The organism is Streptomyces sp. NPDC056128, assembly GCF_042263835.1.
GTDB lineage: Bacteria > Actinomycetota > Actinomycetes > Streptomycetales > Streptomycetaceae > Streptomyces.
The window spans coordinates 389,894-447,564 of record NZ_JBHJVQ010000002.1; the positions used below are offsets into that span (position 1 = coordinate 389,894).

Genomic DNA, 57,671 nt, shown 5'->3' on the forward strand with positions numbered 1-57,671 from the left:
CGGTCTGGTGGCCTGCCGGTCGGCCGGTCGGCCGGGCGGCCGGTCTGCGATCTGCCGGTCTGGTGGCCTCGTGGCCTGTGGCCTGCCGGCCTGCGGCCTCACGGCCTCGCGGCCCCCGCAGGCCCGTCGCGCGGTCAGGTCGGCGTCGGGGCTCGCCGATGCGCGGCCGCGGTTCCCCGGGCCAGATCCGCCGGAGGCCTACGCGCAGTCGGCGCAGGTGCCGAAGATCTCCACGGTGTGGGCGACGTTGACGTAGCCGTGTTCGGCGGCGATGGTCTCGGCCCACTTCTCCACTGCGGGGCCCTCGACCTCGACGGCCTTGCCGCAGGAGCGGCAGACCAGGTGGTGGTGGTGGTCGCCGGTGGAGCAGCGGCGGTAGACGGACTCGCCGTCGGCGGTGCGCAGGACGTCGACCTCGCCGGCGTCGGCGAGGGACTGAAGGGTGCGGTAGACCGTGGTGAGCCCGACCGAGTCGCCCTTGTGCTTGAGCATGTCGTGGAGCTCCTGAGCGCTGCGGAACTCCTCGACCTCCTGGAGAGCCGCCGACACGGCGGCCCGCTGCCGGGTGGCGCGGCCCTTCACGGGCGGTCCAGCGGTCGTCACCGGATTCCTCCTCACGTCTTGGCGGCTTGCCGGGCCATTGTGCCAGCCCGGTTCGCCGGCGGTCAGACGCCGACCTCGTCGGTGGCCCCCCGGGTGGCCGGAATCTTGCACTCCGCCGGATCCGACGCGGGTCCCGCGACGGTGGCCGCTCGCGCGCGTCGCCGGGCGAGCGGCGCCGCCAGCGCGGTCAGCAGCACGAACGCGCCGATGGTGAGCAGCACGATCGTCGCGCCGGGCGGCACGTCCTGGTAGTACGAGGTGACCGTGCCGCCGATCGTCACGGTCACGCCGAGCGCGACGGCGATCGCGAAGGTGGCGGCGAAACTGCGGGTGAGCTGCTGCGCGGCGGCCACCGGGACCACCATCAGCGCCGACACCAGCAGCAGCCCGACGACACGCATCGCGACCGTCACCGTCACCGCGGCCGTGACGGCCGTCAGCAGGTTCAGCGCGCGCACCGGCAGGCCGGTGACCCGGGCGAACTCCTCGTCCTGGCTGACCGCGAACAGCTGCCGGCGCAGGCCCAGGGTGACCAGGACCACGAAGGCGGCCAGCACACAGATCGCCGTGACGTCGGACTCGCTCACCGTGGACAGGGAGCCGAAGAGGTACGAGGTGAGGTTGGCGCTGGAGCCCGTCGGCGCGAGGTTGATGAACATCACACCGCCGGCCATGCCGCCGTAGAAGAGCATCGCGAGGGCGATGTCGCCGCGGGTCTTGCCGTACCAGCGGATCAGCTCCATGAGGACCGCGCCGAGCACGGAGACCAGGGTCGCCATCCACACCGGGGACCAGGAGAGCAGGAAGCCGAGGCCGACGCCGGTCATCGCCACGTGGCCGATGCCGTCGCCCATGAGGGCCTGGCGGCGCTGGACCAGGTAGATGCCGACGGCGGGGGCGGTGATGCCCACCAGGACGGCGGCCAGCAGGGCCCGCTGCATGAAGGCGTAGTTCAGGATTTCCATAGTCGTCGCCTTCTCAGCTCAGCAGGCCGGTGCGGATCGGTTCGGCGTCCGACGGCGCGTGCGGGTGCACGTGGTCGTGGCCGGGCAGCGCGTGCTGGCCGACCGCCTTCGGGGGCGGGCCGTCGTGCAGCACGCAGCCGTCGCGGAGCACCACGGCCCGGTCGATCAGCGGCTCCAGGGGGCCCAGCTCGTGCAGGACGAGGAGGACCGTCGTACCGGCCGCGACCTGCTTCCTGAGCGTCTCGGCCAGCACCTCCTGGCTGGCCAGGTCGACGCCCGCCATCGGCTCGTCCATGATCAGCAGTTCGGGTTCGGCGGCGAGCGCACGGGCGATCAGCACGCGCTGGTGCTGGCCGCCGGAGAGGGCGTTCACCGAGTCCTTGGCCCTGTCCGCCATGCCGACCAGGGCGAGGGCGCGGCGCACGGCCTCGTGGTCGGCCTTGCGCAGGATGCCGAAGCGGGCCCGGGAGAGCCGCCCGGAGGAGACCACCTCGGTCACCGTCGCGGGGACGCCGCCCGCGGCCGTGGTGCGCTGCGGGACGTAGCCCACGCGCGCCCAGTCGCGGAACCGGCGCCGCTCCGCGCCGAACAGCTCGATCTCCCCGGCGGTGACCGGCACCTGGCCGATGACGGTGCGCACGGCCGTGGACTTGCCCGAGCCGTTGGCGCCGAGCAGCGCGACGACCTCGCCGCGGCGCACGGTCAGGTCGATGCCGCGCAGGACGGGGCGTGAGCCGAGTTCGGCGCGCACGCCGCGCAGCGAGATGACGTTGACGGGCTCGCTCATGCCGCCCTCCGGTGAGTTGATCACTTGGCTCCCAGGGCCGTCCGCAGGGCCTTGAGGTTGGCTTCCATGACCTGGAAGTAGTCGTCGCCGCGGGACTTGTCGGTGATGCCCTCGATCGGGTCGAGGACGTCCGTCTTGAGGTTCGCGTCCTTGGCGACCGTCTTCGCGGTCTTGTCGCTGACGAGCGTCTCGTAGAAGACCGTGGAGACGCCGTCGGCCTTCGCCATCTTCTCAAGCTCCTTGACCCGGGCGGCGCTGGGCTCGGACTCGGGGCTGAGGCCGCTGATGGCCTCCTCGGTCAGGCCGTAGCGCTCGGCGAGGTAGCCGAAGGCGGCGTGCGTGGTGATGAAGACCTTGGTGTCGGTGTCCTTCAGCCCGGTCTCGAACTCCGTGTTCAGGGCGCCGAGCTTCTTGACCAGGGTCTCGGTGTTCTTCTTGTAGTCGGCGGCGTGGTCGGGGTCGGCCTTCTCGAAGGCCTTGCCGACGCCCTCGGCGACCTCGGCGTACTTGACCGGGTCGAGCCAGATGTGGGGGTCCTTGCCGCCCTCCTCGCCGTGCTCGTGGCCGTGCTCTTCCTCGGCGTGCTCATCGGCGTGGTCGTGCTCGGCGGCGTGCCCGCCGACCTCGGAGCCGTGCTCCTCCAGGGCGGTCAGCGTGGCCGCGTCGATCTTCGTCTTGGCGCCGGACTGGGCGATGGCCTCGTCGGCGGAGGGCTGGAGGCCCTTGAGGAAGAGTGCGGCGTCCGTCTCCTCCAGCTGGGCGCGCTGCTTGGCGCTGATCTCCAGGTCGTGCGGTTCCTGGCCGGGCTCGGTCAGACTGGTGACGTTGACGTGGTCGCCGCCGATCTGCTCGGCGAGGTAGGCCATGGGGTAGAACGACGCGACGACGTCGAACTTGTCCGTGTTGCCCGCCGCCGCGCTGTCGCCGGCGCAGGCCGAGAGGGTCCCGAGGCCGAGAGCGGCGGCCGCGGTGACTGCTATGCCGGATATGTGACGTCGTCGTACGTTCATGGGATTCATTTTCAACAAATATGGAAACGGTTGTCAACAAGCGGTCGTATCGGGGGCCCGCGGATCCGGCGGGGCCCCGATTTGGTTGAGGGGCAGTCCGCGCCGGTAACCTGAAGCATTCTCTGGAAGCATCTCGCTTCGTCGCCCGTCGTCGTAATGAAGAGAGCACCGTGGCCGCCGACAAGATCGACACCATCGTCAGCCTGAGCAAGCGCCGTGGCTTCGTATTCCCCTGCAGTGAGATCTACGGCGGTCAGCGTGCCGCCTGGGACTACGGTCCGCTCGGTGTCGAGCTCAAGGAGAACCTCAAGCGCCAGTGGTGGCGCTACATGGTCACCTCGCGCGAGGACGTCGTCGGTCTCGACTCCTCCGTGATCCTGGCCCCCGACGTCTGGGTGGCCTCCGGTCACGTCGCCACCTTCACGGACCCGCTGACCGAGTGCACCTCCTGCCACAAGCGGTTCCGCGCGGACCACCTGGAGGAGGCCTACGAGGAGAAGAAGGGCAAGGCTCCCGAGAACGGCCTGGCCGACCTCAACTGCCCCAACTGCGGCAACAAGGGCACCTTCACCGAGCCCAAGCAGTTCTCCGGCCTGCTCTCCACCCACCTCGGTCCGACCCAGGACAGCGGCTCCGTCGCCTACCTGCGTCCGGAGACCGCCCAGGGCATCTTCACCAACTTCGCCCAGGTGCAGACCACTTCGCGCCGCAAGCCGCCCTTCGGCATCGCCCAGATGGGCAAGTCCTTCCGCAACGAGATCACGCCCGGCAACTTCATCTTCCGGACCCGCGAGTTCGAGCAGATGGAGATGGAGTTCTTCGTCAAGCCGGGCGAGGACGAGAAGTGGCAGGAGTACTGGATGGAGCAGCGCTGGAACTGGTACACGGGCCTGGGTCTCCGCGAGGAGAACATGCGCTGGTTCGAGCACCCGGCCGAGAAGCTCTCCCACTACTCGAAGCGCACCGCTGACATCGAGTACCGGTTCTCCTTCGGCGGCAGCGAGTGGGGCGAGCTGGAGGGTGTCGCCAACCGCACCGACTACGACCTCTCCTCGCACGCGAAGGCCTCCGGCCAGGACCTCTCCTACTTCGACCAGGAGGCCGGCGAGCGCTGGACGCCGTACGTCATCGAGCCGGCGGCCGGTGTCGGCCGGGCGATGCTCGCCTTCCTGCTCGACGCGTACATCGAGGACGAGGCGCCGAACGCCAAGGGCAAGCTGGAGAAGCGCACGGTGCTGCGGCTCGACCCGCGGCTGTCCCCGGTGAAGGTCGCCGTGCTGCCGCTGTCCCGCAACCCCGAGCTGTCGCCCAAGGCGAAGGGGCTCGCGCAGGCGCTGCGGCAGAACTGGAACATCGAGTTCGACGACGCGGGCGCGATTGGTCGCCGGTATCGGCGTCAGGACGAGATCGGGACGCCGTTCTGTGTGACGGTGGACTTCGACACGCTGGACGACAACGCGGTGACCGTGCGGGAGCGGGACACCATGAAGCAGGAGCGTGTGTCGCTGGACCAGATCGAGGGATACCTCGCTTCGAGGCTCGTCGGCTGCTGACCGCCGGTCGGTGTTGCCGTACCAGGGGGCTCTGCCCCCTGGACCCCCGGCCTGTGCCCACCCACCACCCGACTCGGTCGGGAGGGGGGTGGGCGTTTCGGTTTCGGGGGCCTGGGGTCTCGGTTCGGGCTTCCCGGCTCAGCGGCCCTGCAGTGACTTCACGTTGTCGCCGAAGGTCCAGTTCTTCGAGCCGTCCCAGTTGAGGGACCACGTCATCAGGCCCTTGAGGGCGCCGTTGTAGTGGTTCCAGGCCTGGGCCACCAGGGACGGGGGCATGTGGCCGCCGCCCGCGCCGGGCTGTGCGGGCAGGCCCGGGACCTGCTTGTCGTAGGGCACCCGGATCGTCGTGCCCTGGATGACCAGGCCCTTGTCCAGGCAGTCGGTCTGCTTGGTGAAGCCCTGGACTGTGCCGGCCGAGTAGGAGTCGCCGGAGCAGCCGTACATGCTGCCGTTGTAGTACTGCATGTTCAGCCACCACAGGCGGCCGTTGTCCGCGTACTTCTTGATGATGGGGAGATACGCGCCCCAGATGGAGCCGTAGGTGACGCTGCCGCCGGTGACGTAGGCGGTCTCCGGGGCCATGGTGAGGCCGAAGTTCGCGGGCATGCGGGCGAGCACGCCGTCGATGATGCGGATCAGGTTGGCCTGGGGCGTGGAGAGTTGGCCGATGCTGCCGCTGCCGGTCAGGCCGGTCTCGATGTCGATGTCGATGCCGTCGAAGTTGTACTTCTTCAGGATCGGCACGATCGTGTCGACGAAGCGGTCCGCCACGGCCGTCGAGTTGAGGTCGATGCCGGCCGTCGCGCCGCCGATGGAGAGCAGGATCGTCTGCCCGGACGCCTTGGCCGCGCACATCTCCGCGGGCGTCGCCACCTTCACGCCCGTGTCCATGCCGTCCTCCCACAGGGCCGTTCCGTCGGAGCGGATGACCGGGAAGGCCGCGTTGAGCACGTTGTAGCCGTGGGCGCCGATGCGCGAGTCGGTGATGGGCGTCCAACCGAAGGGCGGGTGCACGCCGTTGGCGGCGCCGTCCCAGTTCTCCCAGTAGCCCTGGAGGACCTTGCCGGCGGGCTTGGACTTCACGGCGCAGGTGTCGGCGGCGGGGACGGCCCCGGGTGCCGGTGCGGGTGCGGCGGACGCGGTGGTGGCCCCCAGCGGGGCCAGGACGGTGGCCGCCAGTGCGGCGGCGAGTAGACGGATCTTGCGGCGCATCTTGCGGCGGAACTCGCGGCGGATCATGCCGGGCCTCCCGGTGGGGGGTGCGGTGAGGTGTCGTAGGCATGACAGTGGTGTGGTCCAGACCTTTCGTCAAGAGGTCTGGACCAGGAACAGGTGGGGCTCAGTCGATCGTCCGCGGCAGGCGCAGGCTCAGCAGGCCCGTCAGGACCACCGTCGCCAGCTGGACGAGGAGGGTGATCACCAGCGCATCGCCCATGCCCGCGCCCGGGACCAGGGAGAGGAACAGCGTGCCCAGCGTGGCCACGCCCAGGGCCAGCGCCGACTGCTGGGCCGTGATCATGACGCCGCTGCCCACGCCCGCGCGCTCGGGCGGGACCTCCGACAAGACGATCCGGAAGACCACCGGGAGCTGGAGCGCCTGCCCCGCCCCGGCGACCGCCGCGCCCGGGAGGAGTTCGACCAGGCCGAGGTCCGGCCAGGAACGCCACGCGGCCAGCGTCATCAGCGCCAGGCCCACCCCTTGCAGGGCGGCGCCCGCCGTCACCACGCGGGTGCCGTACCGGGCGACCAGCCGGGGACCGGCCAGGGAGCACAGGAAGAACGTCACCGCCAGCGGCGCCAGGGTCAGCCCGGCGGCCACCGGGCCCAGTCCCGCGCCCTGCTGCAACGCCACCGCGATGACGAACATGAAGCCACTGAAGCCGATCGAGAACGGCACCAGCAGCAGCAGCCCGCGCCGCAGGGGGACGATCGCGAACAGGCTCGGCGGCACCAGCGGCGTGCGGCCCGCACGGTCGGCCCGGCGCTCCACCGCGTAGAACGCCGCCGCGAGGAGCGGGAACGCGGCGAGCGACAGCCACGTCCACAGCGGCCACCCCGCCGCCCGGCCCTCGGCGAGCGGCACCAGCAGGGTCAGCAGCGACGCCGCCAGCAGGAGGGTGCCCGCGACGTCCACCGGCTCAGGGCGCGCGGAGCGGGTCTCCGGGACCGCGCGGGCGGCCAGGAACAGGCCGACGAGGACGACCGGCACGTTCACCAGGAAGACGGAGCGCCAGCCGGTGCCGGCAATGTCCGCCGCGACCAGGACGCCGCCCAGGATCTGCCCGGCCACCATCGACAGGCCGGCCGTGGCCCCGTACAGGCCCATGGCCCGCGCGCGCCGGGGGCCGGAGGTGGTCGCCTGGATGGTGGCCAGCACCTGCGGCAGCATCGCGGCCGACGCGGCGCCCTGCGCCACCCGGGCCGCCACCAGCGTCCAGGCGTCCGGCGCCAGTCCGCAGGCCAGCGAGGTGAGCCCGAAGGCCGCCATGCCGCCCAGGAACAGCCGGCGTCGCCCGAACAGATCGCCGAGCCGGCCGCCGAGCACCAGCAGGACGGCGTACGCCACTCCGTACCCGGCGACGACGAGTTCCAGGACCGCCTCGCCCGCGGACAGGTCCGCGCCGATGGTGGGCAGGGCGACGTTGACGATGAAGAAGTCGATCAGCGGGAGTGCGGCGGCCAGCAGCACCGTGAAGAGTCCGAGGCCGCCGAGCGCGGGTGGCGCCGGGACGGTCGCGCGGACGGGGCGTGAAGTGATGGTTTCGGTCACGTGGACGAGCCTGCGACCCTTTCCAGGGTGGTACCAGAGTCTCCTTGTCCTGGTAGAAGGAGCACCTGGCAACAGGGTCCGGACCGCGGCACGCTGGAGGTATGACGACGATGACGGCCCAGGACTCGGCGCCGGGAGCCCGGCCCGGGCACGCGGGCTCGGAGGTCCGGCGGCACGAACTCGCCGCCTTCCTGCGCAGCCGCCGCGAACGCATCGCCCCCGAGCAGGTCGGGCTGCCCCGCGGGCGCCGCCGCCGGACACCCGGGCTGCGGCGCGAGGAGGTCGCCCAGCTCTCGGCCGTCGGCGTCACCTGGTACACCTGGCTGGAGCAGGCCCGCGACATCCAGGTCTCCGTGCAGGTCCTCGACGCCCTCGCCCGCGCCCTGCTGCTGGACCCGTCCGAGCGCGCCCACCTCTTCCAGCTGGCGGGGGCCGTCGACCCGACGCCCGCGACGGTCTGCCCGGTCATCACCCCGGCGCTGCGCGCCCTGTTGGAGCAGTTCGAGCCGTACCCCGCGTGTGTGCAGAACAGCCGGTACGACATCCTCGCCCACAACCGCACGTACGGGCTGCTGCTGTGCGACCTGGACGCGGTGCCGCCCGAGGACCGCAACTGCATGATCCTCTCCTTCACCCACGAGCCGTGGCGGTCCTCGATCGTCCACCTGGAGGAGACCCAGCGGCTGATGGCCGCCCGGTTCCGCGCCTCGATGGCCGGTCATCTCGGCGAACCGGGCTGGAAGATGCTGCTCAAACGGCTGCGGACGCAGTCGCCGGACTTCGGCGAGGTGTGGGAGCGGCACGAGGTCCTCGCGCACCGCGGCAAGCGCAAGGAGTTCCTCAACCGGTACGTCGGCCGGCTCCGCCTCGACCACACGGACCTGTGGCTGGGGCCGGAGGCCGGGCCCCGGATGGTGACGTACGCGCCCGCCGACGAGGACTCCCGGGAGCGGCTGGCGCGGCTGCACGCGATCGCCCTGGAGCGTGAGGTGGCCCCGGCAGGGTGACGCCGTCGGGGTGACGCCCGAGGTGCGGGAACGCGGAGTTGTGCGGAAGGTGATGTTCCCAGGGTTTCCCACCGCACGGACAGGGCGAGGACGAACAGTCATGGCTGAGCAGAAGTCGGCGCAGACACTCCCGCGGCCGTTGCACGCGGCCGCTTCCACGGTACGGAAGGTGCCGGGCGCCACGACGGTCGGTAAGGCCGCCGAGGGCGCGCTGGAACGGATCGGCGCGGTGTCGCCGCGCGGGCGGCGCGTGATCGTCTACACGGGTGCGGGGGTGCTGGGCGTCGCCGGACTGGTGGAGTGGCCGGTGGCGCTCACCGGAGCGGCGGTGGCCTGGCTGACGCAGTCACGGCGGCGGAACGGGAACGGGGCCGCCGCGCGGGGCACTGGTGGTACCGGTGCTACCGAGGCTGCCAGGAAGAGCGCCGCCGCCAGGAAGAGCACCGCCAAGTCCGCGGCGGCGAAGTCGACCGCCTCGAAGTCGACCGCCTCGAAGTCGGCCACGGCGAAGAAGGCGGCGGCGAAGAAGACCACCGCGAAGAAGGCCGCAGCCCAGTCGGCCGCCACGAAGTCCGCCGCGGCGAAGGAGGCGACCGCGGCGACGAAGAAGGCGACCGCTGCGACGAAGGAGGCGACCGCGGCGACGAAGAAGGCGACCACGGCGACGAAGAAGGCAACCGCGGCGACGAAGAAGGCGACCACGGCGACGAAGAAGGCGACCGCCAAGAAGGCGACGGCGAAGAAGGCGACGGCGAAGAAGGCGACGGCGAAGAAGGCCACGGCGAAGAAGGCGACCGCCAAGAAGACCGCCGCCAGGAAAGCCCCCGCGAAGAAGGCCGCCTCACCCGCACGGAGCAGGAGCCGCTCGGCGAAGAAGGCGGCGTCCAGCCGGCCCTCCGCCTCGGGCTCGGCGGGCAGCCGTAAGACGGCCGCCGCCTCGCGCACGCGCAGGACGGGCTGAGCCACCGCCATGGTCGGCGCACTTCTGACGCGGTCCCAGGACGCCGTCACCGGATTCGTACTGGCCGGCCCCCGGCTGCTCGCCCGCGGCACCGCACCCGCCGTCGGCGCCGCCGCCGGGGCGGTCGCGGGCACCGCGCGGGCCGGTGTGCGAGGCGCCGACTTTGCCGCCCGCGCGGCCCGGGTCGCCCGGTCGGCGCTGCCCGGCGGCACCCGGGACTGGCGGGCCGGGCCCCGGGCCCACCTCGCGCTCGGCCCGGCGGCGGCCGACGAGGTACGCCTGGCGGGCGGCACGGAACGCGTCGCGCGACGGGTGGCCGAGGAAGTGGCCCAACACCCGGACGTGCTGGTCTCCTACTGGGACACCGGCCTCGCCCGGCTGGTGGTGACCGCGACCGAGGAGGAGCTGACCGACTCCGTCGTGGACCACGCCACCGAACTCGCCGAGCGGCACGGACTCACCCGGACGGACCCACGGGACCGGCAGGACGTCGGCGACCAGGTGGACGAACTGGCCCACCCCGGCGACCCGGCCTCGGTGCGCGTCGCCGCGACCGCCCTCGGCGCCGACCTCCTCGGCATCGCCGCCGCCGTGACCGGCGCGCGCCTGCGGCTGCCGCCCTCGCCGCGCCTGATCACCGCCGTGGCGACACTGCTGCGCGAGAACCCGGCCTTCCGCGCCTGGCTGCGCGAGCGGATGGGCGACCACCGCATGGACGTGGCGCTGGCCGCCGCCAACGCCGCCGTGCACGGCGCCGGGCAGAGCCCCACCTCGCTGGTCCTCGACGGGGCGCTGCGCGCCTGCCAGTTGACGGAGGCGGTGGCCCGCACGGCGGCCTTCGAGGTGGTGCACGACCAGCTCTGCGCCCCCGGCCGCGGCAGCCTGCCCGCCGACCTCACCCTGCGCCCGGCGCCGCGCACCTCCCCGGCCCAGGACTACGCCGCCCACGCCTCCGCCGGGAGCGTCGCGGGCGCCGCGGCGACGCTGCTGGTCAAGCACGACGTGGCCGAGGCGGCCGAGGCCGTGCTGGCCGGCTCGCCCAAGGCCGCGCGCTACGGTCCCGCCGCCTTCCACGCCGTACTGAGCGCGGCCCTGTCCCGTACCGGTGTGCTGGTACGGGACCCCGGACGGCTGCGGCAGCTGGAGATGGCCCGCACGGTCGTGCTGCACCCGAGCGCGCTGCGGCTGCCGGACGACGGCGCCGACCCGTGGACCGAGGACGTGCTGGACGCGGCCCGGCGGGCCGGCCTGCGCGTGGTGATGGTCCAGGACCCGGCGCTCGCCGACTTCACCGGCCTCGCCGACCAGGTCGTCGACGCCCGGCGCCCGCTCGCGGACGTCGTGGCCGGACTGCGCACCGAGGGCGGCGTCGTCACGGTCGTACGCCCCCGGCCCGAGGACGACGAATCGGTGCTGGCCGGGCTGCTCGGCGGGGACGTCGCCGTCGCCCTGGCCGACGCGGACTCCCCGGTGGCGTGGGGCGCGGACGTGATCGCTCCGCAGGGGCTCGCCGACGTGTGGCGGCTGCTGCGGGCGGTGCCCGCGGCCCGTGCCATCGGGCGGCGCTCGCAGACGCTGGCCCGGTCCGGTGCCGCGCTGTCCGGGCTGCTGGTGGCGGTCGGCGAGGCGCGCGGCCGACGCGGCGGCCGGCGGAGTTTCATCGCGCTGTCCGGGCTGCGGCACGCGCCGGTCGACGCGAGCGCGGCGGCGGCCCTGCTGTCCGGGACGCGTGCCGCGGTCGGCGTGGCGATGGCCCGTGCCCCGCATCCCCGGGCGCGGGTGGCGTGGCACGCGCTGGCCCCGGACGCCGTACGGGACCGCCTGGAGCGGGAGAGCGAGCCCGATCCGACCGTCGTCGAACAGGCCGCGGCCCGGCTGCGCGCGGTCGCCGACCGGGCGGGCCGGGTGCCGGTGCTGGCCCCGGCGTTCTGGTCGTGGGAGCTGGCCCGGGCGGTCCGCGGCGAGCTGGACGACCCGCTCACCCCGGTGCTCGCGGTCGGCTCGGCGGCCTCCGCGATCCTCGGGTCGGTCGTGGACGCCCTGCTGGTGGTCGGGGCGCTCGACCTGAACGCGCTGGTCGGCGGTTTCCAGCGGCTGCGCGCCGAGCGGGCGCTGTCCGGGCTGCTGGCCGAGCAGACGCAGAAGGCCCGGGTCACCGAGGAGCCCGAACGGGAGGGCAGGCTGCCGCGCATCATGGACGCGTCCCGGCTGCACCCGGGGTACGTGATCGAACTGAAGACGGACGACGTCGTCCCGGCCGACGCCCGGCTGCTGTGGGAGGACGGTCTGGAGGTGGACGAGTCCGCGCTGACCGGTGAGTCGCTGCCGGTGGGCAAGAGCGTGGACCCGGCGCCCAAGGCCCCGGTGGCCGAGCGGTACTGCATGGTCTTCGAGGGCACGACCGTGGTGGCCGGCCGCGCCCGGGCCGTCGTCGTCGACATCGGCGACCACACCGAGGCGGCGCGGGCGGTGGCGCTCGCCGCCCGGACGCCCGCCGCGGCCGGGGTGCAGGCCAGGCTCCAGGAACTGACCCGCAAGGCGCTGCCGCTCACCCTGGCGGGCGGGGCCGCGGTCACCGGTCTGTCGCTGCTGCGCGGGGCGCCGGTCCGGAAGGCCGTCGCCGGCGGGGTGTCGGTCGCGGTGGCCGCCGTGCCCGAGGGGCTGCCCCTGGTGGCGACGGTGGCGCAGCTCGCGGCGGCCCGGCGGCTGAGCCGTCGCGGGGTCCTCGTGCGCACCCCGCGCACGCTGGAGGCGCTGGGCCGGATGGACACCATCTGCTTCGACAAGACCGGCACGCTCACCGAGAACAGGCTGCGGCTGACGCGCGTCGCGGGCGCCGACGGCACGGTCCGCAGGGTGGGCGACCCGGAGGCGGCCGACGCCGTACGGACCGCCGCGCGCGCCGTTCCCCGGCTGAACGGCGACGGGGCCCGGCCCACCCACGCCACCGACGAGGCGGTCCTGGACGCGGCGGGCGACGACCCGGGGTGGACGCAGGTGGAGGGGCTGCCCTTCGAGACCTCGCGCGGTTACGCCGCCGCCGTCGGACGGGACCGGGCGGGCGGGCCCGCGACGCTGGTGGTCAAGGGCGCCCCGGAGACGGTGCTGCCGGCCTGCGCCGACCTGCCGTCGCACACCCTGGAGGTGGCGCAGGCCCTGGCCCGCGACGGACTGCGCATCATCGCGGTGGCCTCCCGCCCCCTGCGCCGGGGCGAGAAGGCGGCCGACGTCCTCGAACAGCAGCCGGCGAAGCTGGAGTTCACGGGGCTGCTGGCGCTGGCCGACGTGCCGCGCGAGACGTCCCCGGCGCTGGTGCGCGGGCTGCGCGAGGCGGGCGTACGGCCCGTGGTGCTGACCGGCGACCACCCGCAGACCGCCCACGCCATCGCCGTCGACCTGGGCTGGCCCGAGGACGCGGTCGTGGTCACCGGCGACGAACTCGCCGCCGCGGACCGTACGGCGCGCTCCCGGATGCTGCGCGACGCGGACGTCGTGGCCCGGGTGGCGCCGGAGCAGAAGCTCCAGGTCGTCGAGTCGCTGCGGGACGCCGGGCGGGTCGTCGGCATGGTCGGCGACGGTGCCAACGACGCCGCCGCCATCCGCGCCGCCGACATCGGCGTCGGCATCAGCGCCCGCGGCTCGGCCGCCGCCCGCAACGCCGCCGACCTGGTGGTGACCGGCGACGACCTGCTGGTGCTGGTGGAGGCGGTCCGGGAGGGCCGGGCGCTGTGGCACAGCGTCGCCGACGCCATCGCGATCCTGATCGGCGGCAACGCGGGCGAGGTCGGCTTCGGCATCCTCGGCACGGTGCTGAGCGGCTCGTCGCCGCTGTCGACCCGTCAGATGCTGCTGGTGAACCTCTTCACCGACCTGTTCCCGGCGATGGCGGTCGCGGTGACGCGTACGGGGGATCCCGAGCAGGAGGCCGCCGACGCGGGTGCGCCGCTGGGCACGGCGGTGCTGGGCGAGCCGCTGCTGCGGCAGATCCGGCACCGGGCGCTGACCACGGCGCTCGGGGCGACCGCGGCCTGGCTGTTCGGCCGCTTCACGCCCGGCACGGACCGTCGTTCGACGACCATGGCCCTGTGCGCCGTGGTCGGCACCCAGCTCGCCCAGACCCTCACCGACCGCCGCGACAGCCGCCTGGTCCAGGTCACGTCCCTGGGCTCGGCCGCCGCCCTGGTCGCCCTCGTACAGACCCCGGGCGTGAGCCGCCTCTTCGGCTGCACCCCGCTGGGCCCGGTGGCGTGGACGGGAGTGGCGGCGGCGATCGTCCTGGCCCTGGCGGGCCAGCGGGCGCTGCCGGAGGTGGAGGAGGCGGTTCTGAAGTACTGGCCGATGGTGGCGGAGCGGTTGCCGAAGCCGCTGCGGTGAGGCGGGGGGGCGTGGGCGGAGGGGGTGCGTCGTTGTCTGCGGGTGCGTGGGGGCTGGTCGCGCAGTTCCCCGCGCCCCTTTGGGGCGGGTGGTGGGCCGGGGATGAGGGGTGCCGTGTTGCTCGGGTGCGGCGTCGGCCGCGGGTGGGTGGGGGCTGGTCGCGCAGTTCCCCGCGCCCCTTTGGGGCGCGTCAGGCTGCCGCCCGCGTCGCCTTCCGTGCTTCCGGTGACTTGAGCCGCTCCGCGGTTCGTTCCGCCGTGCGGTGGGCCCAGGGGCCGTTGGTGACGGCGCCCAGGATGAGGACCGCTAGGCCGCAGGCGGTCAGGATCCACCAGCCGGGGCGGGACGCCGAGACGAAGGTGTCCCGGTACGACGAGGCGCTCACGCCCGTCGCCAGTACCGCGCCGACCACCGCCACGCCCAGCGTCTGGCCCAGCTGGCGGCTGGTGGAGGCGACGGCGGCGGCCACCCCGGCCTGGGCGCGGGGCATGCCGGAGACGGCCGTGTTGGTGATGGGCGCGTTGACGAAGCCGAAGCCGATGCCGAAGAGGACGTAGCCGAGGAACAGGGTGACGTCGGAGGTCTCGGCCTCGAAGGCGGCGAACAGCGCCCCGCTCACGGTCAGCGCGCCGCCCGCGATCAGCAGCGGCAGCCGCGGCCCCCGGCTGCCGACCAGCCGCCCGGACAGCGGGGCGCACAGGAAGGTCGGGACGGCCATCGGCAGCATCCACAGCCCGGCCTCCAGCGCGCTCAGTCCCCGCACGTTCTGGAGGTACAGCGTGGACAGGAACAGGAAGCCACCGAGCGCCGCGAACGCGCTGATCGCTATGACCGTGGCCCCGCTGAACGGTGCCGACCGGAAGAACCGCAGCTCGATGAGGGGTTCGGCGCGCCGGGGCTCGTGCAGGAGCAGGCCGATCAGCGCGGCGAGCGCCAGCGCCGCGAAGGGCAGCACCGCCGTGAACCCGGCGTTCGGCGCCTCGATGATCGCGTACGTCAGGGAGCCGAACAGCACGATCACCATCAGCTGGCCCAGCGGGTCGGACCGGCGGGCCTTCGGCGCCCGGGACTCGGGGACGTGGCGGAGGGTGAGCAGCAGGGCGGCCAGGCCCACCGGGAGGTTGACCCAGAAGATCGAGCGCCAGCCGACCGACTCCACCAGTACGCCGCCCACCAGCGGCCCGGCGGCCATGGAGATGCCGACCACCGCGCCCCACACCCCGATCGCGCGGGCCCGCTCCCGCGGGTCGGTGAAGGTGTTGGTGATGATCGACATGGCGACCGGGTTGAGCATCGAACCGCCCACCGCCTGGATCATCCGGAAGGCGACCAGCGAGGACAGGTCGGGCGCCATCGAGCACAGCAGCGAGCCGAGGGTGAAGACCACCAGGCCGGTCATGAAGACCCGCTTGCGGCCGATCCGGTCCGCGGTGGAGCCGGCCAGCATCAGCAGCGCGGCCAGCACCAGCGTGTACGCGTCGATCGCCCATTGGAGACCGGAGGTGCTCGCGTGCAGATCGCGCTGCATGGAGGGCAGGGCCACGTTGAGGATCGTGTTGTCGATGCTCACGATCAGCAGGCTCATGCAGCAGATGGCCAGGACCAGCATGCGTCGGCGGTGGGTGAGCTCCGGCATGGCCGCCATCGTACGCCCGTTTCGATAGTGCGGCTAACTAATGACCAATACATGATCTTCGGTCCCAAGGGCCCGGCGAGCACTGCCCCGCGTACGTGACAATGGAAGAATGTCCACGCTCACCACGCCCGCCCCCGACACCACCACCCCGCCGTTGCGGGTCGGCCCGCACACCGTCGCGCCGCCCGTCGTCCTGGCCCCGATGGCCGGGATCACCAACGCGCCCTTCCGCACCCTGTGCAGGGAGTTCAGTGGCGGCAAGGGCCTGTTCGTGAGCGAGATGATCACGACCCGTGCGCTGGTCGAGCGCAACGAGAAGACCATGCAGCTGATCCACTTCGACGCGACCGAGACGCCGCGCTCGATCCAGCTGTACGGCGTGGACCCGGTGACCGTCGGCAAGGCCGTCCGCATGATCGCGGAGGAGGGCCTCGCCGACCACATCGACCTGAACTTCGGCTGCCCCGTCCCCAAGGTGACCCGCAAGGGCGGCGGCTCGGCCCTGCCGTACAAGCGGAACCTGCTGCGCGCCATCGTCCGCGAGGCCGTCACCGGCGCCGGTGACCTGCCCGTCACCATGAAGATGCGCAAGGGCATCGACGACGACCACCTCACCTTCCTCGACGCCGGCCGGATCGCGGTCGAGGAGGGCGTGACCGCCATCGCCCTGCACGGCCGCACCACCGCCCAGCACTACGGCGGCACCGCCGACTGGGACGCCATCGCCCGCCTCAAGGAGCACGTCCCGGAGATCCCGGTGCTCGGCAACGGCGACATCTGGTCCGCCGAGGACGCGCTGCGCATGGTCCGCGAGACGGGCTGCGACGGCGTCGTCGTGGGGCGCGGCTGCCTCGGGCGGCCGTGGCTCTTCGCCGACCTGGTCGCCGCCTTCGAGGGCCGCACCGACTCCTTCGCCCGGCCCACCCTGCGCGAGGTCGCCGACGTCATGGTCCGGCACGCCACGCTGCTGGGGGAGTGGATCGAAAATGGAGGGACGGCCCGAAGGGCCACCGTTGAGGGTGGTGGTGGGCGACGGGCGGGCGAGGCGCGCGGCGTCATCGACTTCCGCAAGCACGTCGCCTGGTACCTCAAGGGCTTCGCGGTCGGCTCCGAGATGCGCAAGCGGCTCGCGATCACCTCCTCCCTGGAGGCGCTGCGTGCCGGGCTGGACGAGCTGGACCTCGACCAGCCCTGGCCCACCGGCGCCGACGGCCCGCGCGGCCGCACCTCCGGCAACAACCGGGTGGTCCTGCCGGACGGCTGGCTGAAGGACCCGTACGACTGCGCCGGCGTCGGCGAGGAGGCGGAGCTGGACACCTCCGGCGGCTGATCAGCCCGTGGTCGGGTGCGGGGTGGAGCCGTACGCCGTCAGGAAGCGGTCGCGGAAGGAATTCATCCGCCACACCGGCGCGTCCTCGGCGGGCTTCAGCCCCTCCGTCCAGTTCCAGTCGTCGATGGCGTCGAGCACCTTCGGGTCCTTGGCGACGACCGACACCGGCACGTCCCGGCTCGCCTTGTCCCCGCTGACCCGGGCGAGCGGCTGGTGGTCGCCGAGGAAGACGAGGACCGTGTCGTCGGTGCCGTAGCGCTCCAGCCACTGGGTGAGGCTGGTCACCGAGTACTCGATCGACTTGCCGTACTCCTCCTTGGAGCGGGTGGAGTCGGCGATGATGTCCGACGCCTCCACCCCCGACGCCTCGATGCCGTCGTACACCGACCCGTCGCCGACCTCGTCCCAGCCGACCATCCTCGGAAGCGGCGCCCAGGGCTGGTGGCTGGAGGTCAGGATGATCTCCGCCATCAGCGGCTTGTCCCGCTCCTTGCCGTGCTCCAGGCGCTGGAACGCCTCCAGCGCGTACTGGTCCGGCATGGTGGACCAGCTGAACTTCGGCCCCCGGTAGCCCACGTCGAACGCGTCGTAGACCTTGTCGAGGCCGTACCACTCCGACTCCGGCCACGCCTTCTGCACGCCCGGCATCACGCCGACCGTGTCCCAGTCGCCGGTCTTCTGGAACGCCTTGGTCAGGGTGAGGTGGTCGCCCGCGGTGACGGTGCGGTACCGCTGCTGGTTGTCCACCCACAGCCCCGACAGGAAGGTGGAGTGGCCGAGCCAGCTGCTGCCGCCGTACGTCGCCGACGTCAGCCAGCCGCTCTTCGCCCGGAATCCCGCCTCGGCGAGCGCCTTCGTGCCCGCGTCCAGGGTCCGGTCGACGCCGGGGGCCATCACCGGGTCCTCGATGGCGCTGCGGCCGTAGCTCTCGATGAACGTGAAGATCATGTCCTTGCCGCGCAGGTCCGGCACCAGCTGCGTGCCGGGCGTGGCCCCGAACCGGTCCGCCTTCGCCTCCTTCGCGAACGCCGCCTCGTCGCGCAGCGTGTCCACCACCCGGTGGGCCTGCGCCTCCAGCGCCCCGGAGGCGCTCCGGGTGGCGACCGGCACGCCGAAGGTCTGCACGCCGAGCGCCACGCAGGTCATCCACACGGTGGCCGCCATCAGCGCGCCCCGGGCCGCCCGCTCCCGGTGCGCGGCGAGCAGTTCCCCGAGCCGGACCGCCGCCAGGGCCATCACCACCAGCAGCAGCACGACGAGCAGCACCGCGCCCACGGCCGCCCAGGCCGCCGCCGCGCCGCCCATCGAGTCCGCCACGTACGACTGGGCGTCGTCCAGCAGCCCCCAGTCGAGGACGACGTTGAAGCCCCGCCCGAGGTACTCGGTGAAGCCCATGTCGAGCAGGTTCAGCACGGTCAGCACGCCCAGGCCGACACCGAAGAGCGCCGCCGCCACCAGCCGTGCGGCGCGCGGCAGGCAGAGCAGCAGCACCGCCGCGATGACCGCCTCCGCCGGAATCCGCGCGAACCGGTTGGGCTCCAGCGCGACGAAGGTGTTCGGCAGCAGCAGGGCCCCGAGCACCAGCACGGCGGCGAGTACGGTCGTCGTCCGGCGCAGGACGAGGGCGGCACGGGGGTGACGGGTGCGCCAGGCCCGCCAGTGCGCGAGGCGGGACGTGCGGGCGGCCGGCCCGGGCTCGGCGGCGGGCTGCGCGTCGGGGGCGGGTCCGGTGCCGGTGCCGGCTTCGGTGTCGGCTGGGGCTTCGGTGCCGGCGGGGGCCTCGATGGCCTCCCCGGGGTCGTCGGGCTCGACCACATCGGGCTCGCGCGGTTCGTCCGGCTCGTTCTCCTCGTCCAGCTTGTCTTCTTCGTACGGCTCCCCGCCCGCGGTCGGTGGCTGGCGAAAGCGCGTGAAGACAGGCACCCGGAGGTCCTTCCGTACGAATCCCGGTGGACGGCGGGCCCGGCGAGGGGGCCGGACCCGCCGCAGTGACGTACGTCCGCGGCGGGCGGTCCGTTCACCCCTGCGTCCATCCGTCCGTTCACCCGTCCGCATGGTGAAAAACCGCGGCCTGTGGCAGCGTGATTCTCGCCACCTCTGATAGAGGTGGTGCTCAGATGAGCGGATCTTGGGCGACTCCACTTCTCCAAGGTGTGGCACTCAGTGCCACGTCTTGATCGTTCATCGATCGAACTCAAACGTAGCGAATGCCGCTCATGTGAGCGCTCAGCGAGATGTCTGGCGGTTCATTCGTTCAAGAAGTGAAAACATAACCGCTCGGTCGCTTGCCAAGCCTTGACTTTCGATCCGCTGGCGGACGGGTGGTTACAGGCTCATGACGCACAAGTGGACGTACCCAGGGGCCTTTGATCTGGGTAGATTCCTCGCCGTCAGGGCAGCCACCGCGTCCTCGAGGAGTCGAGACCCGTGTCGGAAAACAAAGAACCTCAGGTAACGAACGCGACGAAGTTCGTTTACGACTTCACCGAGGGCAACAAGGACCTCAAGGACCTCCTCGGTGGCAAGGGCGCGAACCTCGCCGAGATGACCAACCTGGGCCTTCCGGTCCCTCCCGGCTTCACGATCACCACCGAGGCGTGCAAGACCTACCTCGACAGCGGCGAGGAACCGGCGGCACTGCGTGACGAGGTGAGTGCGCACCTCGACGCCCTCGAAGTGAAGATGAGCAAGAAGCTCGGCCAGGCGGACGACCCGCTCCTGGTGTCGGTCCGCTCCGGAGCCAAGTTCTCCATGCCCGGCATGATGGACACGGTCCTCAACATCGGCCTCTCCGACAAGTCGGTGCAGGGCCTGGCCAAGCAGGCCGGCGACGACCGCTTCGCCTGGGACTCCTACCGCCGCCTGATCCAGATGTTCGGCAAGACCGTCCTCGGCGTCGACGGCGACCTCTTCGAGGAGGCGCTGGAGGCGGCGAAGGCGGCCAAGAAGGTTGCGGTCGACACCGAGCTGGAGGCCGCCGACCTCAAGAAGCTCGTCACCAAGTTCAAGAAGATCGTCAAGACCGAGGCCGGCCGGGACTTCCCGCAGGACCCGCGCGAGCAGATGGACCTCGCCATCAAGGCCGTCTTCGACTCCTGGAACGGCGAGCGCGCCAAGCTCTACCGCCGCCAGGAGCGCATCCCGCACGACCTGGGCACCGCCGTCAACGTCTGCTCCATGGTCTTCGGCAACCTCGGCCCCGACTCCGGCACCGGCGTCGCCTTCACCCGCGACCCCGCCTCCGGCCACCAGGGCGTCTACGGCGACTACCTCCAGAACGCGCAGGGCGAGGACGTCGTCGCGGGCATCCGCAACACCGTCGCCCTCGCCGAGCTCGAGTCGATCGACAAGAAGTCGTACGACGAGCTGATGCGGATCATGGAGACGCTGGAGAACCACTACCTGGACCTCTGCGACATCGAGTTCACCATCGAGCGCGGCCAGCTGTGGATGCTCCAGACCCGTGTCGGCAAGCGCACGGCGGGCGCGGCCTTCCGCATCGCCACCCAGCTCGTCGACCAGGGCCTGATCGACGAGGCCGAGGCCCTGCAGCGCGTCAACGGCGCCCAGCTCGCGCAGCTGATGTTCCCCCGCTTCGACGAGGACGCCAAGGTCGAGAAGGTCGGCCGGGGCATCGCGGCCTCGCCGGGCGCGGCGGTCGGCAAGGCGGTCTTCGACTCGTACACCGCCGTCAAGTGGTCCCGCTCCGGCGAGAAGGTCATCCTGGTGCGCCGGGAGACCAACCCCGACGACCTGGACGGCATGATCGCCGCCGAGGGCATCCTGACCTCGCGCGGCGGCAAGACCTCCCACGCGGCCGTCGTCGCGCGCGGCATGGGCAAGACCTGTGTCTGCGGCGCCGAGGAGCTTGAGGTCGACACCAAGCGCCGCCGGATGACCGTGCCCGGCGGGCACGTCGTCGAGGAGGGCGACGTCATCTCCATCGACGGCTCCTCCGGCAAGGTCTACCTGGGCGAGGTCCCGGTCGTCCCGTCCCCGGTCGTGGAGTACTTCGAGGGCCGCATGCACGCGGGCGCCGAGGACGCCGACGAGCTGGTCGAGGCCGTGCACCGGATCATGGCCTTCGCCGACCGCAAGCGCCGGCTGCGGGTGCGCGCCAACGCCGACAACGCCGAGGACGCGCTGCGCGCCCGCCGCTTCGGCGCCCAGGGCATCGGCCTGTGCCGCACCGAGCACATGTTCCTCGGCGACCGGCGCGAGCTGGTGGAGCGGCTGATCCTGGCCGACACCGAGGCCGTGCGCGAGGAGTCCCTGAAGGAGCTGCTGCCGCTCCAGAAGCAGGACTTCGTCCAGCTCTTCGAGTCGATGGACGGACTCCCGGTCACCGTCCGCCTCCTGGACCCGCCGCTGCACGAGTTCCTGCCCGACATCACCGAGCTGTCGGTCCGCGTGGCGCTCGCCGAGTCCCGGCAGGAGCCGCACGAGAACGAACTGCGCCTCCTCCAGGCCGTGCACCGCCTGCACGAGCAGAACCCGATGCTGGGTCTGCGCGGCGTCCGCCTCGGCCTGGTCATCCCCGGCCTGTTCACCATGCAGGTCCGGGCGATCGCCGAGGCCGCGGCCGAGCGCAAGGCGGCCAAGGGCGACCCGCGCGCCGAGATCATGATCCCGCTGGTCGGCACCGTCCAGGAGCTGGAGATCGTCCGCGACGAGGCCGACCAGGTCATCGCCGAGGTCGAGGCGGCCACCGGCGCGAAGCTCAAGCTGTCCATCGGCACGATGATCGAGCTGCCGCGCGCCGCGCTGACCGCCGGTCAGATCGCCGAGGCCGCCCAGTTCTTCTCGTTCGGCACCAACGACCTGACCCAGACCGTGTGGGGCTTCAGCCGCGACGACGTGGAGGCCAGCTTCTTCACGGCCTACCTGGAGAAGGGCATCTTCGGCGTCTCCCCGTTCGAGACCATCGACAAGGACGGCGTCGGCTCCCTGGTCGCCGCCGCCGCGAAGGCCGGCCGCGCCACCCGCCCCGACCTGAAGCTCGGTGTCTGCGGCGAGCACGGCGGCGACCCGGAGTCGGTCCACTTCTTCCACGAGGTGGGTCTGGACTACGTCTCCTGCTCCCCGTTCCGGATCCCGGTCGCCCGCCTGGAGGCCGGCCGCGCGGCGTCGCGCTCGAAGGGCAGCGACCACCGCTGAGCGCTCCGCGGGGAGGCCGGTGCGTCGCTGCGGGTCGGCTGTGGCCGGCCGCGCAGTTCCCCGCGCCCCTTCGGGGCGCACGGGGCGAAGACCCCGGAGCCGCCGTCTGTCACCCGACCACCCTCACCGATCGGCGGCGGCTCCGGTCCACGTGAGGAGGCGGCACCCTGTGCGGAGGGTGCCGCCTCTCCGTGCCTCTCCCGAGGTCGCCGCCGTCCTGCCCGGGTCAGGCGGTGCTGGACGAAATCCAGTCGTCGTTGTTTCGGTGGCGATCCAGTCCTACGGCCTCGAACTCGTCCTCGCCCAGGCTCTTTCGTGCGCCAAGCCGCCGTAGTGCCCGGGAGATCGGGCTGACTGCCCGCGAGAACCGCTTCTTTTCGGGCTCGTCCATGGGGCCCAGTGCCAGCGAGCCGTCAGCCCAGACGACGGCGCGTTGCTCGCCGACTCCCCCGAAATATTCGGCTTCCACATAGGCGATCGGTCCTGTCGAGGACCACTGGGCGAGCAGTGTCTCGAAGCCCCCTGGCAGCCTCCGGAAGCCTAGATCCCCTCCGTTGCCGCCGTCTGTGACGGCGTCGAAGAGCTCGTCGGTCATGGGCATCAGTGACAGGCCCTGACGAAGAGGCACTGATCGGGCTCCAGGAACCTCCTGCGACATCACGCGCAGCAACTTGTCAGCTGTGATCACTGCCAGCAATTCGTAACCCACCGCACGGCCTCCCAACCGATCGGAGCCCATACTGCCCGACACGTCACGGACGAACTCGGCGCTGGCTGAGCGTGCCGCCTTCAGTCTGAAGACGCCGGAGCCCCGCCGCTGAACGGGCGGGGGCTCCGGCTCCGGTACAGGGGTCAGGCGGCGCCGTTGCCGCGCCGCTTGCCGACGGCCAGCAGCAGTCCGCCGCCCGCCAGTACGACGATCGCGCCGCCCGCCGCGAGGTAGGGCGTGCTGTCGTCGCCGCCGGTCTCGGCCAGGTCGGTGCCCTGCTGCCCGGCGGCCTGGTCACCGCCGGAGTCCTTGCCGCTGCCGGTGCCCGCGTTGTCGTCGGTCGCCTTCTCGCCGGAGTCGCCGGAGTCACCCGAGTCGTCGGCGGGCTCGAAGCCGGCGGGCGGCTTGTCGCAGCCGACGCCGTCCTTGTCCCGGTCGAGGTGCTCGCCGTAGTGCCGGTCGCCCTTCTTGATGTTGGAGTACCCGTTGTCGTACGCCTCGGTGCAGTTCTTGAACGGGTGGGTGCCGTCGTGCGCCTGGGCGGCGGCCGGCAGGGCGGCCAGGGCCAGCGCGGCGACGGCCACGGCGGCGGGCTTGCGGAGCAGGTTCATCGAGAGTCCCAGGATGGTGTGGATGAGGAATGGTGTGGATGAGCGGATATGAGGTGACGAAGCTATTGAGGTACCGGAGATGTGGTGGCGATATGAAGGACTCGTGACGCGAACGTGACGTGACCGGACGGTAGCTCTCCGCTCAGGGCGGTGGGGCGCGTACGGTGAGACGGGTCCGGACCAGGGAAGGAGCCGCTGATGACCGGCTGGAACACGGGCGACATCCCCGGCCTGGACGGGCGGGTCGCCGTCGTCACCGGAGCCAACAGCGGCCTCGGCTACGTGATCGCCCGGGAGCTGGCGCGCAAGGGGGCGCGCGTGGTGCTCGCCTGCCGCAGCGAGGAGCGGGGGAGCGCGGCCGTGGAGCGCCTGCTCGAGGAGGTGCCGGAGGCCGCGGTGGAGCCGGGGCGGCTGGACCTCGGCGACCTGGCGGGCATCCGCGAGTTCGCGTACGGGCTGCCGTACGAGCGGCTCGACCTGCTCGTCAACAACGCCGGGGTGATGGCGCTGCCGCACGGGACGACGACGGACGGCTTCGAGACCCAGTTCGGCGTCAACCACCTGGGCCACTTCGCCCTCACCGGACTGCTGCTGCCCACCCTGCTCGCCACGCCGGGCGCGCGGGTCGTGACCGTCTCCAGCTTCCTGCACGCGCTGGGCAACGTCGATCCGCGCGACCTGAACAGCGTGCGGCGGTACGGGCGCTGGACCGCCTACGGCCGGTCGAAATCGGCCAACCTGCTCTTCACCCACGAACTGGCCCGGCGCCTCGCGGCCCGCGACGACGCCTGGGACGTGCGCGCGGTCGCCGCCCACCCGGGATACGCGCGCACCAACCTCCACGCCGCCGGACCGCGCGCCGAGGGGCGCCGGCTGACGACCCGGCTGATCGGGCTGGCCAACCGGGTCGTCGCCCAGCCCGCGGAGGCGGGCGCGCTGCCCGTCCTGTACGCGGCGACCGCGCCCGGGGTCCCGTCCGACTCCTTCACCGGCCCGTCCTTCGCGATGTGGCGCGGCGCGCCCGCACCGTCCCGCCGGGCGCCCTGGACCCTCGACGACGTGATGGGGGAGCGGCTGTGGGCCGCCTCCGAGCGGCTGACGGGGGTCACCTACGAGGCCCTGCGCGGCTGACCCCTCGGCGCGCGGGCGTCGACCGGCAGTCGCCCGCCCCCTCCCGGTGACGCGCCTCAGGCCGTCTGGCCGCCGTCCACCACCAGGTCCGTGCCCACCACCGACGCCGCGTCGTCCGACGCCAGGTACAGCACCGCCGCCGCGACCTCCGCCACCGACGAGACCCGGCCGAGCGGTGTCTCGCCCCGCATGCGCTCGGCCCGGTCCTCGTCCGTCTCCCCGGGGAGCAGGGACATCGAGGTCGCCGTGGCGCCGGGGCTGACGGCGTTGATGCGGACGCCGTCCGCGATGTGGTCCACGGCGGCGCCCCGGGTCAGTGCCGAGACGGCCGCCTTCGTGGCGGCGTAGGCCGTGGCGCCCGGGCTGCGCTTGTGCGCGCCGAAGGTGGAGGCGATGTTCACGATCGCCCCGCCGCGCGGCTGGGCGCGCATCTGCCGGACCTCGGCCGCGAGGGCGAGGAAGACGCCGGTGACGTTGATGTCGAGCTGCGCGTGCCAGTCCGCCTCGGCGAGGTCGGCCAGGGGGACTCCGCCGCGGAAGACGCCGGCGTTGTTGACCGCCACGTCCAGGGAGCCGAAGTGCTCGACGGCGGCGTCCACGACGGCCCGTACGTCGTCGGGGCGGGAGACGTCGGCGGTGACGGCCAGCGCCTTGCCGCCCGCCGCCTCGATCAGGGCCACCGTCTCGTCGAGCGGTCCCCGCCCGCGTCCGGCGACGACGACGTTCGCGCCCTCGGCGGCGAGGGCGAGGGCGACGGCCCGGCCGATGCCGGAGCCCGCGCCGGTGACGAGGGCGGTCCTGTCGGTGAAGCGCTGGGTGGTCATGAATCTCCCCTTTTTCTTGACCGTTCGGTTCAGTATGAAGGCGTGAGAGGGCGTGGAAACGCCCCTTCACGGAGAGCGTGTTGTCGCGGGTTCTCAGTCGAGCAGCGCGAGTGCCTGTTCCGCCGCGTCCCGCAGCCTGGCCGGGTCCGCCGACGCCTTCCCCACCACCCGCATCCCCTGCAGCAGCACCAGCAGCATGCGGGCGAGGGCGAGCGGATCGCGGCCGGCGGGCAGTTCTCCCTGGGCCGCGGCCCGGGTCAGCGTCGAGTGCAGCACGGTCTCCAGCTGGTCCCAGTTGCGCTCGACCCGCCGCGCGGCGACCGGGTCGTGCGGGGCCAGCTCGGCGGCGGTGTTGGTGACGAAGCAGCCGCGCAGACGCATCTCCCCGGCGGACGCCTCGGCGGCGTACCGCCGTACCAGGGACCGGACGCCCGGCAGGGCGGCGCCCGGCCGGGACAGGTCCGCCAGCAGGTCCGGCAGCAGCCCCTCCTCGTACCGCGCCAGCGCTTTCAGGTACAGCTCGCGCTTGTTGCCGAAGGTCGCGTAGACGCTGGCGCGTCCGACGCCGAGGCGCTCCACGAGGTCGGACATCGACGTCCCCTCGTAGCCGCGCTCCCAGAACAGCTCCAGGGCTGCCCGCAGCGCGGCGTCCGGATCGAACTCCTTGGTCCTGGCCACGCGTCGCAGCCTAGATCCATCTGGAACGAACGGTCAAGATAGGTAACGAACGGTCAAGACAGCTACGGAACTCAGGCCGCCTTGACCTCGTACACCGCCACCCGTACCGCCTCGTCGTCCAGGCACTCCCCGGTGCTGAGGTCGAAGCGCTGCTTGAGCAGCGGGGAGGCGACGAACGGGCGGCCCTGGTGGGTGCCGGTCAGGCCGCGGGAGAGGACCGCGGCGCCGGTGAACGGGTCCCGGTTGTCGATGGCGTACAGCCCGCCCTCCCGGTCGCGGAAGAGGGCCACCTGGCCGCCGTCCGGCAGCAGGGCCGCCACGCCCCGGCCGGGGAGCAGGGCGCCGAGGTCGCACGCCGTGAACCAGTCGTCGGTCAGCCGCAGCAGGACCTTGAGGTCGGTCGTCTCGGGTGCCAGGGTCATCGCCGGGTGCTTCCTTCCAGGAGGTCTTCCTCGGTGCGCCGCATGCCGATGTTCAGCAGCGGCAGGTCGGGCTTCATCTGGTCGCGCTCGGGCACGAAGCCCACGACCGGGTCGGGGGTGTCGGGCGCGTTCACGAAGGACACGAACCGGGCCAGCTTCTCGGGGTCGTTGATGGTCTCGGCCCACTCGTCGCGGTAGTGCGAGACGTGGGCGCGCATCAGGGACTCCAGCTCGTCGCAGATGCCGAGCGAGTCGTGCACGACGACGTCCCGTACGTGGTCCAGGCCGCCCGGGATCCGCTCCAGCCAGGTGGAGGTGCGCTCCAGCTTGTCGGCGGTGCGGATGTAGAACATCAGGAACCGGTCGATGAGGCGGACCAGTTCGGCGTCCGAGAGGTCCTGCGCCAGCAGGTCCGCGTGGCGCGGGGTGGCGCCGCCGTTGCCGCCGACGTAGAGGTTCCAGCCGTTGGAGGTGGCGATCACGCCGAAGTCCTTGGACTGGGCCTCGGCGCACTCGCGGGCGCACCCGGAGACCGCCGACTTCAGCTTGTGCGGGGAGCGCAGCCCCCGGTAGCGCAGCTCCAGGTCGATCGCCATCCGCACCGAGTCCTGGACGCCGTACCGGCACCAGGTCTGCCCCACGCAGGACTTCACGGTGCGCAGCGACTTCCCGTACGCGTGCCCGGACTCGAAGCCGGCGTCCACCAGCCGCGCCCAGATCACCGGCAGCTGCTCGACGCGGGCGCCGAACATGTCGATGCGCTGGCCGCCGGTGATCTTCGTGTAGAGCCCGAAGTCCCGGGCGATCTCGCCGATGACGATCAGCTTCTCCGGGGCGATCTCGCCGCCGGGGATGCGCGGGACGACGGAGTACGAGCCGTTCTTCTGGAGGTTGGCCAGGAAGTGGTCGTTGGTGTCCTGGAGCGCGGCCTGCTCGCCCTCCAGGACGTAGCCGCTCGCGCCGATCGCCGGGGCCAGCGAGGCGATGATCGAGCCGACCGCCGGCTTGCAGACCTCGCAGCCGTCGCCGCCCCGCGCGCCCTCACGGCCGTGCCGGTCCAGCAGCTCCCGGTAGGAGGTGACCCGCAGGGCGAGGACGATCTCGTACAGCTCCTCGCGGGTCTGCGCGAAGCAGCCGCACAGGCCCTTGTCGACCTCGACGCCGCTCGCCTCCAGCTCGGCGGTGACCAGCTGGCCGAGCACCTTGACGCAGGAGCCGCAGCCGGTCCCGGCCTTGGTGCACTTCTTCACCTCGGGCACGGTCGTGCACTGGTGGTCGGTGACCGCGCCGCGGATGCTGCCCTTGGTGACGTTGTGGCAGGAGCAGATCACCGCGTCGTCGGGGAGCGCGGACGGGCCCAGCTGGGCCGGGGCCCCGGCACCGGCGGGCAGGACCAGCGACTCGGGGGAGACCGGCGGGACCGAGCCGGTGAAGGCGCGCAGCGTGCCGTACGCCTCCGCGTCGCCGACCAGGATGCCGCCGAGCAGCGTGCCGTCGCGGCCGACGACCAGCTTCTTGTACAGCCCCGCGCGGGAGTCGGAGTAGACGACGTCCAGACAGTCCTCGGCGGTGCCGTGCGCGTCGCCGAAGGACGCCACGTCCACGCCGAGCAGCTTCAGCTTGGTGGACAGGTCGGCGCCGGTGAAGGACGCCTCCTGGGCCGCGATCGTCGCGGCGACGGTCTCGGCCTGCTCGTAACCGGGCGCCACCAGCCCGTACACCCGCCCGTCGGACGCCAGCGCGCACTCGCCGATCGCGAACACGTGCTCGTCGGTGACCGTGCGGCACCGCTCGTCGACGCTGATGCCGCCGCGCTCGCCGACCGCGAGACCGCAGTCCCGGGCGAGCTGGTCGCGGGGGCGGACGCCGGCGCTGAACACCACCAGGTCGGTGGCGAGTTCGGAGCCGTCGGACAGCTTCATGCCGGTGACGGCGCCCTCGGCATCCGTCAGGATCTCCTGCGTGCCGACCCCCGTGTGGACGGACAGGCCCATGCCCTCGATGGTGCGCAGCAGCGCCGTGCCGCCGCCCTCGTCGACCTGAACCGGCATCAGGCGGGGCGCGAACTCCACGATGTGCGAGGTGAGTCCGAGACCCTTCAGCGCACCGGCCGCCTCCAGGCCGAGGAGGCCGCCGCCGACCACCGCGCCGGTCGTGGCGGTCCTGGCGTACTCCTCGATGGCGAGCAGGTCCTCGATCGTCCGGTAGACGAAGCAGCCCTCGGCATCCTTGCCGGGGACCGGCGGGACGAACGGGTAGGAGCCGGTCGCCAGGACGAGGACGTCGTACTTGACGACCAGCCCCGACCGGGCCGTCACCTTCCGCGCGTCCCGGTCGATCGTCTCCGCCGCGTCACCGACGCGCAGTTCGATGCCGTGCTCCTCGATGAAGGCGAGGTCGGTCATCGACAGGTCCTCGGGGGTCTTGCCCGAGAAGTACGAGGTGAGCTGGACGCGGTCGTAGGCGGGGCGCGGCTCCTCGCACAGCACGACCACGCGGTGCGTGGCGGTCAGGCCGCGTTCGGCGAGTGCTTCCAGGAAGCGCTGGCCGACCATGCCGTGGCCGACAAGCACGATCGTCGGGGTGTGCCCCGGGGTGGCGGTCATCAGGAGCCTCCGTCATGGGTGAGCAGGTGGAGCAGGGGGCCGCCGTCGGAGGGGAGCGGCTCTGCTCCCTCCCAGGCGCGCGCGAGCGCGCCGACGGTGCCGAGTTCGCCGACCAGGACCCCGCCGACCAGCCGGTCGTCGCGGACGACGACCTTGCGGTACGTGCCCCGGGTGGCGTCGGCGAGCTGCACGACGTCGTCGCCGGGGAGGGGGTCGGTCTCGCCGAACGCGGCGAGGTCGAAGGAGCCGTCCGGCCCGCCGAAGGGGCTGTCCGGCCCGGTGAGGGTGAGCCGGGTCAGGGAGCGGGTGCCGGTGTAGCGGGCGGTGCCGTTCCCGGCGAGCAGTTCGGCCAGCGCGCCGGCCTGTTCGAGGGCGGGCGCGGCCAGCCCGTACACGCGCCCGTCGTGCTGGGCGCAGTCGCCGACGGCGCGGATGTGCGGGTCGGAGGTGCGCAGCTCGTCGTCGACGAGGACGCCCTTGCCGACGTCGAGGCCCGCCTCCTGCGCGAGGCCGACGCGGGGCCGGACCCCGCAGGCGAGCACCACGAGATCGGCGCCGAGGGCGTACCCGTCGGCCATCTCCACCGACCGCACCGCCCCACCGACGCTGCGCACGTCGCGCACCCGGCACTCGGTGTGCACCTCGACGCCGAGGTCCTCCAGATGCCGCCGCACGAGCACGGAGGCCGCCGGGTCGAGCTGGCGTTCCATGAGCCGCTCGGACTGCTGGGCGAGGACGACCTGGGCACCGCGCACGGCCAGCGCGCGGGCCGCGGAGACCCCGAGCAGTCCGCCCCCGATGACGACCGCCCGCACCCCCGCCCGCACCGACTTCGACAGCCCCAGGCAGTCGTCCATCGTCCGGAACGCGTGCACGCCCTCGGGCAGCGCGCGGTCCGGGGTGAACAGGCCGCGCAGCGGCGGCAGCACGGCGTTGGAGCCGGTGGCCAGGACCAGCGTGTCGTACGCGATCACCGACCCGTCGGCGCACCGCACGGTCCGCCCGGCCCGGTCGATGCCGGTGACCCGGCCGCGCAGCAGCCCGGCGGGCGCCGGCAGGGTGATCACGTCCGGCCCGTACCGTCCGGCCAGCACGTCGGCGAGCAGCACCCGGTTGTACGGGCGGTGCTCCTCGTCGCCGACCAGCAGCGCGGGCGTGCCCAGCTCACCGAGGAGCCGGGCGAGCGTCACGCCCGCGAGTCCGGCGCCGATCACCACCACACGCTGATTCGAGGTCATGGCATTGAGCGTGCGGTGCCGGTGTTACCCGGTCGCATCGCGTCTGTTTCCCGCGGGGAACGCTGCCCTCAGCGGGTGCGGGGGGTGGGTGTGAGGGCGTGCGGGCGACCGACCCGGGGTGATCGGCGAACCTCAGAAGACGCTCATCTCGATGGACGGCACATCGATCCGTCCATAGGGTCGCGATCATGCCCGACATATCGCTGACCACGGTCGTTCTGCTCTGCCTGGCCGCCCTCGCGGCCGGCTGGATCGACGCCGTGGTCGGCGGCGGCGGCCTCCTGCTCCTGCCGGCCCTGCTGCTCGGCCTGCCCTCCGGCACCCCCGCCGCGCACGCGCTGGGCACCAACAAGGCGGTCGCCATCGTCGGCACCACGGGCGCGGCGGTGACGTACGCCCGCAAGGCCCCGGTGGACGTCCGTATGGCCATCCGCATCGGACTGGCGGCGCTGGCCGGCTCCTCCGGCGGGGCCTTCTTCGCGGCCGGGATGAGCACGGAGGTGCTGAAGCCGGTCATCATGGTGGTGCTGCTCGCGGTCGCCGCCTTCGTGATCTTCCGCCCGGCCTTCGGCACCGCCCCCGCGACCGGCCCGGCCACCCGCCGCCAGATCCTCGCCGCGATCGGCCTCGCGGGCGTCGGCATCGGCTTCTACGACGGCCTCGTCGGCCCCGGCACGGGCACGTTCCTGGTCCTGGCCCTCACCGCCCTGCTCCACCTGGACCTGGTCACCGCCTCGGCCACCGCCAAGATCGTCAACTGCTGCACCAACGCGGGCGCCCTCGCGACCTTCGCCTGGCAGGGAGCGGTCCTGTGGCAACTGGCCGCGCTCATGGCGGTCTTCAACCTGGCGGGCGGCATGTTCGGCGCGCATACGGCGCTGAAGAGGGGCAGTGGCTTTGTGCGGGTGGTGTTGCTGACGGTGGTGTTCGCGTTGGTGGCGAATCTGGCGTATGAGCAGTGGCTGGCCTAGGCGGTGAGGACGAGGAGCTCGCCCTCGCGGAGCTGGTTCCACTATGTCGAGGGCACGTCGCACGGGCCTGCGGCGGCCAGCATTCCGTCGGAAGGGGCGTTCTCCGGTGCTCCGATCAGTCCGTGGCGTTTCATGCGGTGAGTTGGGGAAGCAGCGTGGCGTTGCAGCCGACTAGTCCGCCGGTCTCGACGATCTGGTCGCGGGGCTGGACGTCGAGCCGGACGAGCTCATCGCGACGACGGTCGGCGCCGATGTGCAGGACGGGGCTGGCCGGGCCGTCCGGGATCTCATCGATGGTCAGAGCCAGGTCGGCGTATGCCGCGAATGATGCAGAAGTGTGATCATCTTCCGCGCAACCCTGCTTAAACGTCGAGTTCCTCACATGGCCTTCTGGAACTTGGCGCATGTTGTCCGTTTCCTTCCTGTTGACCTGGCGTTCTGTTGGGGCGTTAGTTACTTCCGGCTACTTTTGAAAATCTTGTGGGCGGGGTGTGACGGGGATGTGGACTCGGTTGCAGGGCGGGAGCCTTGCTCTCTTCCGACGGAGCAATAGACCGGCGGGAGCCGGTCGTGTGCCTGGCAGGGGCAGGGGAGCTGGCCTGGCTGCCGTGGCTTGTGTCGCGTTGGCGGCCTCACTGGTGCCCGGGCCGGTGGCTTTGGCGGCCGGGAATGACCTGCCTGCCGCGCCGTTGTCGGAGGGGCAGAAGGCCCTTGAGGCAGCACAGGAGTCTGGTCAGCGGGTCGAGGTGACCGGGGAGCGTACGGAGCGGACGACAGTGTTCGCCAATCCGGACGGTTACACGTTCACGCTGGAGGAGTCGGCGGTCCCGGTACGGGTGCAGGCCTCTGGCGGGGGCTGGAAGGCGCCTGACGCGACGCTGGAGAAGAGGCCGGACGGCACGGTGGGCCCGAAGGGTGCCGCTGCGCAGATGGCGTTCTCCGGCGGCGGTGACATCGGCCCGCTCGCGCAGATCGAGGACGAGGGCCGGTCCCTGACCCTGGACTGGCCGGGTGCGTTGCCCGCTCCGCGGCTGGACGGCTCGAAGGCCGTCTATCCGGAGGTTCTGCCGGGTGTCGACCTGCAGGTCACTGTCACCCCGGAGAGCTTCCAGCCCGTCTTCGTGGTGAAGAACCCTGAAGCCGCGGCCGGCGAAGAGCTGAAGCGGCTCACCTTCGGTCTCCAGACCAGCCATCTCACCGTCCGTGAGGGCGCGGCCGGCAACCTGGCCGCGGTCGACGGCAACGGCAATACGGTGTTCAGGGCGCCACCGGCGAGGATGTGGGACTCGGCTGGACAGGACGCTGCCGGCGGTGCCCAGCCCCAGTTGGTGACCGCGGATGCCACCCCGGCGGACGATCCCGCGGACCCGTCCGAGGCGGCTCCCTCCGGTGGCGGTGTGGAGCCTGGCCAGGGTGACACGGTGGCGCGGATGGATGTCGAGGTCGGTGCTGGTTCGCTGGCGGTGGTTCCGGACGCGGAGATGTTGACTTCCACCGAGGAGTCGGCGTTTCCGCTGTTCATCGATCCGACCGTGACGTGGGGCGAGTCGGAGCGCACGCTGCTGCGCAGCGACGGCTACGAGTCCTACGGGTGGGGCAACGGCGACGACGGCCAGGGCAAGGGGGTGGGCAAGTGCGGGTCCTGGAGCGGCTACTACTGCGGTCCGGGCTACGTGCAGCGTCTCTACTTCGAGTTCTCCCCGGCCAGCCTGAAGGGCAAGCAGGTTCTGGATGCGACCTTCCGGGTGACGGAGCCGTGGGCCTTCCAGTGTGATCCGCGTCTGGTGGACCTGGTGCGTACGAACAACATCTCGTCGGCGACCACGTGGTCCTCGCGGCCGAAAGAGCTGGACTGGATGGTCGACCGGTGGGTGTCCGCCGGGCGTGGCTCGGCCTGTGACCCCAACTCGCCGGACGCGCCGATCGAGTTCAACGACAACCCGGAGGAGTCGAACGAGAATCTCACCCCGACCGTGCGGGACTTCGCGGCCGGCAGGTTCTCCCGGCTGACACTGGAGCTGCGCGCGAACAACGAGTCGGACACCGCCGCGTGGAAGCGGTTCAAGAATGACGCGGTCCTCGCGGTGGACTTCGTGGGGCTGCCGGACAAGCCGACCGGTGTCGGTTTGCAGGGCGGCGGGACCAGCACGGCACCGGTCTGTGAACGCAGTGCGAGCGACCCGGCGATCATGTCCGACCCCACACCGCTGCTGAAGGCGACCGCGCAGACGAAGTCGGGCGGGGAGAAGGACGCGCAGCTGCGGGTCTACTTCGACGTCGACGTGCAGAACGCCGACAAGACCTGGACGGATGTCAGTCCGGGCAACGGTTCGCTGAGTCCGTCCACCGGCTATGTCGGCGACGGACGTGCCCTGTCGTTGACCTGGTCGAAGCTGGCGGACGGCAAGCTGTACCGGTATCACGCCTGGACCTGGTCGTACTACGGCTCCAGCTCCCTGAGCAGCGCCGCCTCCGACGGCTACTGCTACTTCCGTGTCGACTCCCTGCCGCCGAAGCCGCCGCAGGTCACCCTCTCCGTCCCGTACACCGAGTGCACCAGCGCTGCCTGCGTGGCCGGTGGCGGACCGGGTGTGACGGCGTCGTTGACGTTCAAGCCCGCCACTGGGGACGCCAACAGTGCCTACCAGTACAAGCTGTCCTCCGACGCCGCATGGTCGGCCGAGCTCAAGGGCACCACGGCCACAGCGAAGGTCACACCCGGGCGCGGGGGCTTGTACCGCGTGTACGTGCGGGCCAAGGACAGCCTCGGCTGGGGCGGGCAGTCCGTGACCGACTTCCTCGTGGACTCGGGCGACGCCCCGGTCGGCCAGTACCACTTCGACGAGCAGTCCGGAGCGGCAGTCGACTCCGCCACCGTCGACGGCCGCGACGACGCGAGCCTCTACGGCAAGGAGGCGGCACGGGACGACCGCGGCCGCCGCGGCATGATCACCCACGACACCGAGGGCAACGCCCTCGAGACGCCGGTCACGGACAGGGGCCTGGCCCTGAAGGGAACCACCGACTACGCGGCCACCAGCACAGCAGTGGTCGATACCCGGGCTTCGTACACGGTCTCGGCCTGGGCCATGCTCACGCCGGGCGTGGCGCGCAACCAGACGGTCCTGGGGCAGGACGGCGGCTTCTACAGCGGCTTCTACCTGACCTACCGGGAGGCGGACAAGACGTGGACGCTGAGCACGTCACCCAAGGACGCCACCGACGGCAACATCACTGAGCAGAAAGTGACGGCGACTCAGCCTGCCGCCCGAGGCGTCTGGACGCATCTCGCCGCGGTGTACGACTCGGGCAAGAAGCAGATCAGCCTGTACGTGAACGGCCGTCTGCAGGGCAGTGACACCGTGTCCGCGGCCTGGGCGGCAGAGGGCGGTCTGCAGATCGGCCGCGTGCTGTGGCGCGACGCCTACACCGACTACTTCGCCGGCTCGATCGACGAAGTCAACGTCTGGCAGCAGGCCCTGACTGGCGATCTCGTCGCCGACGAGGCCAGGCTGATGAACTCCCCGGACCACGCGGCGGTGGAGCTGGTCGCCGACTGGAAGGCCGACCGCGGCAGCGGCACCCTCGTCCAGGACACCAACTCCGGATACGGCCGGTCGCTGTCCCTGACCGGCGGTGCCAAGTCGGACGGTGAGGCGATCGTCTTCGACGGCACGGACGACGCGGCCGTCGCGTCGGGGCCGGTGGTCGACGACACGGGATCGTTCACGGTCACCACGCTGGCGGCGCTCGACTCGGACAAGCTCCTGGCCAAGCCGGTCGGCTACACCGGGCAGGTCCTCGGGCAGCGTACGGCGGATGGTTCGGCCTGGGGTATCTGGTTCGAGCGGGGCAAGGAGAAGACCGTCTGGGACGAAGAAGAGATGGTGGAAAAGACCGTACCGACGGGCTACTGGCGTCTTGGCCGGCTGAACGCGGACGGCACGTTCAGCGCGGTTGCCTCCACCGAGGAAGCCGTGATGGACGGCATGGTCCGCCTGACCGGCGTCTTCGACGCCCAGGCTGGGACGATCAGCCTATACCTGAGCCGCAACCTCAACGGGGGCCCGCAAGCCTTCACGGCGAAGGTCGGCTCGGGAGACTTCGTCCTCGGCAAGGGCTTCAGCAAGGACACCTGGCAGCACTTCCTGCCCGCCGACGTCGCCGAGGCACGCGTGTGGGCCGGCGCGATGACCACCTCGGAGCAGATCGACGAGACCGTGGGCGACTGACGGGACGTGAGGTGCGGACAACCAAATACGGGTGTCCGCACCGGAGGACAACGCGGCGGACTCGTCAGCGGGCTGCGATCAGCGTGCGGGATTTCTTGGACTCGGAATCGGGTGGGGCGGACAACGATGGTCTTTGGCATAGGCACCTCATGGCGGCGTGGCGACAGAACACCATGCCGCACGGGCCGGCTGCTGGCGCAGTCGCTGGCTCTGGCACTCGTCGTGCCAACTGGCTTGGCGCAGGTGGCGCAGGCCGTGGAGACGGGCGGTCTGGGGCGTCCTGACACACCCAAGGTCCCGTCGACCAAGGTCGAGGCATTCGACGGGCCGGGCGCGAAGAAGGCCCGCGCCAAGGTCGCCAAGGAGCGCAAGGCCAACGCCGCACAGGTCAAACAGGCCGCCGGGGAGCGGAAGGCCGACTGGCCAGACCACGGCACAGCGACCTTTGCCCTCAAGCCCGATACACGGCGTGCGGCCGCACCGGCCGGTGTCCCCGTCGTGCTGATACCGGAAGTCCCCACCAAGCAACGTTCCTCGGCTTCTGCTGGGGCGGCGGCCGGCGATGCGCAGATCACCGTTCTGGACCAGAAGGAAGCGCGCCGAGCGGACGTGACCGGTATTCTCCTGACGGCCGCGGCAGAGAACCCGGGCACGGCACAGATGAGTGTCGACTATTCCGCGTTTGCTTCGGCGATCGGCGGCGGCTGGTCTCAGCGCCTGCGGATCGTGCAGCTTCCTGCCTGTGCCCTGACGACTCCGCACAAGGCAGAGTGCCGCAAGCAGACGCCGCTGCCGTCGGACAACGACCTCAAGAACCAGACCGTCTCAGCGCAGGTCAGCCTGACACAGTCGCCACAGGGAGGCCCGTCCGCGCAGCTCACGGGCGAGGCAGGCAGCGCCGCATCCAGCGCGACAGTCCTGGCGGTCACCGCCGCCTCCACAGGTACCGGTCAGTCACCCAAGGGCACGGGCGACTATTCGGCGACGAAGCTGTCCGAGTCCTCGTCCTGGCAGGGCGGCGGCAGCTCCGGCTCCTTCACCTGGTCGCACGACTTCACCATGCCCCCCGCCGCGGCCGGACCGGTACCACTCCTGTCCCTGTCCTACGACTCCGGAAGCGTTGACGGCCGCACCGCGACGACGAACAACCAGACCACGACGGTGGGCGAGGGCTTCACCCTCACCGAGTCCTACATCACCCGCACCTACGGCTCCTGTGACGACGACGGCCATGACGACGTCTTCGACCAGTGCTGGAAGTACGACAACGCAAGCCTGGTCCTGAACGGCAAGTCGACCCGCCTGATCAAGGACAACACCAGCGGCAAGTGGCACCTGGAGAACGACGACGCCTCCACGGTGACCCGCTCCACCGGCGCCGACAACGACGACGACAACGGCGAGTACTGGACCGTCACCACCGGTGACGGCACCAAGTACGTCTTCGGCAAGAACAAGCTCGACGGCGCCGGCACCCAGCGTACGAACTCGACCTGGAACGTCCCGGTCTTCGGTGACGACTCCGGCGAACCCGGCTACAGTGGCGGCGACGCCTTCGCCGACCGTGCGCTGACCCAGGCGTGGCGCTGGAATCTCGACTACGTCGAGGACACCCGTGGCAACGCGTCCACGTACTGGTACACCGCGGAGTCGAACCACTACAAGAAGAACAAGGCCACCAACGCCAGCGAACCCTACAACCGCGGCGGCTACCTGAACCGCATTGAGTACGGCCTGCGCAAGGACGCCCTGTTCACTGACAAGGCCGACGCCAAGGTCACCTTCACCTACGCGGAACGCTGCACCGTCTCCGTAGCCGAGTGTGAGAGCGACAAGCTCACCAAGGACACCGCGGAGAACTGGCCCGACGTCCCGTTTGACGCGATCTGCTCCAAGAACGACGACGAATGCGACGCGGCCGGCCCGTCCTTCTTCACCCGCAAGCGGCTGACTGGCATCGATACCTTCTCCTACAACGCCCCCAGCAGCGCGTACGACCCGGTGGACTCCTGGACGCTGACCGAGGAGTACCTGGACGGTGGTGACATCGGTGACAGTTCCGACCAGGTCCTGACTCTGACGTCGCTCCAGCGCACCGCGAAGGCCGGCGACAGGGCCATCAAGGTCGACCCGGTCACGTTCACCTACCAGATGCGGCCCAACCGGGTCGACGCCACCGACGACATCCTCCCCCTGACTCGCCCGCGCATCTCCACCGTCACCTCCGAGGCGGGCGCGATCACCGAAGTGACCCTGACGTTGCCGGAGTGCAAGCGCAGTGAGGTCCTGGGCGCTGCACCGGACACCAACACGCGCTCCTGCTACCCGCAGTACTGGAACATCAACGGGTCCGAGGACGCGTCGATCGACTGGTTCCACAAATACCGCGTCACGGCCGTCGGTGTGCACGACCCCGCAGCCGCCAACCCGGCCGTGGAATACGCCTACTCCTACAGTGGTGCCGCCTGGCACCACAACGACGACCCCTTCACCCCCAAGGACGAGCGGACCTGGTCCGACTGGCGCGGCTACCGCCAGGTCACCTCCTACACCGGCGCTGCCGGCGGTACGCGTTCCAAGACCGTCTCGCTCTACCTGCAGGGCATGCACGGCGACAAGAAGAAGGACGGAACCACCAAATCCGTCACCGTGCCCCCGCTGCTCGACACGGACGTCGACTTCTCCGCCCCGTACGACAGCGACCGCTGGAAGGGAAGCCTGCGCCAGCAGGTCACCTACAACGGCAGCCAGCCCATCAGCAGCGTCCTGCACAACTACACGTACAAGAACACCGCCACCCAGACCGTCCCGGACGCCGCCGACCACACCGCCCTGTGGGTCCGAAACTCCTCGACCTACACCAGCACCTACCTCACCGGCTCCAAGACCTGGCGCACCCACACCACCGGCCAGAAATACGACGACCTCGGCATGGTCTACGCCGCCGACGACTGGGGCCAGGCCGGCCTGGGCGGCGACGAAACCTGCACCCGCACCTGGTACGCCCGCAACCCCGACGCCGGCATCACCAGCCTGGTCTCCCGCACCCGCACCGTCGCCAAGCAGTGCTCAATCACCGACACCAGCCTGAACCTGCCCACCACCAGCACCACCTCCGGCGACATCCTGGCCGATAGCGCAGTCGTCTACGACAAGACCGACGCCACGACCTGGTCGGCCACCCAGAAACCCACCAAGGGACAGGCCACCTGGACCGGCCGCCCCACCGGCTACACGCCCAGTGCTGCGAGCGACGGACAACGCCTGCCGTCCGACTGGCAGACCGTCACCACCACCACCTACGACACGCTCGGACGCCCCCTCGCCGTCACCGACACCGAAGGCCGTACCACCTCCACCGCCTACACGCCCGCCGATGCCGGCCCGCTGACCAGAACACTGACGACCGATCCCAAGGGGTACCGCTCGGTCAGTTTCCTCGACCCGCGCCGCGGCCAGGCTGTGCGCAGCTACGACATCAACTCCAAGAAGACAGAGCAGAGCTACGACGCCCTGGGCCGCCTGACCACGGTCTGGCTCCCCAACCGGGACCCCGCCAACCAGTCTCCCAACGCGAAGTTCGAATACCACCTCGAGAAGACCAAGCCGTCCTGGGTCTCCACCTCCACGCTGACCAATGCAGCCGACACCTACAACACGAGCTACGCGCTCTACGACTCCCTCCTCCGTCCCCTGCAGTCGCAGACGCCGACCCCCGAGGGCGGGCGGCTGCTGACCGACACCCGCTACGACACCCGCGGCCTCGCCTACGAGACGTACGCCGACATCTTCGACAGCACCAGCACCCCCAACGGCACCTACACGCGCGCCGAATACGGCCGCGCACCCCAGCAGACGGAAACCGTCTTCGACGGCGCCGGCCGCCCCACCACCAACACGCTGTACGTCAACGGCGTCAAGAAGTGGGCGACCACCACCAGCTACACCGGCGACTCCACCGCCACCACCGCCCTCGACGGCGGCTCCGCCCAGCGCACCGTCACCGACATCCGCGGCCGCACCACCGAAACCCGCGCCTACGCCGGGGAAACCCCCGCGGACGCCGACTTCGGCACCGGACCCGGCACCAACTACACCTCCACCGCCTTCGCCTACGCCCTCGACGGTCGGCAGACGACCATCACCGGCCCGGACAAGACCACCTGGTCCTACGGCTACGACCTGTTCGGCCGCCAGACCAGAACGGACGACCCCGACAAGGGCAAGGCAACCACCCAGTACAACGCGCTCGACCAGGTCATCAAGACCACCGACTCCCGTGGCAAGGCGATCCTGAGCGCCTACGACGAACTCGGCCGTCCCACCGGGACCTGGGTCGGATCGAAGACCGACGCGAACCAGCTCACCGCCCACACCTACGACACCCTCCTCAAGGGCCAGCCCACCGACTCCACCCGCTACATCGGCGGCAAGAACGGCGCCGCCTACACCCAGGCCGTCACCGCCTACGACACTATGGGCCGCGCCATCCACACCGAACTGCGCCTACCGGCCGACGATCCGTTCGTCGAAGCAGGCCAGCCCGCCACGCTCAAGGCCGAGACGGCCTACAACATTCCCGGCCAGATCCAGCGGACCAGGGAACCCGCTCTCGGTGGCCTGCCCGACGAGGACACCGACTACAAGCACGACGGCCTGGGCAACCTGACCGCCATCGGCAGCTACGTCACCGATGTCGACTACTCAGCCCTCGCCCAGCCGCAAACGCTGACCCTGGGAACCGGTGACGACAGCGCCTATATCGCCAACACCTTCGAGGCGGGCACCGGCCGCCTTACCCAGAGCTACGTGCAGGACCAGACCCACTCCTACCGGCCGCAGGACCTCACCTACACCTACGACCAGACCGGCAACATCACTCAGATCCGCGACAACACCACCCTCGGCGGCACCAGCACAGCCGACACCCAGTGCTTCACCTACGACGCCCACCAGCGCCTCACCGAAGCCTGGACCCCCTCCTCGCAGGAGTGCACCGACGCCCCCAGCACCACGACGCTGTCGGGCCCGGCTCCCTACTGGACCAGCTACTCCTACAACGCCGCCGGCCAGCGCACCACCGAAACCGAACACACCAGCACCGACACCACCAAAACCACCTACTGCTACACCAACAAGGACCAGCCCCACACCCTGACCGGCACCACCACCAGCACCGACTGCACCAGTCCCGACCGTACCTACACCTACGACACCACTGGTAACACCACCCAACGTCCCGGGACCACCGACAACACCACCCAGAACCTGACCTGGTCGGAAGAAGGCAAGCTCACCCGCCTCACCGAAGACGACCAGTCAACCGACTACCTCTACGGCGCCGACGGCACCCTCCTCATCCGCACCACCGAGAACGGCGAACGCGTCCTGTATGCCGGCGCCACCGAACTCCACCTCCGCGCCGACGGCACCACCTGGGCCCAGCGCTACTACGCCGCCGGCGGCATCACCGCCGCCATGCGCTCCAACCAGACAGGCACCACCAAGGTCACCTACCTCGTCAGCGACCACCACGGCACCGCCAGCCTCGCCATCAACCGAGACAGCACCCAGGCCTTCACCAAGCGCTACACCACCCCCTTCGGCGAAGAGCGTGGCAAAACCCTGTACGGCCCCTGGCCCGACGACAAGGGATTCCTTGGCAAGACCCGAGATGCCGCCACCGGCCTCACCCACATCGACGCCCGCGAATACGATCCCGGCATTGGCCAGTTCATCAGCGTCGATGCACTGCTGGAAACCGACAATTCCAAGACGTTGAACGGTTACAGCTATGCGGCCCAGAACCCTCTTACCTTCTCTGATCCCAGTGGAATGGGTCTCGCATGCGGAAAGGGTTTCGACACTCCATGCCCGAAGCGGCCTGATGGATCACGTGGCAATGGGCGACCGAATGAAGCAGTCGATTACTCTAAGCCGACGTACCAGGAGGAACTGGATACCGCATCGACCCTGGCCTACTTTACAACGGTAGGCCTCGCAGAAAGTGACGCTGCGTACGTTCGAAACTCGCGCACGGTCAGCCGAGAAGAATTCCGTCAAGCAAGGATGAAATATCAGGGCGCTCTTGACGGGGCTGTGTACGACACGAAGTGGATGATGTGGCTCTACGGGATCGATGAAGAAGTAATCGACAATTTCGGTGCCTGTCTCATCTTTGACTGCGCCAAGATGGTGACTGCAAACGATATCGAATCGATGCCCCTGAATAGACGGGGTTTCATGGAAGATCTTGGGCGGGCCTACGCGGAGGGTCGGGCAGCCGGCGAAGCCTACCGCGCTGCCGGAAAAGGTGCAGCGTCGCGTGCGGGAGGCTGTAAATGCTTTCTAGCTGGGACTGATGTCCTTATGGCCGATGGCACTGCCAAGGATATTGAAGATGTGCAGTTGGGTGACGATGTGCTGGCGAAGGACCCAGAGACCGGCGAAGAGGGAGCCAGAGAAGTAGCCCATCTGATTCGCACAGAGGATGACAAGCAATTCAATGAGTTGGCCATCGCTACCGGCGACGGTATAGAGAAGCTGACTGCTACGCACGAACACCCGTTCTGGTCTCCTTCGGAGCAGCGATGGATCGCGGCCGCTAATCTCAAGCCGGGCCTGACGCTGCTTACCGACGACAATCGCACTGTGATCGTCACAGGCAATCAAGCCTTTAGTGACCATGCGGTTACCTACAATCTGACCGTGGATGACTTGCACACGTATTACGTGCTAGCAGGTGAAACCCCGGTTCTCGTACATAACTCGGACCGCTGCCTCTCGCCGATTGGCGCTCAGGTCAATAAGGTAATCAACTACTGGGAGAAGACTGGAAAAACGCCGCCCGGCGTAGTGAAGGGCGGGAGGAAGGGTTTCCAGCGAGGCGTGTTCACCAATGACGCTGGCTTGCTGCCCAAGAGGCGAACTGGCTACTATCGTGAATCCGATGTATGGCCAACCGGTGGCGTGAACAGGGGGGCGCAACGTCTCATCTTCGGCGCGAAGGGTGAAGTGTACTACTCAGGTGATCACTACAAGACGTTCTACCGGGTCAAGTGAGCGGCATGGATGATTTCCAGGAATCTTGGGTCGATCCCGAAGAAGTAATCTCCGGACTCTCTCCGCAGCCCTATTTCCTCAATGAAGGTCGACGCGAAGAAGCGGTGCATGAATTGGGGTGCGCCGGGTTTGACGTGCTAGAAGTCGACCTTGCGCGGGTGCGGAGTGAATCCGAACTACTGGTTTCACTCGGAGGAGCCCTCTCGGCTCCCAGCTACTATGGGGCCAACTGGGATGCACTACGTGACGTACTTCGCGATCGAGGAACAGCGGCCCCTTTCAGGTTCGCGCTTGTCCTTTCGTCGAGCGCTGCTTTTCTTGGTGCAAATGTTCACGGTTTTATTCGATCCGTGGTGCTGCTGCAGATGATGGCGAGAGACGTGTCGGACATGAACGAAGGCTGTGGCCAATTGGAGATCTTCTACCTGGCGGACTGGGTATAACGGTGAGTCTCGCTGTCGAGGGCGACGGCTCTGATGGAGCAGAGGGCCGTCGTCCTCGGTAAGGGGTGAGGATCTGGGTTCTCAGAAAGGTTAAGTTCCGTATCTTAAGAACTCGTAACACGATCATGTTCGGTGCTTCTTGAGGCGCCTCCAGCAGATGAGGCTGCAGGCGAGGGAGATGAAGGCGTCGTGGAGTTCGGTGCGGCGTTCCCAGCGGACGGTGAGGCGCTTGAATTGGTGGAGGAGGGCGAAGGTCTCCCGGCGCTTGTGCAGCTCGCGCCGGTTGGGGTTGGAGTCGTAGCCCTTGTCGCCGAGCAGTGAGGCAGGGCGACGCCTCGGGCGGCCGGGGCGCCCGGCCACGGGCGGAATGCCGTCGACGAGGGCGAGGGCCTGGGTGACGTCGTTGACGTTGGCCGCCGTAGTGATGACCTTGAGTGGGGTGCCGCGTCCATCGCAGATCAGGTGGTGTTTGCTGCCCGTCTTCCGCCGGTCGACCCGCGACGGACCGGTGCCGGGTCCCCTTTTTCGCGCGGACGTGGGAGCCGTCGACGCACGCTCTGGACCAGTCGAGCTCGCCGGCCGTGTTCAGCTCGGCGAGCAGGATCTGGTGTAGCTGGTTGAAGGCTCCGGCCTCCTGCTACCGCTCCAGGCGCCGCCGACAGGTCTGTCCGGAGCCGAACCCCAGTTCCAGGGGCAGCAGTTGCCAGGCGATGTCGTTGTAGAGGACGTACAGGATGCCCTGCAGGCAGCGCCGGTCCGCCACCGGCTGCGGCCCCGGCGCCCGTTCGGGCCAGGGTGGCAGAAGCGGCTCGATCAACGCCCACAAGTCATCGTCCACGATCCAAGGCCGAGTACTCACAGCATCACGAAGTGCCCAACCGCCAGACCCGTCACGTCCAATCAGACCGCTTCAACAAGATCGAAACGAGGTCTAAGGGCGCCCCACACACAGAAAGACCCGCCCACGGAGTGCCAGAGACTTACGGCTGGTTGCGCCACTGTGAAAATGCGAGGCCGGGTCCAAGCTTGACCGAGGTGACGTCCTCGACGCGCTGCTTCGGAGTGTGCTCGCTGGTCGAGTTCTCTATCGGCCCTTCGGCCAAACCCCCTTGGTGGAAGGGAACCCGGTCGACCACCTCGCCGTCATCGTTGAGGAAGTCCAGGGTGCCCGTGATGGTGTTGTAGTGCTGTCCGCGCAGGATGCCGTCTACCGTCATCCGCACCGTCTTCTCTTTCCCCGATGGGCGGGACAGGTGAAGATGCTCACGCGCCGTCCGGGCCACCGCGGGTGACATGGTCTCCGTGCTGGCTGGGAAGACCTCGTTGTCACGCTCGTCGTCCAGGGCGTAGAGGAGCAGGCTGAGCAGTGCGGCAGACAAGGCCGCTCCGGCGGCCCACGACAGAAGGCGTGATCGGCGAGACATCTTGGCATCCTTGCACGTCGCCTCCGCGCCCTCCCTCCCCAGGCTGCCACACTCCCGTTTGTCGGCTTCGTCGGCCGCTGGTGTGGAGTCCGGGCACGCTGCCGCCATCCCGGCCCTGACCGGCCAGGTCGGCAACCGCCTTCGGCCGAATCGTCACACCGGTCACGACCAGCCAGGGACGCCTAACCTCGGGATTTCATGAAGCGGGCTGTCCGACAGGCGGTCAGGAAAGCAGATAGTGCCTCTGACCAGCAAGAATGAGGATTTTCGAGGTCCTTGTTCCTGCCACCGCGAGAGGAACTTCCCAGGTGAAGCACTCTATCGGGTCCTACCCGCGCGTCCGTGTCGAGGACAACGGCCGCCAGATCGTCTCCCAGGCCGGGTCGGTCCTGCTCGTCGAAGCGGTCCGCAAGACCGGTCTTGACCGGGCGATATCCGCCGCACTCGCGCCCTGGCGGAAGCCGCGGGCCGTCCACGATCCCGGCAAAATCCTCCTGGACCTCGCGCTGGCGGTCGCGCTCGGCGGGGACTGCCTCGCCGACATTGCCGCCCTGCGGTCCGAGCCGGATGTCTTCGGCCCAGTCGCCTCCGACCCGACCGTCTCCCGTCTGGTCGACACCCTTGCCGCCTCCGGCGAGAAGGCACTGCGGGCCATCCGCTCCGCACGGGCCGAAGCCCGCGCCCGTGCCTGGTCGTTGGCCGGAAAGAACGCCCCGGATGCCGACGCCAGGTCGTCGTCGATCTCGATGGCGTCCTCGTTATCGCCCACTCGGACAAGGAGGACGCGGCCGCGACCTGGAAGAAGACCTACGGCCATCACCCGCTGATGGGCTTTGTCGACCATGGCCCGGGGCCCGGGAACGCGGGCTCGAACACGGCCGCCGACCACATCACCGCCACCTGCCTCGCTCTGGCCCAACTGCCCAGGAAATACCGGCGCGGACGGCAGACGCTGCTCCGCACGGACTCCGCGGGCGGCACCCACGCGTTCGTGTCCTGGCTCGCCCGGCGTGGCCGGCGGCTGTCGTATTCCGTCGGAATGACGATCACCGAGGCGATCCACCAGCACGTGCTGAAGATCCCTGAGCCGGCCTGGACCTCGGCCGTCGACACGGACGGCGAGATCCGTAACGGGGCCTGGGTCGCCGGGCTGGCCGGCGACGTCCTGGACGGCTGGCCGCCGGGCACGCGGCTGATCGTCCGCAGGGAACGGCCGTACCCCGGGGCCCAGTTGAGGTTCACGGACGCAGACGGTATGCGTCTCACCTGCTTCGCGACCAACACCGCCGGCCGGCCGATCGCCGACCTCGAACTCCGTCACCGGCTGCGAGCCCGCGCGGAAGACCGCATCCGGGCTGCCCGGGCGACCGGCCTGCGCAACCTCCCCCTCCACGACACGGCCCAGAACAAGGTCTGGCTGGAGATCGTCCAGATCGCCTTTGACCCGCTCGCCTGGATGCCCATGCTCGCTCTGAGGGGTAAGGCCAGGCTCTGGGAACCCCGCCGCCTGCGGTTCCGCCTGTTCACCGCGGCAGCTCAACTCGTCACCACCGGCCGACGGCGCATCCTCCGCCTCGCCCGCCACTGACCCTGGACCGCCGAGATCACTGCAGCCCTGGCCCGGCTCGACCTCCTCCCCAACCCCCGGCTGACCAGCAGCTTCCCGTCCCCGCGACCGCCAGCATCACAGCCCGGGCAGTGGAACCCAGCGCCCACCCGACGCGACACTCGGGTCACCGGCCTGCCCGCGACCCCTCAGAGAATGCGAAACGGTCCACCGACTCCGTCGGCCGACCGTCGAGAAAGATCGAGGTTAGACGCGGGTACTCTACTGTGATGACGAAGAACGTTCAGTCCGTGTTGGTGGTTGACCTGCGAGGGAAATCAATCAACACGCTAGACGAATTCTGGGACGCTGTCATCGGGCCCTGTGGTTTGCCGAAGTGGTTCGGCCGAAGCACTGATGCATGGGCGGATGCTATTCAGACCCGAGGCATCTCTGAGGTGATCGACAGTTACGACACCTTGGTCGTCCATGTTGATAATCAGGGGATCTTCGCTGCCCGCCACCGTGAAGCCCGTGCGCTGCGACGCGCCTTCGCGGGGCGCCAGTCACGCCTGGTCGTGCACGACCCAACGTGATCACCAATACATTTCCTCGACGCTCTCAGTGAGCCACTCTGCACCTGTCCTTGCTACTTCTTCCTGATCCTGCAATAGGGCCGCTAAGGGTTGTCCCGTAAATGACCTTCTCGCTGTCTCGGGCACGGTGGCCCGCCGTGCGGCCCGCTTCCCTATCCGGCGAGTGCGAGGTTGTGCATCCGGGCGATGCCGAGCATGGGGTGGTGACGACAGTGGTTGATGGCAACGTCAGCAGACGGGGGCGGCGCAGGGTGGCGGTGGAGTGGCGGAGGTCGTGGAAGCGGATGCGGCGACAGTCAAGCGAGCCGAACCCGACCCCGGAAGCGACCGCATCGGACTGCAGCGGCTGCTGCGTGTTGACGTGGTGCTGTGCGGTGTTCGGCGGAGTCAGCCTGGCGGAGCCGAGAGCCGAGAGCCGTGATCGTGGTCGGCGTGCTGGAAGCACACGTGGCGGGTGATCTCTCAGCGCGCCCGCCTTTCGAACCCGTCCTGCAGTAGCAGCGGGGCGGCTCGACCAGTCCCTCCATGACGATGGCACGGTCGTTGGCGTCAACGCCGGTGACAGCCCTGAGGGCGCGCGCTTCAGGAAGGGCGGCATCCAGGGCCGGCCTCACCCACGCGTTCTTGCACAGAGTGATCTGTCCGAACGGACAGATGTCACAGAGTTCCCGCACGCAGTAGTGGCGTCTGTAGTCGGCCCTGGATGGGCATCTTCCGCGGCCATAAGTACGGGGCCGAGTAGCAGGCCGACGGCAGCTTCGCCACTCTCCAGCGTCGAACACTGCCTAGGCGCTCGCCCCGCCCCGCCGCAGATCCAGCAGCTCCACCACCCCCGTCCCGTCCTCCTCCCCATGCCCCTCGGCGAGCCACCGCTCCATCAACCCCATGTACGGCGTCAGCAGCTCCTTGCTCACCCCCTGTTCCTCCGCCGTGCGCAGCAGCGTCGCGTTGCCTGCCACCTGCATCGCGAGGTTGGAGACGACGCCGTGGGAGTAGTCGCCGCGCTCCAGTTGCTCGGCGGTCAGGTGGACGGCCGGGGCCATCGAGGTCAGCCAGGACGCCAGCAGCGGTGCGAAGTCGCCGGGTGCGATGTCCTCGCGCCGGATCAGCGCGAAGGCGTGTGAGATGCCAGCGAACATGCCGGTCATCGCGCTCAGCAGCGCCACGTCGTGCAGGGCCGCGAAGCCCGCGTCCTCGCCGACGTAGCGGGTGCCGGCGGGGACGGTGAGGGTGTCGCGGTGCTCGGTGAAGAGGGCGGAGGATCCGCTGTAGAAGACGTAGCCGCCCGAATCCGCGGCCCCGATCATCGGCGGTACGGCCATGATGCCGCCGTCCAGGAAGCGTGCTCCGCGCGCGGTCGCCCACGCGGCGCGGGTCCTGCCGTCGGCGGGGGTGCCGGTGGTCAGGTTGACCAGGTCTCGGCCGGTCAGGTCGACGCCGTCGAGGGCCGCGCCGACCGACGCGTCGTCGAGCAGGCAGACGATCACCAGGCGGTTTGCCGAGACCGCCTCGGCGGCGGTGCGGGCGACCGTGGCGCCCTCGGCGGCCAGGGCCTCGGCACGGGCGGGGGTGCGGTTCCAGACGGTCACGGGGTGCCCGGCGGCCAGCCAGGCGCGGACGAGGGCGGTGCCCATCGCGCCGGCGCCGAGGACGGTGAGCGGAGTGTGCGGAGTGCGTGGAATACGGGGAGCGGATGTCTTGTCAGTCATGGTGACAAGCCTCTGATGGCGGGCATGGCCGCTCAAGTACGCACTTCCAAGTGGGTGGTTACCTCGGGGGAAGAGTCCGGGCAGGGGACGTTCGACAGGGTGAAGGGGTGACGGGGATGGGTACGGCACGGCGGCCGGGGGCGTACGTGTGCGGGGTCGACGCGGCGATGGACGTGATCGGGGGGAAGTGGAAGGTGTTGATTCTTTGGGCGCTCGGCGAGCGGATCCGCCGCTTCGGGGCCCTGCGCCGGGAGCTGCCGGGCGTGACGGAGAAGGTGCTCACCGCACAGCTGCGGGAGCTGGAGGCCGACGGCATCGTGCACCGCGAGGAGTACCCCGAGGTGCCGCCGCGCGTCGAGTACTCGCTCACCGCGCGGGGCGTCGCCCTCAACGAGGCGCTGGCGCCGCTCGGCCTGTGGGGCAAGGCGCACGTCCTGGGCGACGGCTCACCGGCTGCCGGTCAGGTGCGCGAAGACGACGACGTTCCCCTGGTAGCCGGTACTGCGTGAGTAGTCGCCGCCGCAGGTGATGACCCGCAGCTCGGGCCGGAGCGCCGCCCCGTACACCTTGGCGTCGGGGAAGTCGTCGGCGGCGTAGACCTCCACCGCGTCCACCGTGAAGACCGCGACGCCGCCGTCCCGCCGGTCGACCTCGATGGTGGCGCCCTTCTCCAGCGCGCCGAGCCGGTAGAAGACGGCGGGGCCCTCGGCGTTGTCGACGTGCCCGGCGACGATCGCGGTGCCCCTCTCGCCGGGCGTGGTGCCCGCCTCGTACCAGCCGGCGAGGTTCTTCTTGTCGGCGGGCGGTACGTCCAGGCTGCCGGAGGAGGTCAGACCGAGCCCAGTCAGCGGGGCGTCCACGTCGATCGCCGGGACGCGGATCCGGTCGGGTGGGGAGGGGGGAAGGGCCGGTGCGGCGGGCGCCTGCCCGGCCCGCCCGGTGCCGGAGGAGGCCTGCGCGGCCGACGGCTGCGGCGGGGCCTCGCTCTCCGTGCCGCCGACGAGCAGCCACGCCCCGGAGCAGAGAGCGACCGCGGTGACCGCGGCTATCGCGGTGTTGCCGACCCTGCGCATGTACATCCCCTCTCCAGTCGGGCCTGGTTGTCTCCCCTGCCCCCTCCGGGCCGCGAGGGGCGTCGGACCCGGAGGGGGTGGGGAAGTGCGGTACCGGCGGACGGGCAGCGGAGGGTGCCCGTCAGATCCCGTCGCCTCTCGCCCGGCGATGCAGGAGCCAGGTACCGCCCGCGGCGGCGACGGCGAGAGCCGCCACACCGGCCGCGGTCTGCACGGGGTCGGGGCCAAGAGCGCCGCCGACCCCCGTCTTCACGCTTCCTCTGGGGTACACCGGCGCGTCGGCCGAGGTCAGCGTCACCACCAGGTCGCCCGTCACCCGCTGCTCGTCGTCCCCGCAGGTCGCGACGATCTCGTACGTTCCCGGATGCGCGCTCGGCGGCACCTCGAAGTGGCCGGCCGCCTCCCCGTCACCCGTGCCCGGCGCCAGCGGGAACGTGCCGGCGCCGACCGCGCTGGCGTCACCGGCCGCCGAACCGTCCTCGCCGCACCACGCCGTGGTCACCATGGCCCGCTCGCCCGGCACCACCGAGGACGGGTACACCTCCAGGCCACCGGTCGGTGCGGCGTCCCCGGCGTACACGGTCGCCGGGGAGGCGAGGCCGACGGCCGCGACGGCGAGCGCGGTACCGGTCAGCAGGCGGGCGGTACGTCGCATCGGTGCTCCTTTGAGCTCTTCGGTGGCCCCTGCTCTACCGAGGAAAGTGGCAGCGGACCCGGCCCGCTCCCCGAGCGCCCGGCGCGGATTGGGATGAACGGGTGTCGCCGGTGCGCCGGACGCCACCGCGCGGGACTCCGTTTCAGCAGGTCACGGGGGCGTGCCGGGTGAGGGCGAGAAAAGATCCCGAAGGGGGCGGGACGGGGGTGTGAACGGGTGACCGGCGCCGCCGAACGGGCCCGCCGTCACCACGGCTTGACCTCAAGTTTGGTCGAGGTATCAGGCTGTTCCGCATGGACACCACGACCGCCCCCCTGCGGGTGACCCTCCTTGTCGGCAGCAACCGCCACGGCCGCTTCGGCCCCGTCGTCGCCGACTGGCTCCTGGACCATCTCCGGGCCCACGACGACCTGATCCCGGAGGTGGTCGACGTGGCCGAGACCGACCTCCCCACGACGTTCGCCTCGACCCCGGAGGCGACCGCCGCGCTGGCCGGGGTCACGCCCAAGCTCGCCGGCGCCGACGCGTTCGTCGTGCTCACGCCCGAGTACAACCACTCGTTCCCGGCGGGCCTGAAGAACGTCATCGACTGGCACTTCACCGAGTGGCGGGCCAAGCCCGTCGGCCTGGTCTCGTACGGCGGCCTGGCCGGCGGCCTGCGCGCCGCGGAGCACCTGCGCCAGGTCTTCGCCGAACTGCACGCCGTCACCGTCCGCGACACCGTCTCCTTCCACAACGCGGGCGCATCCTTCGACGACGAGGGCACGCTCAGGGACCCGTCTGGGCCGGACGCCGCGGCGAAGACGATGCTCGACCAGCTGGTGTGGTGGGGACGCGCGCTGCGCGAGGCGAAGGAGAAGCGGCCCTACGACGACATCTGAGAACGCGTGAGGCCGCCCAGGTTCCGTAACGGAACCGGGGCGGCCCACGTCGCGTGCGCGGCGGGCTCAGCCCACGTTCACCGCGCTCCACGCCGCGCCGACCGCGGCGTACTCGGCGCTGTCGGTGCCGTACAGGTCACCGGCCGCGCTCAGGGTGGCGGCGCGGGCGCCCGCGTAGTCCGTGGACGACGTCATGTACACCGTCAGCGCCCGGTACCAGACGTCCCCGAGCTTGTCCCGGCCGATCCCGGAGACCGAGGAGCCGTCGCAGGTGGGGGAGTCGTACCGGACCCCGCCCACGGTCCGCGCGCCGCTGCCCTCGGCCAGCAGGTAGGCGAAGTGGTTGGCGATCCCGGAGGAGTAGTGGACGTCCAGGTCGCCCACCGCGGTGCTCCAGCAGTCGGCCGAACTGCCGTCCCTGCTGGGCTTGTCCATGTAGCGCAGCGCGTCCCGGCCGAACCCGTCCCGGACCACCTTCTCGCCGATCAGGTAGTCCCCGGCGTCGGTGGAGTTGCCCGCGTGCCACTCCACCAGGGTGCCGAAGATGTCGGAGGTCGCCTCGTTGAGGCCGCCCGACTCGCCCGAGTACGTCAGCGCCGCCGTCGACGAGGTCACCCCGTGCGTCATCTCGTGCCCGGCGACGTCCAGCGAGACCAGCGGCCCGAAGGTGCTCCCGTCACCGTCGCCGTACGTCATGCAGAAGCAACTGTCGTCCCAGAAGGCGTTGTTGTACTTGTTGCCGTAGTGCACCCGGTTGTACGACCCCTTGCCGTCGCCCGCGATGCCGCTGCGCCCGTGCACGTCCTTGTAGTAGTCCCACGTGACGTCGGTGCCGTACTGCGCGTCCACGGCGGCCGAGGCGCGGTCGCCGGCGCTCCCCGTGCCCCAGTGGTTGTCGGCGTCGGTGAACGGCGTCGAGGGGGCCCGGACCAGGCAGATGCCGAGGAAGCACAGGTCGGTCTGGTTCTCCGCGTCACCGGTGTAGGTGCCGCCGCGCGTCGGGTCCTTGAGCTGGTACGACGACCCCGAGGACGTCGTTTCCAGCGGCACCGTGCCGCTGTACAGCGACTCGCCGTCGCCCGCGGCCGTCTCGATGGTGTCCCAGGCGTCGATGCGGGCGCCGGTCCCGGCGTCGGTCAGCACGGTGCGCGCGACCGGGTTGCCGAGGGGGTCCATCGCCGCCGCGTTCGTCCGCCAGGCCAGCTTCGGGGTCCCGTGCAAGGCGTCGACCACCAACTGCGGTTTGGCGGTGAGCTTCTTCAGCAGCTCGCCCGGGTTGGCGGCGCGCAGCGCGTTGGCGGCCAGGTCGGCGGCCTTGGGAGCCGACAGTTTCGGGGTGACCGTCGGCAGGGAGACGCGGGCCTCCGTCGCGCGGTCCGCGCCGCGGAAGTCGCCGTCGGGGGCGAGGTGGAGGACGAAGTCGCCGCCCAGGACGGGGAGTTCGCGGTAGGTGCGGTCGTAGCGGACGTGCTGGGTGCCGTCGTCGTCGACGATGACGTCGCGGACCTCGGTGTCCTGCGCCGCGGTCAGGCCGAGGGCGTCGGCCCGGTCGGCGAGGACGGCGGCCGCGTGTCCGAGGGCGTCGGCGGAGGTGGGTCCGTCGTCGGCTTGGGAAGTGGGGACGAGGACGGTGGTGAGCAGCGCGGCGGTGGTGGCGGCGATGCCGGCCGTGGCGAGACGGGAACCTCGGACGTGCCGTATTCGGCTCATCGGACTCCTTGGGGAGGAGCGCTACGGGGCGCGTGGGGGTGCGGGGGCGTGGGGAAGTGGGGGTGTTGACTCAGATTTAAAGGACCCCCGGCATGTCATGTCCATAGCCCGTCGGTGAAGATCATGAGGGGCATGAGGCGAGAGAATGACCTCTCGTGGACACCACGCGACTGCCGTTCTTCGTCTACGGGACCCTGCGCCCCGGCGGCGTGAATCACGACGCCTTCCTGCGCGGACGCACCCGCGCCGAGGAACCCGCCCGCCTGCACGGAGCGTTGCTCTACCCGGGCCCCGGCTACCCCTACGCCGTGGAGGCGCCCGAGGCGCCCGAGGGGACCGTGCGCGGGGAGGTGGTCACCGCGCTGCCCGAGGAGTACGACGCACTGCTCGCCGAACTGGACCGGCTGGAGGAGTACGTGCCGGGCGACCCGCGCAACCTGTACGACCGGGTGACCAGGACCGTCGTACGGGACGCCGACGGGACGACCCTGCGGGCCTGGGTGTACGTCGCCGCCCCCGCGGTCGCGGTCCGGCTGCGGGCGAGGGGCAGGCCGATCGCGGACGGCACCTGGTCCGTGCGATGACGGCCGCGGCCCCGCCGTCGCCTACCGCGCCACCTCCACCCGCACCGCGCACACCTTGAACTCCGGCATCCGCGAGGTCGGGTCGAGGGCCGGGTTGGTCAGCGTGTTGGCGCGGCCCTCGCCCGGCCAGTGGAAGGGCATGAACACGGTGTCCGGCCGGATGCCGGTGGTGATCCGGGCCGGTGCCACCGCCCGCCCCCGCCGGGACACCACCGCCAGCGGGTCCCCCTCCGCCGCCCCGAGCCGCGCCGCCAGCCGCGGGTGCAGCTCCACGAACGGGCCGGGCGCGGCGGCGTTCAGCTCGGCCACCCGCCGGGTCTGCGCCCCGGACTGGTACTGCGCCACCACCCGCCCCGTGGTCAGCAGGACCGGGTACGCGTCGTCCGGCTCCTCGGCGCTCGGCCGGTGCGCGACGGGCACGAACCTGGCCCGGCCGTCGTCGGTGGCGAAGCGGTCCAGGAAGAGACGCGGGGTGCCCGGGTGCGGGGGAGTGTCCTCCTGCGGCGCCGGGCACGGCCAGAACACGCCGTTCTCCTCCGCGAGCCGCCGGTAGTCGATCCCCGAGTAGTCCGCCGGACCGCCGGCGCTGGCCCGGCGCAGCTCCTCGAAGACCTCCTCGGGCTCGGTCGGGAACCCCTTCTCCACACCCAGCCGGTCGGCCAGGCCGTGCAGCACCTCCAGGTCGCTGCGGACCCCGTCCGGCGGCGTGATCGCCCGCCGCCGCAGCAGCACCCGCCCCTCCAGGCTCGTCGTCGTCCCCGTCTCCTCCGCCCACTGCGTCACCGGCAGCACCACGTCCGCCAGCGCCGCCGTCTCGGAGAGCACCACGTCGCACACGGCCAGGAAGTCCAGCGACCGCAGCCGCCCCTCGATGTGCGCGGCCCGGGGCGCCGACACCACCGGGTTGGACCCCATCACCAGCAGCGACCCGATGTCCGTGCCCAGCGCGTCCAGCAACTCGTACGCACTGCGCCCCGGCCCCGGCAGCGAGTCCGGGTCCACGCCCCACACCTCGGCCACGTGCCGCCGCGCCGCCGGGTCCGTCAGCTTGCGGTAGCCCGGCAACTGGTCGGCCTTCTGCCCGTGTTCGCGCCCGCCCTGCCCGTTGCCCTGCCCCGTCAGACAGCCGTACCCGGACAGCGGCCGCCCGGCCCGCCCGGTCGCCAGGCACAGGTTGATCCACGCGCCCACCGTGTCCGTGCCCTTGGCCTGCTGCTCCGGCCCGCGCGCGGTGAGCACCATGGCCGCCTCCGGCGCGCAGAACAGCCGCACCGCCTCCCGCAGTTCCGGAACGGACACCCCCGTGATCCGCTCCACGTACTCCGGCCAGTGCGCCATCGCCGCCGCCCGCGCCTCCTCCCAGCCGGCCGTGCGGTCCTCGACGTACCGCTCGTCCACCCGCCCCTCGGCGACGACCAGGTGCAGCATGCCCAGCGCCAGCGCCAGGTCGGTGCCGGGCCTCGGCGCCAGGTGCAGGTCGGCCTGCTCGGCGGTCTTCGTGCGGCGCGGGTCGACGACGATCAGGGTGCCGCCGTTCTCCCGCAGCTCGGTGAAGTACCGCAGGGACGGCGGCATCGTCTCCGCCGGGTTCGACCCCACGAGGATCACGCACCCCGTCTTCGGGATGTCCTCCAGCGGGAACGGCAGCCCCCGGTCGAGCCCGAACGCCTTCGTCCCCGCCGCCGCGGCCGACGACATGCAGAACCGGCCGTTGTAGTCGATCTGCGAGGTGCCCAGCACCACCCGGGCGAACTTGCCCAGCGTGTACGCCTTCTCGTTGGTCAGCCCGCCCCCGCCGAACACCCCCACCGCGTCCGCGCCGCGCTCCGCACGGGTGCGGGCCAGGTTCCCGGCGATCCGGTCCAGCGCCTCGTCCCAGCCGGCCGGCACCAGCTCACCGCCGGCGGAACGCACCAGCGGCGAGGTCAGCCGCGCCCCCGACGCGAGCACTTCCGGCGCCGTGCGCCCCTTGCCGCACAGCGCGCCCCGGTTCACCGGGAAGTCCGCGCGCTCGCTCACCTCGACGGTCCCGTCGGCGGCGGGCGTCAGATTCATCCCGCACTGCAGGGCGCAGTACGGGCAGTGCGTGGGCGTGGCGGTGTTCTGCATGCCGTCCAGCCTGCGGCTTCCGTGTTACGCGGCCGGGCGGCGCTCTGTTACACCGCCGGGACGGCGACCTCCCCGCCGCCCTCGGGCCACGGTGAGGGGCGGCTCATCCGGCGCCGTCGCCTCCGGCGTCGGCCAGGGCCCGCGCCACCCCCGGCTCCTTCGGCCCGAGGAAGTGCGGGTCCGGCTCGACCGCCGCGTCCAGCGCCGCCTTGCCCGCCGCGAGGATCTCCCGGGCGCCCCCGTAGTACCAGGTCACGTCGTGGCGCTCGGCCACCCCGACGCCGTACGACGCCACCCCCGCCTCCTGGCAGAGCGCGACCGCCCGCCGGATGTGGAAGCCCTGGCTGATCAGCACGGCCCGGTCCACCCCGAAGATCTTCTTCGCGCGGACGCAGGAGTCCCAGGTGTCGAAGCCCGCGTAGTCGCTGACGATCCGCCCGTCGGGCACACCGTGCCGCACGAGGTAGGCGCGCATAGCGTCCGGCTCGTCGTACTCCTCCCGGCTGTTGTCCCCGGTGACGAGCACCACCTCGATCCGCCCCGCGCGGTACAGCTCGGCCGCCGCGTCCAGCCGGTGCGCCAGGTACGGCGATGGCTCGCCCTCCCACAGCCCGGCGCCGAAGACGACGGCGACCTCGGTGCGCGGCACGTCGGCCGTGGTGCGCAGCCGGTCGCCGGTGACCAGGTGCATCCACGTCGCGGGCAGCAGCGCCAGCACGCACCCCGCCACCACAGCCTGGATCAGCCGCCGCTGCCCCGTGCGGGTGCGCGGCAGGCGCGGTCTGCGAAGTGTCGGGCGGCGCATCGGACGGTTCCCTCCCCGGTCGGTTCCTGCCCTCAGGGACGTACCGGAGCGCCGTCCGGTTCGCCGGCCGCTCACACGCGGTGGGCGGCGGCGTGTGAACCGGCGGAAAATTGTCGTGACGCCCACGCAACGGGAAGGCAACGTCACCCGGCCACGATCGGTGCATGACGGTGATGACAGTGACGGGCAGCACGAGCACGCGGGCCACCGGCGGAGCACCCGCCCTGGTGGTCGTCGCCCACGGCAGCCGCGACCCGCGCGCCCTGCGCACCGTGAGCGCCCTCCTCGACCGGGTCCGCGCCCTGCGCCCCGGCCTGCCGGTGCACCTCGGCCACATCGAGCTGAACGAACCCCTGCTGCCCGACACGCTGGCCGCCCTCGGCGACGGCGCGGCGGTCCTCGTCCCGCTCCTGCTCAGCCGCGGCTACCACGTCAAACGGGACATCCCCGACATGGCCGCCGCCTCCCCGGCCCGCACCCGCGTCGCCGCCCCGCTCGGCCCGCACCCCCTGCTCGTGGACGCCCTCCACGCCCGCCTGCTGGAGGCCGGCTGGCCCACCCGCGCCCCCCGGGACGCGGCCGTCGTCCTCGCCTCCGCGGGCTCCCGCGACCCGGACTCCAGGACCGACACGACCCGCACCGCGTCCCTCCTCGCCGCCCGCCTCGGCGTCCCGGTCCTCCCCGCCTACGCCTCGGCGTCGACCCCCACGGTCCCGGACGCCATCCACACCCTGACCTCCCGAGGCCACCGCCGAGTGGCCGTGGCCTCCTACTTCACGGCCCCGGGCCGCTTCGCGACGGAGTGCACGTCATCGGCCCCCTGGATAGCCGCGTCCCCCCTGGGCACCCACCCGGCGATGGCCCACCTACTCCTGCACCGCTACGACGAGGCGGTGGCGACATCGGCAATGACGCCGGGCGCGAATCGGCTGGCGCGCACCTGACTGACTCAGGGGCGCGGGGAACTGCGCGACCAGCCACATCCGGCCCGCAGCCAAGCGACCACAGAACCCGGCACACGCATCCGCCCCCACCGCTTAATGTTCATCGCATGGAAGGCACAGACACCCCACCCCCCTACGACCCGACGTCAGTCGCCCGCTGGGCCCCCGAGCCGGACAAACGCCCCGGCCGCACCGCCTTCCAACGCGACCGCGCCCGCATCCTCCACTCCGGCGCCCTGCGCCGCCTCGCCGGCAAGACCCAGGTCGTCACCCCGGGCGAGGGCAGCCCTATGTGGGACGCCAGCCCCCGCACCCGCCTCACCCACTCCCTGGAGTGCGCCCAGGTCGGCCGCGAACTCGGCGCCGCCCTCGGCTGCGACCCCGACCTGGTGGAGGCCGCCTGCCTCTCCCACGACCTGGGCCACCCGCCCTTCGGGCACAACGGCGAACTGGCGCTCAACACCTTCGCCGAGGACTGCGGCGGCTTCGAGGGCAACGCCCAGTCCCTGCGGCTGCTCACCCGCATCGAGCCCAAGCGGTTCACCGAGGACGGCT

The 57,671-nt window shown here is 70.9% G+C and carries 40 protein-coding genes and 2 pseudogenes (1 of these 42 cut by a window edge); 17 read left to right on the plus strand and 25 right to left on the minus strand.

Going from position 1 to position 57,671, the window contains the following annotated elements; translation table 11 throughout:
- Nucleotides 1-198: 198 nt before the first annotated feature.
- From ACFC1X_RS05690 to ACFC1X_RS05705, 4 genes are all read right to left on the minus strand, one after another.
- Nucleotides 199-603 carry a Fur family transcriptional regulator gene (locus ACFC1X_RS05690; RefSeq protein WP_376349042.1) on the minus strand — a complete coding sequence of 135 codons (405 nt, stop codon included), beginning with the start codon at nucleotides 601-603 and terminating at the stop codon, nucleotides 199-201.
- A gap of 62 nt (nucleotides 604-665) precedes the next feature.
- Nucleotides 666-1,568 carry a metal ABC transporter permease gene (locus ACFC1X_RS05695; RefSeq protein ID WP_376349043.1) on the minus strand — a complete coding sequence of 301 codons (903 nt, stop codon included), beginning with the start codon at nucleotides 1,566-1,568 and terminating at the stop codon, nucleotides 666-668.
- A 13-nt stretch (nucleotides 1,569-1,581) separates the two neighbouring features.
- Nucleotides 1,582-2,355 carry a metal ABC transporter ATP-binding protein gene (locus tag ACFC1X_RS05700; RefSeq protein ID WP_376349045.1) on the minus strand — a complete coding sequence of 258 codons (774 nt, stop codon included), beginning with the start codon at nucleotides 2,353-2,355 and terminating at the stop codon, nucleotides 1,582-1,584.
- 20 nt (nucleotides 2,356-2,375) lie between these two features.
- Nucleotides 2,376-3,365, minus strand: a complete 990-nt coding sequence (locus ACFC1X_RS05705) for a metal ABC transporter substrate-binding protein (RefSeq protein WP_376349047.1) — start codon at nucleotides 3,363-3,365, stop codon at nucleotides 2,376-2,378.
- Between the two features lie 170 nt (nucleotides 3,366-3,535).
- Here ACFC1X_RS05705 and ACFC1X_RS05710 point away from each other — a divergent pair, with 170 nt between their 5' ends.
- The gene (locus tag ACFC1X_RS05710) at nucleotides 3,536-4,918 is read left to right on the plus strand and encodes a glycine--tRNA ligase (RefSeq protein WP_376349048.1); all 1,383 of its coding nucleotides are present in this window, start codon (nucleotides 3,536-3,538) and stop codon (nucleotides 4,916-4,918) included.
- A gap of 138 nt (nucleotides 4,919-5,056) precedes the next feature.
- Here ACFC1X_RS05710 and ACFC1X_RS05715 read toward each other — a convergent pair whose 3' ends face one another.
- Together ACFC1X_RS05715 and ACFC1X_RS05720 are read right to left on the minus strand one after the other, a co-directional pair.
- Nucleotides 5,057-6,157, minus strand: a complete 1,101-nt coding sequence (locus ACFC1X_RS05715; RefSeq protein WP_376349050.1) for a chitinase — start codon at nucleotides 6,155-6,157, stop codon at nucleotides 5,057-5,059.
- Between the two features lie 100 nt (nucleotides 6,158-6,257).
- Nucleotides 6,258-7,688 (minus strand): MFS transporter, encoded by a 1,431-nt coding sequence (locus tag ACFC1X_RS05720; protein WP_376349052.1) that lies wholly within the window; start codon nucleotides 7,686-7,688, stop codon nucleotides 6,258-6,260.
- A 101-nt stretch (nucleotides 7,689-7,789) separates the two neighbouring features.
- Here ACFC1X_RS05720 and ACFC1X_RS05725 point away from each other — a divergent pair, with 101 nt between their 5' ends.
- Nucleotides 7,790-8,695, plus strand: coding sequence for a helix-turn-helix domain-containing protein (locus tag ACFC1X_RS05725; RefSeq protein ID WP_376349054.1), 906 nt, complete (start codon nucleotides 7,790-7,792; stop codon nucleotides 8,693-8,695).
- A gap of 258 nt (nucleotides 8,696-8,953) precedes the next feature.
- On the opposite strand, the gene ACFC1X_RS05730 is transcribed toward ACFC1X_RS05725, so the two are convergent.
- Nucleotides 8,954-9,667: a hypothetical protein gene (locus tag ACFC1X_RS05730; protein WP_376349055.1), complete on the minus strand. Its 714-nt coding sequence runs from the start codon at nucleotides 9,665-9,667 to the stop codon at nucleotides 8,954-8,956.
- Between ACFC1X_RS05730 and ACFC1X_RS05735 the strand changes: the two genes are divergently transcribed.
- Nucleotides 9,666-14,030, plus strand: a complete 4,365-nt coding sequence (locus ACFC1X_RS05735; protein WP_376349057.1) for an HAD-IC family P-type ATPase — start codon at nucleotides 9,666-9,668, stop codon at nucleotides 14,028-14,030. The two genes, ACFC1X_RS05730 and ACFC1X_RS05735, sit on opposite strands and share 2 nt — an antisense overlap.
- Nucleotides 14,031-14,220: 190 nt before the next feature.
- Here the strand turns inward: ACFC1X_RS05735 and ACFC1X_RS05740 are convergent, their stop codons facing one another.
- Nucleotides 14,221-15,666 (minus strand): MFS transporter, encoded by a 1,446-nt coding sequence (locus tag ACFC1X_RS05740; protein WP_376349059.1) that lies wholly within the window; start codon nucleotides 15,664-15,666, stop codon nucleotides 14,221-14,223.
- 109 nt (nucleotides 15,667-15,775) lie between these two features.
- Here ACFC1X_RS05740 and dusB point away from each other — a divergent pair, with 109 nt between their 5' ends.
- Nucleotides 15,776-16,996 (plus strand): tRNA dihydrouridine synthase DusB, encoded by a 1,221-nt coding sequence (gene dusB, locus ACFC1X_RS05745; protein WP_376349060.1) that lies wholly within the window; start codon nucleotides 15,776-15,778, stop codon nucleotides 16,994-16,996.
- Here the strand turns inward: dusB and ACFC1X_RS05750 are convergent, their stop codons facing one another.
- Nucleotides 16,997-18,919 (minus strand): CDP-alcohol phosphatidyltransferase, encoded by a 1,923-nt coding sequence (locus tag ACFC1X_RS05750; protein ID WP_376349061.1) that lies wholly within the window; start codon nucleotides 18,917-18,919, stop codon nucleotides 16,997-16,999.
- Nucleotides 18,920-19,423: 504 nt separating this feature from the next.
- Here ACFC1X_RS05750 and ppdK point away from each other — a divergent pair.
- Nucleotides 19,424-22,153, plus strand: a complete 2,730-nt coding sequence (ppdK, locus tag ACFC1X_RS05755; RefSeq protein WP_376349062.1) for a pyruvate, phosphate dikinase — start codon at nucleotides 19,424-19,426, stop codon at nucleotides 22,151-22,153.
- 226 nt (nucleotides 22,154-22,379) lie between these two features.
- On the opposite strand, the gene ACFC1X_RS05760 is transcribed toward ppdK, so the two are convergent.
- Together ACFC1X_RS05760 and ACFC1X_RS05765 are read right to left on the minus strand one after the other, a co-directional pair.
- The gene (locus tag ACFC1X_RS05760) at nucleotides 22,380-22,748 is read right to left on the minus strand and encodes a hypothetical protein (RefSeq protein WP_376349064.1); all 369 of its coding nucleotides are present in this window, start codon (nucleotides 22,746-22,748) and stop codon (nucleotides 22,380-22,382) included.
- 257 nt (nucleotides 22,749-23,005) lie between these two features.
- The gene (locus ACFC1X_RS05765; protein WP_376349066.1) at nucleotides 23,006-23,473 is read right to left on the minus strand and encodes an LAETG motif-containing sortase-dependent surface protein; all 468 of its coding nucleotides are present in this window, start codon (nucleotides 23,471-23,473) and stop codon (nucleotides 23,006-23,008) included.
- Between the two features lie 198 nt (nucleotides 23,474-23,671).
- On the opposite strand from ACFC1X_RS05765, the gene ACFC1X_RS05770 reads away from it, so the two are divergent.
- Nucleotides 23,672-24,604 carry an oxidoreductase gene (locus tag ACFC1X_RS05770; RefSeq protein ID WP_376349068.1) on the plus strand — a complete coding sequence of 311 codons (933 nt, stop codon included), beginning with the start codon at nucleotides 23,672-23,674 and terminating at the stop codon, nucleotides 24,602-24,604.
- A gap of 56 nt (nucleotides 24,605-24,660) precedes the next feature.
- Here ACFC1X_RS05770 and ACFC1X_RS05775 read toward each other — a convergent pair whose 3' ends face one another.
- The 5 genes from ACFC1X_RS05775 to ACFC1X_RS05795 form a co-directional block, all read right to left on the minus strand.
- The gene (locus ACFC1X_RS05775) at nucleotides 24,661-25,428 is read right to left on the minus strand and encodes an SDR family NAD(P)-dependent oxidoreductase (RefSeq protein WP_376349069.1); all 768 of its coding nucleotides are present in this window, start codon (nucleotides 25,426-25,428) and stop codon (nucleotides 24,661-24,663) included.
- A 93-nt stretch (nucleotides 25,429-25,521) separates the two neighbouring features.
- Nucleotides 25,522-26,106, minus strand: a complete 585-nt coding sequence (locus tag ACFC1X_RS05780) for a TetR/AcrR family transcriptional regulator (protein WP_376349070.1) — start codon at nucleotides 26,104-26,106, stop codon at nucleotides 25,522-25,524.
- A gap of 71 nt (nucleotides 26,107-26,177) precedes the next feature.
- Nucleotides 26,178-26,528: a nitrite reductase small subunit NirD gene (gene nirD, locus ACFC1X_RS05785; RefSeq protein WP_122620232.1), complete on the minus strand. Its 351-nt coding sequence runs from the start codon at nucleotides 26,526-26,528 to the stop codon at nucleotides 26,178-26,180.
- Entirely contained in the window at nucleotides 26,525-29,134 is a 2,610-nt protein-coding gene (gene nirB / locus ACFC1X_RS05790; RefSeq protein WP_376349073.1) for a nitrite reductase large subunit NirB, read from the minus strand. Before nirB ends, nirD begins: the two co-directional genes overlap by 4 nt.
- A complete protein-coding gene (locus ACFC1X_RS05795) occupies nucleotides 29,134-30,372 on the minus strand; it encodes an NAD(P)/FAD-dependent oxidoreductase (protein WP_376349075.1) in 1,239 nt (412 codons plus the stop codon). Before ACFC1X_RS05795 ends, nirB begins: the two co-directional genes overlap by 1 nt.
- A gap of 188 nt (nucleotides 30,373-30,560) precedes the next feature.
- Between ACFC1X_RS05795 and ACFC1X_RS05800 the strand changes: the two genes are divergently transcribed.
- A complete protein-coding gene (locus ACFC1X_RS05800) occupies nucleotides 30,561-31,343 on the plus strand; it encodes a sulfite exporter TauE/SafE family protein (RefSeq protein ID WP_376349076.1) in 783 nt (260 codons plus the stop codon).
- 130 nt (nucleotides 31,344-31,473) lie between these two features.
- On the opposite strand, the gene ACFC1X_RS05805 is transcribed toward ACFC1X_RS05800, so the two are convergent.
- The gene (locus tag ACFC1X_RS05805; RefSeq protein ID WP_376349078.1) at nucleotides 31,474-31,749 is read right to left on the minus strand and encodes a hypothetical protein; all 276 of its coding nucleotides are present in this window, start codon (nucleotides 31,747-31,749) and stop codon (nucleotides 31,474-31,476) included.
- Between the two features lie 523 nt (nucleotides 31,750-32,272).
- Here ACFC1X_RS05805 and ACFC1X_RS05810 point away from each other — a divergent pair.
- The 3 genes from ACFC1X_RS05810 (at nucleotide 32,273) to ACFC1X_RS05820 (ending at nucleotide 43,080) form a co-directional block, all read left to right on the plus strand.
- Nucleotides 32,273-35,575 carry a LamG-like jellyroll fold domain-containing protein gene (locus ACFC1X_RS05810; protein WP_376349778.1) on the plus strand — a complete coding sequence of 1,101 codons (3,303 nt, stop codon included), beginning with the start codon at nucleotides 32,273-32,275 and terminating at the stop codon, nucleotides 35,573-35,575.
- Nucleotides 35,576-35,701: 126 nt separating this feature from the next.
- Entirely contained in the window at nucleotides 35,702-42,637 is a 6,936-nt protein-coding gene (locus ACFC1X_RS05815) for a polymorphic toxin-type HINT domain-containing protein (RefSeq protein ID WP_376349080.1), read from the plus strand.
- 5 nt (nucleotides 42,638-42,642) lie between these two features.
- Nucleotides 42,643-43,080, plus strand: a complete 438-nt coding sequence (locus ACFC1X_RS05820; RefSeq protein ID WP_376349081.1) for a barstar family protein — start codon at nucleotides 42,643-42,645, stop codon at nucleotides 43,078-43,080.
- Between the two features lie 123 nt (nucleotides 43,081-43,203).
- On the opposite strand, the pseudogene ACFC1X_RS05825 reads toward ACFC1X_RS05820, so the two are convergent.
- Nucleotides 43,204-43,939 (minus strand): annotated as a pseudogene (locus ACFC1X_RS05825) (IS5 family transposase).
- Between the two features lie 121 nt (nucleotides 43,940-44,060).
- Nucleotides 44,061-44,459, minus strand: coding sequence for a hypothetical protein (locus ACFC1X_RS05830; protein WP_376349083.1), 399 nt, complete (start codon nucleotides 44,457-44,459; stop codon nucleotides 44,061-44,063).
- A gap of 353 nt (nucleotides 44,460-44,812) precedes the next feature.
- Here ACFC1X_RS05830 and ACFC1X_RS05835 point away from each other — a divergent pair.
- Both ACFC1X_RS05835 and ACFC1X_RS05840 read left to right on the plus strand, forming a co-directional pair.
- Nucleotides 44,813-46,089 (plus strand): annotated as a pseudogene (locus ACFC1X_RS05835) (IS1380 family transposase); the annotation flags it as partial.
- A gap of 251 nt (nucleotides 46,090-46,340) precedes the next feature.
- Nucleotides 46,341-46,646: a barstar family protein gene (locus ACFC1X_RS05840; protein ID WP_376349084.1), complete on the plus strand. Its 306-nt coding sequence runs from the start codon at nucleotides 46,341-46,343 to the stop codon at nucleotides 46,644-46,646.
- Nucleotides 46,647-47,431: 785 nt separating this feature from the next.
- Here ACFC1X_RS05840 and ACFC1X_RS05845 read toward each other — a convergent pair.
- Nucleotides 47,432-48,355, minus strand: coding sequence for an NAD(P)-dependent oxidoreductase (locus tag ACFC1X_RS05845; RefSeq protein ID WP_376349086.1), 924 nt, complete (start codon nucleotides 48,353-48,355; stop codon nucleotides 47,432-47,434).
- Between the two features lie 116 nt (nucleotides 48,356-48,471).
- Between ACFC1X_RS05845 and ACFC1X_RS05850 the strand changes: the two genes are divergently transcribed.
- Nucleotides 48,472-48,864 carry a winged helix-turn-helix transcriptional regulator gene (locus ACFC1X_RS05850; protein WP_376349088.1) on the plus strand — a complete coding sequence of 131 codons (393 nt, stop codon included), beginning with the start codon at nucleotides 48,472-48,474 and terminating at the stop codon, nucleotides 48,862-48,864.
- On the opposite strand, the gene ACFC1X_RS05855 is transcribed toward ACFC1X_RS05850, so the two are convergent.
- Both ACFC1X_RS05855 and ACFC1X_RS05860 read right to left on the minus strand, forming a co-directional pair.
- Nucleotides 48,802-49,428: a class F sortase gene (locus ACFC1X_RS05855; RefSeq protein ID WP_376349779.1), complete on the minus strand. Its 627-nt coding sequence runs from the start codon at nucleotides 49,426-49,428 to the stop codon at nucleotides 48,802-48,804. The genes ACFC1X_RS05850 and ACFC1X_RS05855 overlap by 63 nt on opposite strands.
- A 121-nt stretch (nucleotides 49,429-49,549) precedes the next feature.
- On the minus strand, nucleotides 49,550-50,083 hold the full coding sequence (locus ACFC1X_RS05860) for a hypothetical protein (RefSeq protein WP_376349090.1): 534 nt from the start codon (nucleotides 50,081-50,083) through the stop codon (nucleotides 49,550-49,552).
- Between the two features lie 293 nt (nucleotides 50,084-50,376).
- On the opposite strand from ACFC1X_RS05860, the gene ACFC1X_RS05865 reads away from it, so the two are divergent.
- Entirely contained in the window at nucleotides 50,377-50,964 is a 588-nt protein-coding gene (locus ACFC1X_RS05865) for an NADPH-dependent FMN reductase (RefSeq protein ID WP_376349092.1), read from the plus strand.
- A gap of 66 nt (nucleotides 50,965-51,030) precedes the next feature.
- Here ACFC1X_RS05865 and ACFC1X_RS05870 read toward each other — a convergent pair whose 3' ends face one another.
- Complete coding sequence (locus tag ACFC1X_RS05870; RefSeq protein WP_376349093.1) at nucleotides 51,031-52,674, minus strand: M4 family metallopeptidase; 1,644 nt, start codon at nucleotides 52,672-52,674, stop codon at nucleotides 51,031-51,033.
- Between the two features lie 155 nt (nucleotides 52,675-52,829).
- Here ACFC1X_RS05870 and ACFC1X_RS05875 point away from each other — a divergent pair, with 155 nt between their 5' ends.
- On the plus strand, nucleotides 52,830-53,258 hold the full coding sequence (locus tag ACFC1X_RS05875) for a gamma-glutamylcyclotransferase family protein (RefSeq protein ID WP_376349095.1): 429 nt from the start codon (nucleotides 52,830-52,832) through the stop codon (nucleotides 53,256-53,258).
- Between the two features lie 21 nt (nucleotides 53,259-53,279).
- Here ACFC1X_RS05875 and ACFC1X_RS05880 read toward each other — a convergent pair whose 3' ends face one another.
- A complete protein-coding gene (locus ACFC1X_RS05880) occupies nucleotides 53,280-55,367 on the minus strand; it encodes a molybdopterin oxidoreductase family protein (RefSeq protein ID WP_376349097.1) in 2,088 nt (695 codons plus the stop codon).
- Between the two features lie 103 nt (nucleotides 55,368-55,470).
- The gene (locus ACFC1X_RS05885; protein WP_376349099.1) at nucleotides 55,471-56,172 is read right to left on the minus strand and encodes a vancomycin high temperature exclusion protein; all 702 of its coding nucleotides are present in this window, start codon (nucleotides 56,170-56,172) and stop codon (nucleotides 55,471-55,473) included.
- Nucleotides 56,173-56,336: 164 nt separating this feature from the next.
- Here ACFC1X_RS05885 and ACFC1X_RS05890 point away from each other — a divergent pair, with 164 nt between their 5' ends.
- Together ACFC1X_RS05890 and ACFC1X_RS05895 are read left to right on the plus strand one after the other, a co-directional pair.
- Nucleotides 56,337-57,116 carry a sirohydrochlorin chelatase gene (locus tag ACFC1X_RS05890; protein WP_376349101.1) on the plus strand — a complete coding sequence of 260 codons (780 nt, stop codon included), beginning with the start codon at nucleotides 56,337-56,339 and terminating at the stop codon, nucleotides 57,114-57,116.
- A gap of 107 nt (nucleotides 57,117-57,223) precedes the next feature.
- Nucleotides 57,224-57,671, plus strand: the beginning of a protein-coding gene (locus ACFC1X_RS05895; protein ID WP_376349103.1) for a deoxyguanosinetriphosphate triphosphohydrolase. Its footprint extends 827 nt past the window's final position; the window shows 448 of its 1,275 coding nt (coding positions 1-448); the start codon lies at nucleotides 57,224-57,226; its stop codon lies beyond the right edge, outside the window.

Excerpts from the sequence above, each read along its gene's own strand:
- ACFC1X_RS05810 (WP_376349778.1), top strand. The coding sequence starts at position 32,273 with ATGGCGTTCTCCGGCGGCGGTGACATCGGCCCGCTCGCGCAGATCGAG.
- dusB (WP_376349060.1), top strand. The coding sequence starts at position 15,776 with ATGTCCACGCTCACCACGCCCGCCCCCGACACCACCACCCCGCCGTTG.
- ACFC1X_RS05705 (WP_376349047.1), bottom strand. The coding sequence starts at position 3,365 with ATGAACGTACGACGACGTCACATATCCGGCATAGCAGTCACCGCGGCC.
- ACFC1X_RS05775 (WP_376349069.1), bottom strand. The coding sequence starts at position 25,428 with ATGACCACCCAGCGCTTCACCGACAGGACCGCCCTCGTCACCGGCGCG.
- ACFC1X_RS05735 (WP_376349057.1), top strand. The coding sequence starts at position 9,666 with ATGGTCGGCGCACTTCTGACGCGGTCCCAGGACGCCGTCACCGGATTC.
- ACFC1X_RS05860 (WP_376349090.1), bottom strand. The coding sequence starts at position 50,083 with ATGCGACGTACCGCCCGCCTGCTGACCGGTACCGCGCTCGCCGTCGCG.
- ACFC1X_RS05695 (WP_376349043.1), bottom strand. The coding sequence starts at position 1,568 with ATGGAAATCCTGAACTACGCCTTCATGCAGCGGGCCCTGCTGGCCGCC.
- ACFC1X_RS05805 (WP_376349078.1), bottom strand. The coding sequence starts at position 31,749 with ATGCGCCAAGTTCCAGAAGGCCATGTGAGGAACTCGACGTTTAAGCAG.
- ACFC1X_RS05715 (WP_376349050.1), bottom strand. The coding sequence starts at position 6,157 with ATGATCCGCCGCGAGTTCCGCCGCAAGATGCGCCGCAAGATCCGTCTA.
- ACFC1X_RS05700 (WP_376349045.1), bottom strand. The coding sequence starts at position 2,355 with ATGAGCGAGCCCGTCAACGTCATCTCGCTGCGCGGCGTGCGCGCCGAA.
- nirB (WP_376349073.1), bottom strand. The coding sequence starts at position 29,134 with ATGACCGCCACCCCGGGGCACACCCCGACGATCGTGCTTGTCGGCCAC.
- ACFC1X_RS05840 (WP_376349084.1), top strand. The coding sequence starts at position 46,341 with ATGACGAAGAACGTTCAGTCCGTGTTGGTGGTTGACCTGCGAGGGAAA.
- ACFC1X_RS05845 (WP_376349086.1), bottom strand. The coding sequence starts at position 48,355 with ATGACTGACAAGACATCCGCTCCCCGTATTCCACGCACTCCGCACACT.
- ACFC1X_RS05740 (WP_376349059.1), bottom strand. The coding sequence starts at position 15,666 with ATGCCGGAGCTCACCCACCGCCGACGCATGCTGGTCCTGGCCATCTGC.
- ACFC1X_RS05765 (WP_376349066.1), bottom strand. The coding sequence starts at position 23,473 with ATGAACCTGCTCCGCAAGCCCGCCGCCGTGGCCGTCGCCGCGCTGGCC.
- ACFC1X_RS05870 (WP_376349093.1), bottom strand. The coding sequence starts at position 52,674 with ATGAGCCGAATACGGCACGTCCGAGGTTCCCGTCTCGCCACGGCCGGC.
- ACFC1X_RS05850 (WP_376349088.1), top strand. The coding sequence starts at position 48,472 with ATGGGTACGGCACGGCGGCCGGGGGCGTACGTGTGCGGGGTCGACGCG.
- ACFC1X_RS05760 (WP_376349064.1), bottom strand. The coding sequence starts at position 22,748 with ATGACCGACGAGCTCTTCGACGCCGTCACAGACGGCGGCAACGGAGGG.
- ACFC1X_RS05885 (WP_376349099.1), bottom strand. The coding sequence starts at position 56,172 with ATGCGCCGCCCGACACTTCGCAGACCGCGCCTGCCGCGCACCCGCACG.
- ACFC1X_RS05795 (WP_376349075.1), bottom strand. The coding sequence starts at position 30,372 with ATGACCTCGAATCAGCGTGTGGTGGTGATCGGCGCCGGACTCGCGGGC.
- ACFC1X_RS05800 (WP_376349076.1), top strand. The coding sequence starts at position 30,561 with ATGCCCGACATATCGCTGACCACGGTCGTTCTGCTCTGCCTGGCCGCC.
- ACFC1X_RS05815 (WP_376349080.1), top strand. The coding sequence starts at position 35,702 with ATGGTCTTTGGCATAGGCACCTCATGGCGGCGTGGCGACAGAACACCA.
- ACFC1X_RS05730 (WP_376349055.1), bottom strand. The coding sequence starts at position 9,667 with ATGGCGGTGGCTCAGCCCGTCCTGCGCGTGCGCGAGGCGGCGGCCGTC.
- ACFC1X_RS05770 (WP_376349068.1), top strand. The coding sequence starts at position 23,672 with ATGACCGGCTGGAACACGGGCGACATCCCCGGCCTGGACGGGCGGGTC.
- ACFC1X_RS05855 (WP_376349779.1), bottom strand. The coding sequence starts at position 49,428 with ATGCGCAGGGTCGGCAACACCGCGATAGCCGCGGTCACCGCGGTCGCT.
- ACFC1X_RS05890 (WP_376349101.1), top strand. The coding sequence starts at position 56,337 with ATGACGGTGATGACAGTGACGGGCAGCACGAGCACGCGGGCCACCGGC.
- ACFC1X_RS05725 (WP_376349054.1), top strand. The coding sequence starts at position 7,790 with ATGACGACGATGACGGCCCAGGACTCGGCGCCGGGAGCCCGGCCCGGG.
- ACFC1X_RS05820 (WP_376349081.1), top strand. The coding sequence starts at position 42,643 with ATGGATGATTTCCAGGAATCTTGGGTCGATCCCGAAGAAGTAATCTCC.
- ACFC1X_RS05880 (WP_376349097.1), bottom strand. The coding sequence starts at position 55,367 with ATGCAGAACACCGCCACGCCCACGCACTGCCCGTACTGCGCCCTGCAG.
- nirD (WP_122620232.1), bottom strand. The coding sequence starts at position 26,528 with ATGACCCTGGCACCCGAGACGACCGACCTCAAGGTCCTGCTGCGGCTG.
- ACFC1X_RS05865 (WP_376349092.1), top strand. The coding sequence starts at position 50,377 with ATGGACACCACGACCGCCCCCCTGCGGGTGACCCTCCTTGTCGGCAGC.